Below are 56,345 nucleotides of genomic sequence, written 5' to 3'. Positions count from 1 at the left end.
GGCGAGGTAGCGCTGGGAGGCGGGGTCCACGTGGCTTCCCTCGCAGCCGAGGACCAGGGTCGGTACGTCGATGCGGTCGAGGGTGTCGCGCCAGTCCTGGGCGCAGTGGTCGAAGAGCAGCGGGACGCCCGCGTACGCCGGGGTGGAGCGGATCTCCTCGGTCACGAAGGCGAGCAGCTCGGGGTCGGTGTCGCCGCTGAACATCGAGCGGACGAAGTCCTCGCGGACCTTCGCACCGTCGGGCCCGGCGAGGGCGGCGCCCAGCTCCAGGAGCCCGGCCATGTCGAAGATGGCGCCGGATTCGCGCTGTTCGGCCGCCGCCATCCAGGGCACGGCCGCCACGGCGGCCGGCTGGTCGACCACGACGAACCGGCGGATGCGGCCGGTGCCGTGCTGGTCGATGAAGCTCCACCACACCGAGGCGCCCATCGACCAGCCCAGCGCGTCGAAGGTGTCCAGGCCCAGGTGGTCGACCAGGTCGAGGACGTCGCGGGCCAGACGGGCGATGCGGTAGCCGTGGCGCGGCTTGCCGGAGCGGCCGTGGCCCCGGAAGTCCACCGTCACGAGGCGTCGGCCCGGTGCCGGCGCCTCGAACTGGTGGCGGAACATCTCCTGCGTCTGTCCCCAGCCGTGGAGCATGACCAGCGGGACCCCGTCGCCGCCGCTGTCGCGGTAGGCCAGGCGCACACCGTCGTTCGTGATCAGTTCATGCATGGTGCTCGTTCATGTCCGTTCGGGAAGTCCGGAACCCGCAGGTCTCCGGGGATGAGCGGCAGCTCGTAGGGAGGATTCTCGCGGCGCGTCCCGCTCGTTGACCACCGACCGACGTAGGGATTGCCTGACGGAGCTTCATCGCTCTGTAGCAACGAGGCGCTTCGACACAGCCAACGGCGCGCTCCGACGATGCCGCAGGTCAGGCCGACCTCTGCGGGGGCACCTGCAGCAGGTCCCACACCCGCAGCCCCAGGTGCAGGACGAGGCGGTGCGCGCCGTTGTCCAGGTCCAGGCCCGTGATCTCCTGGATCTGCCGCAGGCGGTAGTACAGCGAGGTGCGGTGGACTTCCAGGGCCTCCGCCGTCTTGGGCACCGAGCCCGCGTTCTCCAGGAAGCAGCGCAGGGTCTCCTCCAGGCGGGAGCTGCCACCGCCGTCCAGCAGCCGCCGCAGCGGCTTCGGCACGAGGGTGCCGTCGAGCGCGCCGGCGGGCAGTTGGAGGAGGACGGCGTACTCCCCGAGCCGCTCCCAGTCGCCGACGCCCCGCAGCCGCGGCAGCCGATGGGCCGCGCGGGCGGCCACCCGGGCCTGGTCGTGGGAGATCCACGCGCCGGCCAGCTCGGTCTGGCGGCCGCCCACGCCCACCACCGTGACCGAGCCCGGGTCCAGGAAGGTCTCCAGGGAGCGGACGACGCCGCGGCACTGCACCTCCAGGTCGTCCTCCGCCGGTTCCCGTTCGAAGACCTGCACCAGGACCGCCCGGTCCTGCTCCACCGCCCACAGGCCACGGGCCGTACGGGTCCGCCGGAACGGCTCCAGCGCGGCGCGCAGTGCCACCGAGACCTGACCGGAAGGCCCCCGCTGCCCGGAGACGGCCACGCTGGTCACCACGACGTGGGGGCCCGCCGGGAGGAGGCCGTCGTCGACCAGGCGCTGGTGCGCGGCGCAGCGCAGCGCCGAGTCCGGGCCGACCAGCTGGTTGACCAGCCGGCGGGTCTGCTCCTCGTCGACGTCCGAGGCCAGGCGCTCGGCGTACATCTCGGTTGCCACGGCGCGGGCGGCCCGGTCGATGGCCGCGGTGTCGGCCGCCGTGAGCGGTTCCCCCGTCGCCACGACCATGAGGATGCCCAGCAGGTGGCCCCGCTCGCGGATCGGGACGCAGTAGCGCGGCCGCAGCCCCAGGTCGTCGCGGCCCGGCAGGACTCCCGGGACCCTCCACTCGGCGACCCCCTGCGACAGCACGTAGCGGATGGCCTCGTCGTCCGCGATGCCCTGCAGCAGCGTCCGTACCCGCACCCGGTCCTCGTCACCGAAGTGCCGGCTGGTGCAGATCATCCGCACCAGCGGGTCGTCGAGGACGACCGAACGCCCCAGCTCCTCGGCCAGAGCGTCCACCAGCGCCTGGAGCGCCTCGCCTCCCGAACGCGCGCGCTGAATCAACCTCGTCATGATCAAAAACCTCCCGGCGCCCTTCATACAAGGAGCGAAACGAGAGGGACAAACCTTCGACAGACCGAGGACTCCCCGACCCCGCCCGGCCCGGACACCACTGCGCCCGGGCGGCACCCCCTCCCGGCAGAGCCCGGTACGCGACGCCCCAGGAACCCCGGTGCCACGCGAACAGTCCTTCACTCCAGCGGAGTTGGGCCATCGGTCAGCACGCTCACCCCGGCCGGGGCAGACCCCTGAACACGCCGGCCCCCGACCACCGGGCAGCACGGACCCGGCAGGAGGAAGCCCCCGCCCCCGCCCGCACGTCGACCGAACGGTGCACGGACCGTCACGTCGCGGTACACCGCCGGAACATCTCCGCCGACACCGCCTTCCTAGCCTGGAGAGCGACCCGCCTCCCCCTGTTCCCGGCAGCTCCCAGGGCCCGAGGCTCGAGCATCACGCCGCCGTCGGCACCGACCCAGGAGAATCCATGCCCGCGCCCCACCCGCTGCCCAGTCCCCAGCCCCGGCCGGAGGCCACCAGCACCGACATCGTCCTCGACGCCCGACTCGTCCTCGGCGAACACGAGTCCGTCGGCATCCCGGTGCGCTTCGGCTACCGCGGCGACGACCCGTTCGCCGTCGCCCTCGAATTCCTCGGCCCCGCGGCCGAGGCGGGCACCTGGCAGTTCTCCCGCGACCTCCTGTGGGAAGGCCTGCAGAAGCCCTCCGGCCTCGGCGACGTCCGCATCTGGCCGCCCTGCCCCTGTCACGGCCGCACCGCCCTGCGCATCATGCTCCAGGGCTCCGACGGAACCGTCCTCATCGACCTGCCGGCCCGCCAACTACGGCGCTGGCTCCGCCGGGAGAGCTTCCCCCTGGTCCCGCCGGGCACGGAAGGAACCCTGATCGACTGGGCCACCGAACTGCCCGGCCTGGCCGGCTGAGCGCCTCTGCCGCCATCAGCTCCTCGGTCCGTCACGCGGCGGCAGGACCACCGTGGCGATCGTCTGCGGGGGGATGTGCAGAGCGGGGACGCCGGGTAGCAGCGCCACCGCGACGCCCGCCAGGACGAGCAGTGAGGGCGCCGGCACGCGCAGCCGCCGGGTGAAGGTGGCCACGGTCGTGGCGAGAACCACCAGGACGAGAACGATCCCCACAACGTGCATCGGCGGAAGGACCCCGTCGCGACAGTCGGGGTCACCGCCGCCGATCGCCGCAGTCGTCCCCCGCGCCGACCAGGCTTCCCGACACACCTACGGCCACCTTGTCGGAGCATCAGCGGGGGATGGCCGGCCAGTGCGCCGCCGCATCGCGAACGCGGCCGCACACGTCAGGGCGCCGTCAAACAGGGTGCTTCCGGACCCCCGTCCGGCGAGTCGGGCGCCTCGTTCGGCTAGCGTGGACACCTTCCCGCCGCGTTCCCTCCCCCGCCGCGCCCGACCCCGTCCGATCTCGCCCCGACGCAAGGAGCCTGCCCACCGTGTCCGACAGCTTCGCCCACCTGCACGTCCACACCGAGTACTCGATGCTCGACGGGGCCGCGAAGAACGGGAAGCTGTTCGCCGAGGCGGAGAGACAGGGCATGCCCGCCATCGCGATGAGCGACCACGGCAACATGTTCGGCGCGTACGAGTTCTTCCACGCCGCCGCGAAGACCGGCGTGAAGCCGATCATCGGCATCGAGGCGTACGTCGCGCCCGGCTCGCGCTTCCTGAAGAAGCAGGTGTTCTGGTCCCCCGGCGGCCAGCGGCCGAGCGGCGCCGACGGCGAGGGCGGCAAGGACGTCTCCGGCGGCGGCCGGTACACCCACATGACGATGTGGGCGCAGAACGCCACCGGCCTGCGGAACCTCTTCAAGCTCTCCTCGCTCGCGTCGATGGAGGGCTACTACATGAAGCCCCGGATGGACCGCGAGCTGATCGCCGCGAACGCGCAAGGCATCATCGCGACCACCGGCTGCCCCTCGGGCGAGGTGCAGACCCGGCTGCGGCTCGGCCAGTACGAGGAGGCGGTCAAGGCCGCCGGCGCGTACCAGGACATCTTCGGGAAGGAGAACTACTTCCTGGAGCTGATGGACCACGGCCTGGACATCGAACGGCAGGTCCGCGACGACCTGCTGCGGCTCGCCAAGCAGCTGGACATCCCCCTGCTGGCCACCAACGACTCGCACTACGTGACCGCCGACCAGGCGGACGCCCACGACAGCCTGCTGTGCGTCGGCGTGGGCAAGAACAAGGACGATCCGAACCGCTTCAAGTTCCAGGGCACCGGCTACTACGTCAAGACCGCCGAGGAGATGCGGGAGCTGTTCCGCGAGCTGCCCGAGGCCTGTGACAACACCCTGGCGATCGCCGAGCGGATCGAGTCGTACGAGGAGGTGTTCACCTACGTCGACCGGATGCCGCAGTTCGACGTCCCCGAGGGCGAGACCCAGGCGTCGTTCCTGCGGCAGAAGATCGCCGCCGGCCTGCAGCACCGCTACGGCGACAGCCCGAGCCAGGAGGTGCTGGACCGGATCGAGCTGGAGATGGGCGTGATCACCCCGATGGGGTTCGACGCCTACTTCCTCGTGGTCGCCGACATCTGCCAGTACGGGCGGGACAACGGCATCCCGGTCGGCCCGGGCCGCGGTTCGGCGGCCGGCTCGATGGTCGCCTACCTGACCGGCATCACCCAGCTGGATCCGCTGGAGCACGACCTGCTGTTCGAGCGCTTCCTCAACCCCGAGCGCATCAACCCCCCGGACGTCGACATCGACTTCGACGACCGCCAGCGCGACCAGATGGTGCGCTACGTCACCGAGAAGTACGGCGCCGCCTACACGGCCCAGGTGAACACCTTCGGCACGATCAAGGCCAAGGCCGCCGTCAAGGACGCCAACCGCATCCTCGGCTACCCGTTCTCCATGGGCGACCGGATCACCAAGGCGATGCCGCCGGACGTGATGGGCAAGGGCGTCCCGCTGGCCGACCTGTTCGACGCGAACCACTCCCGCTACAACGAGGGCGCCGAGATCCGGGGGCTCTACGAGAACGAGCCGGACGTCCGCAAGATCATCGACACCGGGCGGGGCATCGAGGGCCTGATCCGCGGCACCGGCGTGCACGCCGCAGCCGTCATCCTCTCCTCCACCCCGCTGCTCGACCTGATCCCGCTGCACATGCGGGACAAGGACGGCGTGATCATCACCGGCTTCGACTACCCGTCGTGCGAAGCCATGGGCCTGATCAAGATGGACTTCCTGGGCCTGCGGAACCTGGGGATCATCGACCACTGCATCAAGATCGTCAAAGCCAACCGGGGCATCGACGTCGACATCGAGAACATCCCGCTCGACGACCCCACCACCTACCAACTCCTCGCCCGCGGCGACACCCTGGGCGTCTTCCAGCTCGACGGCGGGCCCATGCGCGCCCTGCTGCGGCTGATGAAGCCCACCGAGTTCGCCGACATCTCCGCCGTCTCCGCGCTCTACCGGCCCGGCCCGATGGGCATGAACTCCCACACCAACTACGCCCTGCGCAAGAACGGCCAGCAGGAGATCATCCCGATCCACCCCGAGCTGGAAGCCCCGCTCGCCGACGTCCTCGGCCCGACCTACGGCCTGATCGTCTACCAGGAGCAGGTCCAGCGAGCCGCGCAGGTGCTCGCCGGCTACTCGCTCGGCCAGGCCGACCTGCTCCGCAGGGCCATGGGCAAGAAGAAGAAGGAGGTCCTGGAGAAGGAGTTCATCCCCTTCCAGGCCGGCTGCCACGAACGCGGCTACTCCGACGAGGCCATCAAGGCCGTCTGGGACGTCCTGGTCCCGTTCGCCGGCTACGCGTTCAACAAGTCGCACTCCGCCGCCTACGGCCTGGTCTCCTACCAGACCGCCTACCTCAAGGCGAACTACCCGGCCGAGTACATGGCCGCACTGCTCACCTCGGTGGCCGACGACAAGGACAAGATGGCGGTCTACCTGGCCGAGTGCCGGCAGATGGGCATCCGCATCCTCTCCCCCGACGTCAACGAGTCCGTCGTCGACTTCACCGCCGTCGGCAGCGACGTCCGCTTCGGCCTCAAGGCCGTGCGCAACGTCGGCGTGCCCGTCATCGAATCCCTGGTGCGCACCCGCGAGGAGCAGGGCAAGTACACCTCGTTCGCCGACTTCCTCGACAAGGTCGAGCTGGTGGTGTGCAACAAGCGCACCGTCGACTCGCTCGTCAAGGCGGGCGCCTTCGACTCCCTCGGCCACACCCGCCTCTCCCTCAGCACCGTGCACGAGAGCGCGATCGACGCCGTGACGGGCGTCAAGAAGCAACAGGCGATCGGCCAGGACGACCTCTTCGGCTCCCTCGAGACCGGGTCCGACACCCCCGCGATCGGTCTCGACTTCCAGCTCACCGACCGCGAATGGCCGCGCCGCCAACTCCTCTCCCTGGAACGGGAGATGCTCGGCCTCTACGTCTCCAGCCACCCGCTGGACGGCGCCGAGCACATCCTCTCGCGCAACCGCGACACCTCGATCGCCGAACTCCTCGGCTCCGGCCGCTCCGAGGGAGAGATCCGACTGGCCGGCCTGATCACCGCCGTCGACCGACGGATCAACAAGGCCGGCAACGCCTGGGCGATCATCACCCTCGCCGACCGCGACGGCTCGGTCGAGGTGCTGTTCTTCCCCGCCACCTACAACCTCATGTCCGCCCAGATGATCGAGGACAACGTCATCTCCGTCCGCGGGCGGCTCAACGAACGCGACGGCTCACTGAGCATCTTCGGCCAGGAGATCACCACCCTGGACATGTCCTCCGCCGAACTCGGCACCAAGCCGCCCGTCCAGATCAGCATCCCCGCCGCCCGGATCACCCCGGAGAAGGTGGCCGAACTCAAGCTCGCCCTCCAGGCGCACCCCGGAGACGTGCCGGTCCGCCTACTGACCACCAACTGGGACAAGGACACCCTCTACGAGCTGGGCTTCCTGGTGAACCCCGACAACGGCCTCGCCTCCGACGTGAAGACCCTGCTCGGCACCAACGCCTGGTCCGGAACGGCATAGCGGCAGCCCGCCCACCCCAGCACGTTTCCCCAGGTCAGCGCTGCCGCCCCCGGGCCGTGGGGCTGATCATCTCCCGAACCGCGAGGCAGGGCACCCGCTGAGCAGGCCGATGGCGTGACCGTCGTGGTCCACCACCGGCCAGGTGTCCAGGCCGCGGGAGCGCATAGCGGCGGCCGCGGTGGCGGCGGGCATGCCGATGGTGGCGAACGGGGCTCGGTCGAGGGCCACGTCGCGTACCGGGGTGCGCTCGGTGTACCAGGATCGGGCCTGGAACGGCGCCAGGTGCAGGCGGGTCAGCAGCCCGGCGCAGCGGCCGTCCTCGTCGCGGACCAGGAGGTGGTCCGCGCCGGAGCTCTGCAGGATGTCCATCGCGGCGTCGACCATGACATCGTCGCTGATCTGCAGCTCGGGGTGTTGCATGAGATCGCCGACCGTCGCGGTGGTCGGCGGGCTTTGGATCGTGGTGGTCAAGGGCTGACTCCTTCGTGTTTCTCCCGCCGAGTCCGGCGGTGATGATCAGGACACTGGTGGCGGACGGGCCGACAGGCTCCGCGGAGCGGGCCGTGGCGCTGCTGAAGGATTCCGCGTGCGGTCGTCGTGGGAATCCGGTGTCGCCGGCCCGGCGATCTGTGCGGGCCAGGTCCGTGTCGGGAGCCGGGTCCGGCGGTGCTACGCGGCGAGGGAGCGACTGGAGCGGTTCATCTGAGAACCGTGCGGCATGTCATCTACGGTCGGCGCCCACCGCGGAGGGCGGGAGCGGAGAACCTCGAACCGTGAGCTGTCACGGCAGGGCGCCGATCCGGACGCGGCGCTGTGCGTCTCGCGTGGGGATGGTCGCCGGTGGCGGAGCCAGGAGCCTGAACGGCCGGGGATGCGTGTGGCGCAATGCCGAGGGGCCCGCACCGGGCATGTGTGCGCGGTGCGGGCCCCTCGCTGCTTGGCGGGTGCCGTGGCAGAAATTACAGCGGACGAATGTTCTCCGCCTGCGGGCCCTTCTGGCCCTGCGTGACGTCGAACTCGACCTTCTGGCCCTCGAGCAGCTCACGGAAGCCGTTGGCGTTGATGTTCGAGTAGTGGGCGAAGACGTCGGGGCCGCCACCCTCCTGCTCGATGAAGCCGAAGCCCTTTTCCGCGTTGAACCACTTCACGGTGCCATTAGCCATTAAAAATTCTCCTTCAGAGGCTGTCCGAAGCACGCACAGTGCGGACTTCGAGTCGCCGCGATGAGCACCCACCCGGGGAAGAGCCGGGAAACAAAAATGCGCCTGCAAAACATCAGCAGGCGCACACAAAGTTCATGGGAACCACTACTGCAACTAAGACGACAGTAGCAGGCCGCGGCCCGCCGCGGTGGGATATTTCCGCCCCCAGTTCCGCGGCAGCGCACCCCAGAGCTGCCGTCCCAGAGCCGACGGGTCCGCCAAGTCGCTTGGACAGCAGGCTGGTTGGCCGAGTGGATCACTCCGCCCGGGCGGCCGCCCCGCGGCGCGATGACCGCAGGTGCGCAGTGTCCGTCGTCACGGTGCAGCCGCCAGGGGGACGGATCGCGCCTACCGGCGCCACCGAGGTGCCGGCTCGGACGAGCGCACGCGTCATTCCGGGTCCCCCGGGAATCGACGGCGCGAGAAGGTCCGACCTTGCGCTTTCCGGCGCATACTGGAGCTGATGACCAAATTCGCAGCAGTCCCCCGCCACCTGCCCACCAGCCCCTTCAAGGCCCGGGTGGAGGCCCCGCGCAAGCACTTCGCCGTCGGCGACCGGGTCACTCATGACCAGTACGGCCTCGGCCGGGCCATCGGCGTCGAAGGCGACAGCGACATCGCGGTACTCGTCGACTTCGGGACACGGCAGGAACGCATCACCCAGCCGTACACCGCGATGCACAAACTCTGACCCCGGGCGCCGCCGGTCCCGGCCGGCCGATCGTCCCGCGCAGCTCACCGACAGAGCGCGTCGGGCTCCCACCTCATCGCGCCCTGCGTGGCGGCCCCGCCCGGAGGGAAGGACCGCGGCACGCGGCGTGGAGGTCGCGGGCCGGCAGTCCGGTTCTCCTCAGGTGCGGTCGCGTTCTCCTCAGGTGCGGTCGCGCCGGAGTTCGGCGTTGATGCGCAGGGCCTCTTCGAGTTGGTCCTCGAGGATGATGATGCGGCAGGCGGCGTCGAGTGGGGTGCCCTGGTCGACGATTTCGCGGGCGCGGGCGGCGATACGCAGTTGGTAGCGGGAGTAGCGGCGGTGACCGCCGGCTGATCGCTGGGGGGTGATGAGTTTGGCCTCGTCGAGGCTGCGCAGGAAGCCCGGCGTGGTGCCCAGGATCTCTGCGGCCCGGCCCATGGTGTAGGCGGGGTAGTCGTCGTCGTCGAACTTGGTCTCTGCGCTCATGTGGTCCGCCGGGTCGTGGTCGGTGGCGAGGGTGGTCTGTTCCACCGGCACCTTCTTTCTCGGGAAACGGGTCGAGGGCCCCGGCGCTGTTGTGCGCCGGGGCCCAGGGATATGTGGATTCACTGCACCATCTACTGCACTACTGCTGCCGGCTGATTCGCCGGCCTGCGGTGTCCGCACTGCCCCGGGGAGGGACAGGATGCGGGGATCGCGTATGCGTGACCGAGGACCACCTCTTCCATGACGTTCCATGACGATGGCTGCTGCGGTGACCGCCCGGCTGGTACTGCGTGCCGTGGCGGGCGATCCGACGGGGTGAACCCTTCCCTTCTCCTCTGGTGTGCATCGTGCGTACTGCGGTAATGCGGTATTGCGAACTGCTGGCAACACCCGTCCTGCTGGTACTGCGTGGTGCGGACTTCAGATACTGCGGTTACTGCGAACTGCCGGGTGCTGCCGGTACTGCGTCCTGCGCGTGCGCGACCGCCACCGCCTGGGGCCCCGTGCACAACCGGGCCCGAGACGCCTGACAGGTCACCCGTCTTCCGTCGGGAAACCCTTCTGCCATGACCGGGCCCCGCGTACCGACGACCTGCACGCCTCCTGCATCTCTGCTGTTACCGCCAACTGCGGTACTGCCCAGGCAGTTCGTGTCTGCCTGCCCTGCGGTCCTGCTCTTCCAACACCAGGAACACTACACAGACCGTGGGGCAATGTCTACTCTCGCCACCGGAGGTTTCCATGGTTGGACGCCGGACCTTATCGGCGTGACCTCTCCGGCCCGGCGCATGTGCCGGGATGCGGGGCCAGGGCGTCGCGCAGGGCGTAGAGGTCGGCGACGGTGGCCTGTTCGGCCAGGCGCGCCAGCAGCCGGCGCAGGACCCTCTCGTCGCCGTCGCGGACCGCCTCCACGATTCCGCTGAGCACGGAGCGGTCGGTGATCGGGGCGGGCTGCTGCATCTCCACTCTCCTTCGCGCCCCGGCGGGGGGCGGTGCGTATGCCGTGTCTGCGCCCTGGGGCGCCCTGGTCGGGGCGGGAGAATATCTGCTGGGCAGCGGCCAGGGCCTGCGGGGGCCTGCGCGGCGGTGTCGTTCAGCGGGGGGCGAGTGCGGTGAGCGCGGTGGCCAGGACGTCGTGGACGGCGGGCGCGGCCGAGCTGGAGGCGAGCAGGAAGCCGAAGACGACGGCGACGCAGGCCGTGAACCCGGTCGCCTCGCGCCGACGCACCAGCACGAGAAGGACCGCGCCGAAGAACACCACGGCCGACACGTTGAGGACCACGGCCACCCCTTCCCGATCGGGCGGGTCGCGCCCGAACCGCGCCCGATACCTTTTCCGGCCATCCCATATTTTTCCATGCAGCGATCACAGATAGTGGAATTTTCGTGATCCGTCGTGCCCGGCGGCGTCATGGGCCGGCGGCGGGTCGGGGGTGTCCGTGCGAGCAGCTTCCGGCGGGCACTATCCTCTGGTTCATGTCGAACCCTGATGGGCTGCTCGTCGACATCGCCACGATGGTGGAGTCCGAGCGCAGTAACCAGATGCCTTTGACCGTGGTCGTCCCGGGGGCGGTCATCACCGGCCGGCTGGCGCCGGAGAGCCTGTGGAACGAGCGGGTGGCCGAAGTCCTCGCCGCCTCCGACCACCTGAAGCCCTTCGCCGCGCTGTTCACGGCGCGCGTCACCGGCGACGGCGGAGCGGGCGGCGACGACGCGGCGGCGGCGCCCGTCGTGAGGCCGACGCATCTGCATCTGCATGTCGCCCGCATCCTGCAGGGCAGCTACGGTCTGCCCCACACCGGAGGCATGTACCGGATCGCCATCGCCGAGATCAGCAGCTGGACGGTGGGAGACCTCAGCTACTCCGACCAGTGAGGCCCGTCCGGGGCGGGTTCGCCGGTGCCGCGGCCCGGCGGCCATGAGGGCCGGCACCCCCACCTGGTCGCTGCCGTCCAGCAGAGGCAGGCACACCCGTACGCCGTCGGTCCGGGCGACCCCGACCGCACTGGCGCGCAGGAAGGGCGTGCCGGCGGGGGAGCCGTCGATCGGCTCGGGCTCGCCGGCGGTCAGCCGCCCGCCGGGCAGCAGCAATGGCGGGCGGCCTCGGGCGCGAAGCGCCGCCGACGGGCTCAGCCGCAGGAACGGCCCGGCCGCTGCCGGCGGCCGACGGGGCGGCCTCGCCGGTCTGGGCGGTGATCCCGCGGGGGCGGGAGGCCGAGGCGATGGGGACGGCGAGGGTCAGGACACCGCCCTGAAGGTGAGCTGCGGCGCGACCCGGCTCGGGGGGTGTCAGCCAGCCGGATCCGGCGCTCGAACACCCCGTGGACCCGCTCGGCGAGCCGGGTGCCCACTCCCCCGCCAGCGGGGCGAAACGGCGTTCGGCCTTCACGGTGACGATCCGGTCCAGCGCTTCGACCTCGCTCGCCTCCGGCGCGATTCCGGGCAGGTCGAGCGCGATCACGAAACCCTCGTCCGCGCGCCCGGCATCCGTCGGGATCGCCGTCGGCCTCGACCGGAGCCCGGGGGGCACCTGGCAGGTCACCGCAGTGCGCACGGACATCGCCTGACACCTCCGGTCCGGAAGGTCTTCGGGTGGTTCGCACCGGTGCGGCGCGACACCAGCCGTTGTAATATGTCATCCATCCGATGACAACGGCATGGTCAGCGAAAGAATGACGACATGGATGTGCAGGACACCGGCGCGGCCGGGGTGGGGCCGGCCTCGTTCCTGGCCGCCGCCGCCGCGCTGGGCATGATGGACGCCGCCGCCCGCACCGCCCGCCACGCCCCTCCGGACCACGCAGGCCAGAACGACCCGGGCCAGGCCCTGGCCGCGCTCTTGATGCTGCGCCACCTTCGTGAGGAACTCGTCGGCTGGGAAAGCGGCCTGATCGAGACCGCCCGCGATGCGGGAGCCACCTGGGCCGATCTCGCCGAACCACTGGGCGTCCAGAGCCGCCAGGCGGCCGAGCGCCGCTACCTGCGCCTGCGTCCCAACGCTGAGGCCGGCACCGGGGCGGGCAGCACCGGCGAGCAGCGCGTCCAGGCCACGCGGGCTCAGCGCGCCGCCGACCGCGCGGTGACCACCTGGGCCCGTGACAACGCCGCCGACCTGCGCCGCCTCGCCGGTCAGATCGGTGCCCTGGACGACCTGAGCACCCAAGCGGCCCCCGCCATGGAACGCCTCCTCGACGCGCTCGGCCACCACGACCCCGCCCGCCTGCTCGCTCCGCTCGCCGAAACCCGGCCCCTCCTGGAGGCGGGCCATCCGAAGCTCGCCGACCGCCTCGATCAGGTCACCGCCCGGACCGACCAGCTGCGCGCCGACAGTGACCGGCACCGCCGCACGCCCCCAGCCGGACCGTGACCACCCCGGCGACGATCGCATGCCAGGCGACCCGACCGAACCCTTTCCACCGCTCGAAGGAGACACCTCTCGTGGCCAGCCCGACCCAGACGCTGGAGTTCCAGGCCGAGACCCGCCAGCTGCTGCAGCTGGTGATCCACTCGATCTACTCGAACAAGGACATCTTCTTGCGCGAGCTGATCTCCAACGCCTCCGACGCCCTCGACAAGCTCCGCCTGGAGTCCCTCACCGACACCGACCTCGACGTCGACACCTCCGACCCGCACATCACGCTGGACGTCGACAAGCAGGCCCGCACCCTGACGGTGCGGGACAACGGCATCGGCATGACCCGCGAGGACGTCGTCGACCTGATCGGCACCATCGCCAAGTCCGGCACCGCCGGCCTGCTGGCCAAGATCAAGGAAGCCAAGGACGCGGAGGCGGCGCAGAGCCTGATCGGGCAGTTCGGCGTCGGCTTCTACTCGGCGTTCATGGTCGCCGACAAGGTCACCCTCCACACGCGCCGGGCCGGCACCGAGCAGGGCACCGTGTGGGAGTCCGACGGTGAGGGCACGTACACGATCGCGGAGGCCGAGGGTCTGCCGGTGGGTACGTCGGTCACGCTGCACCTCAAGCCGGAGGACGGTGAGGACGGGCTCGGCGACTACCTGGCCGCGTGGAAGATCCGGCAGATCGTCAAGCAGTACTCGGACTTCATCCGCTGGCCCATTCGCATGGCCACCGAACCCGCCGACACCAAGTCCGCCACCCAGTCCGCCACCGAGGACGGCATCGAGTCCGCCGCCGGGGACGGGGCCGCGCGCGAGTCGGAGACGCTGAACTCGATGAAGGCGCTGTGGGCCCGCCCGCGAAGCGAGGTGAGCGAGGCCGAGTACAACGAGTTCTACCAGCAGATCAGCCACGACTGGCAGGCCCCGGCCGAGACCATCCACATGCGCGCGGAGGGCACCTTCGAGTACGAGGCGCTGCTGTTCATCCCCACCCACGCCCCGTTCGACCTGTTCTCCCGCGACACCAGGCGGGGCGTGCAGCTGTACGTCAAGCGCGTCTTCATCATGGACGACTGCGACGCGCTGATGCCGAACTACCTGCGGTTCGTCAAGGGCGTCGTCGACGCCCACGACCTGTCGCTGAACGTCTCCCGGGAGATCCTGCAGCACGACCGCCAGATCACCGCCGTGCGTCGGCGCCTCGTCAAGAAGGTCCTCGCCGCCCTCAAGAACATGCAGGCCACGAACACCGAGGCCTACCTCAAGCTGTGGGAGCAGTTCGGCCGTGTCCTCAAGGAAGGCCTGGTCGAGGACCGCGACAACACCGACGCACTGCTCGAGCTGGTCAGCGCCGCCTCCACCCACGATGCGGAGAAGCAGACCACGCTGCGTGAGTACATCGCGCGGATGAAGGACGGCCAGGACACCATCTACTACCTGACCGGCGAGAACCGCGCGACGGTGGAGAACTCCCCGCACATGGAGGCCTTCACCGCCAAGGGCTACGAGGTCCTGATCCTCACCGACCCCGTCGACGAGGTCTGGATCGACCAGATCCCCGCCTTCGACGGCCACCGCTTCCAGTCCATCGCCAAGGGCCAGGTCGACCTCGACGACGACGGTGACGGTGACGGTGACGGCAGTGACGAGGCGAAGGCCGAGAAGGCCCAGCGCGAACAGGACTTCGCCGCCCTGATCTCCTGGCTCCAGACCGTCCTGGCCGAGCACGTCAAGCAGGTCCGCCTCTCCACCCGGCTCACCACCTCCGCGGCGTGCCTGGTCGGCGATGCCCACGACCTGACTCCCACCCTGGAGAAGATGTACCGGGCGATGGGCCAGGAACTCCCGCAGGTCAAGCGCATCCTCGAACTCAACCCCGCTCACCCCCTCATCACCGCCCTGCGTCAGGCGCACGAGAGGGACGCCACGGGCCCGGTACTCGCGGACACCGCCGAACTCGTCTACGGCAGTGCCCTGCTCGCCGAGGGCGGCGACCTGCCCGACCCGGCCCGCTTCACCCGCCTCCTGACCGACCGCCTCGCCAACACCCTGTAGCCCGCGCCGGGGTGCGGCCCGCCCGGCGTCCCAGCCGGCCCGGCCGCACCCCGCACCGCTCGGCGCCACCTCCGCCCAGCCAACACGCACCGCCGGGGCCAGGTCCACGAGCCGTACCCGGCCCCGGCGGAACGCCTGGGCCGCGCCGGGCCCGGCATCCACCCCCCTCCGGTACCGCCGCGGTCACCCACTCCGGCAGTCGGAAACGGAAGCCGGCCCCGGTCGACGCCTCTCCGACCGATCAAGGAAACCGAAGCGTGTACGAGTACACCGACCGCAGGAACCGCACCCTGTCCGAGCGCGTCAACGCCGTCGCCGAGCGCCGCCCGGAGCAGGGCACCGAGCAGGACAGGGCCGCCGCGACCGCCCTGCTCGCCGACATGCTCCGCGCCGCCGCCCAGCACGGCGTCACCCTCGACACCTTCGACTGGGTGGCCGACCTGCCCGGCAACTGCTACGCCGCCGTCGTCTCTCCTCTGCACACACGCACCGCCCGGTGGGTCACCGCCAGCTGAAGCTCGAGACCGTCGGGGCGGTGCGCGCCGCCGGTGACAGCCGTGTCAGGCGCTTGATCGGCCTGTTCACGCACGTCACCGATCCGGACGGGGCCGCCGGCGCTGCGCACGGCGCTCGCCGCGGACGTGGTCGTCAGCGCCGCGAATCCATCAGTCACCTTCCCGACGACCTGCCGCTTGTCGTCGTTACGACGACCTGCTACAACGGTGAAGAGGTCAGGCGCACTGGCAGCACGTGTCTGGAGCGACCGGAGGTGTTCCGTGATGGTGATGCGCACCGATCCCTTCCCTGAACCGGACCGCCTCGCCCAGCAGTTTCTCGGGACTGCCGGAATGTCGACATCGCCACCGGTCCGACGCTGCGCGAGCGCATCGACGCAGCCCTCGAGCGGGCCCCACGGGCGGTGGTCGACGTGTCACGTGTCGATTTCATGGACCGCGCCGGCCTCGGCGCCCTGGTCGCCGCCGCCAACCGGGCGGAGCGGGCAGGCCGCATCCTCCCACTGCACGTCTCCGGTGGGCGGGTGAAGCGGCTGCTGCGCCTGACCGGCCCGCACCGGCGCCTGCCCGTCGAACCCTGACCTGGCGAATCCCGGCCCGGCGAACCCGGGCGGAGCGAAGGGACGAAAAAGCGATGACTCTGCGCTGGGAAGCATTCCTCGAGACCGTCCAGGACCGCGGGGAGTACGGCACCCCGCAGGAGGCCGAACGGGCGGCCCGCGTCGTGCTGGCCCTGCTCGGCGCCCACCTGCTCGGCGATGTGCGGGCCCATCTCGCGGCCCGGCTGCCCGAGACTCTCGCCCTGGTCCTGCTCAACCCGCTGCAAGCCGCCGAGCCGCTCACTCCCGAGCGGTTCGTACGCGCCACCGCCGCGTGGATCGAGGGCGCCACCGAGACCACCGCCCTGTGGGACGTCGGCGCGGTCCTGTCCACCGCCGCCGACGCGGTCGGCGAGGACCTCATGGGCCGCGTCCTGCTCCAACTGCCGCCCGGCTACGACCTCCTGTTCGGCCGCCCGCAGCCCGGCCGACGCCCGTGAACCACCCGGCCACCCTGCGAGGTCACGCCCGCAGACGCCTGGGGAGGACGGCCGTAGGGCGGACGCTCGGGGGTACGGGGGGGTACGTCCGTGCACCGGCCTTCTGGCTGCGGCCGAGCACGTCCACGGTCCAACGAGCCTGGCCCCTCATCGGTCACCGCCGGCTTCCCCTACGGCCGGCCAGGCACAGGATGACGCGCGACTCGGGGGCGTGGGCCGGGCGGCAGATCCATCAGGCGGCGGCGAGGACGGCGCGCGCACGGTCGGGGAGGGCGGCGGCGAGGTCGCAGCGTTCGTCGCCGGTGAGCTGGGAGCCGAGGACGGTGAGGACCGCGTCCAGGACGCGCTCCGCCTTCTGGTCGGTGTCGTAGCGGCCGAGGTCGCGGACCTGCTGCACGAGGTGGTGCCACGTCATGACGGATCAGGGCCTTTCCGGGTCACGGGGCCGGCTGGTGCGGCGTACGGGGTGTCCGGCGGGCAGCCGCTGGCCCGTCGCGGCGGTCTCGACCTGGGCGGGCGCGTGCTGCGGGGCTCGGCGCGGAACGGGGTGGGCTGTCCCGCGCGGCCGGGGGGAAGCCGCGCGGGACAGCCCCGCTTCCGGGGAGGGGTGAGGGGGTCAGGCCTGGATCTGCTTGCGGTCGCCGCCGTGGCTGATCGCGATCTTGCGGGGCTTGGCCTTCTCCGCGACCGGGATCTTCAGGGTCAGCACGCCGGAATCGTAGTCGGCGCTGATCCCCTCGGGATCCAGGGTGTCGGACAGCATGACCTGGCGGGAGAACACGCCGAGCGGGCGCTCGGACAGCTCCCACTTGACGTCCTCGCCCTCGCGGCGAGGACGTCGTTCGGCCTTGACGGTCAGCATGTTCCGCTCGACGTCGATGTCGATCGCCTGCGGGTCCACCCCGGGCAGATCGAAGCAGATGACGTACTCGTCGCCGGTGCGGTACGCGTCCAGCGGCATCGGGGTGGGGCGGGACCACGTACCGGTCGTGCTGAGGAATTGCTGGGCCAGGCGGTCCAGCTCGCGGAACGGGTCGGTGCGCATCAGCATCGCGAAACACCTCCAGTAGGGATCAAAGGGGGCCAGTGCGCTTCACCTGATTCCGTTCTAGCATGTCATCCATCCGATGACAAATACGCGAGTCACCAAAGGAGTGACGCCATGCGCGAGAGCCCCGCCCCACCCGCCGCAGCAGGCCCTGACGGCGGTTGTCGCGAACCACTGCGGCGAGGTATACGGACTACTGGGGGCCGCAGCGCTTTCCCAGGGAGCCCGGCGGCACCGCCCCCGACCGAGCCCGCCGATGAGGTGATGGCAGATGATCACGGAACTGGCCCTGGAACGCGTGGAATTCACCCGCAGGCACTGCCGGCACCTGTGGAGCGTCGACTACGACGTCCGGCAGTACCGCGACGACGACGGGACGACGAGGGAGTACTTCTCCCGGGACGACACCGCCCCCGCCTCCCCCTGCGCCCCGTCCGCCGCCACGGCCCGCCCCGGGCGCGGGCGCTGCCGGGCGGGCCGCATCGCCGCCCGCCGCCCCACCGCGATCTCGCCCGGCACCCCGGCAACGCCGCGCCGGCACGTCACCGACAGCGTGGGCCACCGGCCCGGACGCCACGGCGCCCCCCGGCTCGGCGCTTGCGCCCACCCCCAGCCGCCGCGAACCGGCGGGCCCGACCGCTCACCTGCCGAGGAGGTGTGAGGCGATGGCCGTACTGACCGTCGACGGCCAGGACCTGATCGTCGACCTCGCATGGTGGGAGCGCCTCGCCGCCGGCACCGGCCGGATACGCATCCCGCTGGCGGCGGTGGAGAGCGTGACGGCGACCCGGCAGCCGTGGCGGCTTCTGCGCGGCACCCGGGAGCGGGGCCTGCTCATCCCCGGCCGACTGTGCGCCGGCATCTGGCGCCACTCCCGCGGACGCGACCTCGTCGCCCTTCGCCCGTTCGGCGCGAGCGCGGTCGGCATCGACCTGCGCCCTCCCGCGCCCTACGCCCGCATCGCCGCCCACGCCACCCGGGCCCCGCAGACCGCGGCCGACCTGCGGACCGCGATTCGCCGCGCCACCGCCACCGCCACCCACCAGGCGCCCGCGCCCGAGGCCCCCGCCGCTCCACCGGCCCCACCCGGCAGGGCCGGTCGCCGACGCCGGCGCCGGCCGGGCCCGGTCGCGGCACACGCCTGACCTCGAACCCCGCGCACATCCGCCGAAGGAAGGCCGGCGATGACAACCGATCGCACCCCGCAGCAGATCGCGGTGGCCGCCGCCGACGAGATCCGCCGGCTCAACGCACGCACCACCCGCACCGACGCGTACCCGTATCCCACCGACGTCCACCACACCGCCGGCGCCCTGGCAGGCCTGCTCGAACAGCTGCCCCGTACCCTGCACCAGCTCGCCGCCGGGCTGAACGCCATACCCACCGAGAACCTCGCGATCTACGACGATCCGCCCACCCCCGCCCGACGACGAGACGACGTCACCCACGAACTCGGCGCCACCATCGCCGCACTCCAGAACGCCGCCACCCACCTGCGCCGCGCCCAGCACGCCGCCGCCGACCTCGTCTACACCGGCCCCGTCGGGACCGGCCAGGCCTGAAGGTGCCCGACCCTGAACGAGCCCACGCGCGGTTCGCGCCTGCACGATCTCGTCACCGGATCGCCCGATGAAGTTCCACCACATACCACCGCTCTGCCGTTTCTTCCCAGCTCAGGGGCTTGATCGACCATCCGGGGTCAGCAAAAGGTCAGCAAGACGCCCGGGAGTCGACAACCATGGCCACCATCAACCTCGTCCGCGGCATGGGCAGCTTCTTCAAGGAGTGCGAGCACCCCGAGAGCCGGTGGTCGAGGTGCCCGCACGAGTACAAGATCCGGTACCGCAACGCGGCCGGGCGGCAGACCGAGGAGTCGGGCTTCGCCACGCAGGACAAGGCGAAGGCCCGGCTCATCGAGGTGTACCAGGCCCGCAAGAGCGCCCCGCAGAGCCAGCGCAAGGCGGAACGGATCCAGAAGTACGGCCCGATGCAGTTCGAGCCGTACGTCGAGGAGTGGAAGGCCGGCCAGCGCCACCTCGGCGCCGCCTCCCTCCGCCACCTCGACTCGCTGCTGGAACACCACCTGTACCCCGCCTTCCGCAGCCGCCGGATGGGCACCTTCGACCACAAGGTCGTCGAGACCTCATCCAGACCATGGAGCGCAGCGGTGTCGGCCTCGCCACTCAGTCCAACGCCTTCGACAAGCTGAAGTCGGTCCTCCTCGACGCCCACCGCCTCGGCCTCTACGACGAGAACCCGTTCGACGGCGTCAAGCCGCCCCAGTACGACCCGAAGCGCGCCGTCATCCCCTCCCTCTCCCAACTCCAGGGGATACGCACCGCCGGCGACGATGCCTTCCGCGTCATTGCCGACCTGATGAGCGGCTGCGGTCTGCGCAACGGCGAGGCCACCGCGGTCAACATCAACAACATCGTCGCCGACGACGTCTACCGCGTCACCGAGCAGGTCAACCAGACCACCAAGGACTACGCCCCGCTCAAGCACCGCAAGGCGGGCGACTACCGCGACGTCCCGCTGCCGGCCCGGGTCAAGCTGACCGTCGAGTGGTACGCCGACAAGTACGGCACGGTCGACGGCTACCTCCTCCGCCACCCCCGGGACCTCAGCAAGCCCTTCCCGTACCACATCCTGAACAACCGCTGGCAGCGCCTCGTCAAGCAGGCCGACGACATCGACATCCCCGAGGGCATGACCCTCTACGGCCTCCGCCACTTCTTCGCCTCGAACTGCCTCACCCACAACATCCCGATCACCGACGTCGCCGAGTGGATGGGTCACAAGAGCATCGACGTCACCTTCAAGGTCTACCGCCACCTGATGCCCGGCTCGATCAGCCGTGCTGCCCAGCTCCTCGACCTCGGCCTCGCCGCCTGAACGAATGAGGAGGGCCTGCCCCCGGTTGGGGCGGGCCCTCCTCGTCTTCTGGTCGACGTCACACCGCTGACAGGCGCTGTTGCTTCACCCACGCCTGCACCTCGGACACCTTGAACTGCAGCTTCGCGTTGCGTCCCCGCCCGAACCTGTAGGGGACGAGGCCAACTTGAGGAGCTTCGCGGTACACCCACGGTACGGACATGTTCAGGTACTCCGCGGCCTCTTTGACGCTCATGAACTGCTCGGCCACGACTCTCCTCTGCGACGGCCGATGGCTACTGTTGCCGCGGGCAGTCCGGAGCGTCGCACGGAACAACGGCTCGGCCGCGCCGGGTTGTTGTGGTAACTCGTATCGCAGGCTTCCAGCGCCGGATTCGTTCCGCTTCGCTCCCGTGACAAGGGCCCGGCCGGGAGGCCGGTGATCCTCGCGGTGGACGACGACCCCCAGGTGCTCCGCGCCGTCCGCCGCGCTCCGCGTACGCCGACCGCTACCGTGTGCTGAGCGCCGCTTCCGCCGCCGATGCGCTCAGCATCCTGGACGCCCTCGACGAGCGTGCCCAGGACCCGGCGCTCTTCCTGGTCGACCATCGGATGCCGGACATGACCGGCATCGACTTCCTCCTGGAGGCCGTGAGCCGATTCCCGGACGCCAAACGGGTACTGCTCACCGCGTTCGCCGAGACCGACACCACGATCACCGCCATCAACAAGGTGCGGCTCGACGACTACCTGATGAAGCCCTGGGACCCACCCACCGAGCGGCTCTTCCCCGTGCTGGACGACCTGCTCTCCGACTGGACCGCCTCGTACCGCCCCGCCTACCAGGGCATCCGCGTCGTCGGGCACCTTGTCTCCGCCGGAACGCTCTCCGCCCCGGGCACCGCCGAGCTCGTCGGCCGCCTCGGCCTGGTCACCACCGCCTCCCGGCCGCACTACGACACGGTCATCGTCGGCGCCGGCCCGGCCGGGCTCGCCGCCGGCGTGTACGCGGCCTCGGAGGGCCTGTCCACCCTGCTGCTGGACGCCGACTCGCCCGGCGGACAGGCCGGTACGTCGAGCCTGATCGAGAACTACCTGGGCTTCCCCGCCGGCCTGTCGGGCGCCGACCTCGCCCGGCGCGCGGTCAGCCAGGCCACCCGCTTCGGCGCGGAACTGCTCCATCCGGTGGATGTCGTCGGGCTACGACGGGCCGACCCCGCCCGGATCCTGACGCTCGCCGACGGCTCCGAGGTCAGTGCCGGGACCGTGCTGGTGGCCACAGGGGTCTCGTACAACCGCCTGGAGGTATCGGGCGCGGAGCGGTTCGAGGACGCAGGCCTGTACTACAGGGCCGCGACCACCGAGAGCAGTTCCTGCCTCTCGCACCACGTCCACATCATCGGCGGCGCCAACTCGGCCGGACAGGCCGCGATCCACTTCGCCCGGTACGCGGCGAGGGTCACCGTGCTGGTGCGGGGCGACTCGCTGGAGGCCGGGATGTCGAGGTACCTCGTCGAGGAGATCCACCGGACCCCGAACATCGAGGTGCGCCTCGGCACCCGGGTCCTCGCCCTGGACGGATCGGAACGGCTGGAGCACATCACGCTCCAGGACGACGCCACCGGTCGACGGACCGAGGAGACGGCCGGGTTCGTCTTCACCTTCATCGGCGGGCGGCCCCGCACCGGCTGGCTGGACGGCGTCGTGGACCGCGACGACCACGGGTTCGTCCTGACCGGGTCCGACCTGAGAGGCACCGGCGAACGGCCGGCTTCCTGGCCACTGGCACGCGACCCCTACCCGCCGGAGACCAGCGTCCCAGGCGTGTTCGCGGCCGGAGACGTGCGCGCCGGCTCGATCAAGCGCGTCGCGTCGGGCGTCGGCGAAGGCGCCATGGCCGTAGCCCTCATCCACCGCTACCGAGCGGGCGGTTGACCCCCGGCCCGCGGCGGGGCCGGAAGTCCGGCACGGCCCGTCGATGCCCGACGGCTCGGGTGGATAATCCCTACCGTGACTTCAGGAACAGACCGCCGAAGGTGGCAGCGCGCGCTTCGCGCCTTCGCATTCCTCTTCGTCGGCGGCGGGATCGGCTTCCTCGTCTGCGCGCTGGTGACGCATCGCCCCGGCGGCGAAGTGCCGTGGGTCGGCATGCTGTTCGGCTCGACCGTGTGTGCGGTGCTCACCGCGTTCGTCCCGGCGCGACGCCGGCGCTGAACCTCCTCCGCGGAACGCGAGCTGGTGAATGCCCTCCTCGCTGGATCACGGTTCGGCCTTCCCCCGGCGAGGCCGACTCCCCCGCAGCGCTGCTGACCTTTGCCGACTGCAACGCCCTGATCGCCCGCCTCGTACTCCGGTCCGCTGGCGCACCTCGTCCTCGCGCCCGCCCCAACCGCTGAGCCTGCCGCTCAGCGCGAGATGACTGCGCGACCTCACCCGGGCCTCTGCTCGCTCTCGACTCCCCGTGCGGACCACCCGGCACCACCCGTCCGCCCGGCCCGCCGCCCGAAGGCCGCGGGCCGGGGGCCGGGGGCCGGGGGCCGGGGGCCGGGCCGGTCTTCAGGGTGTGCCGAGGGCGGCTTCCTCCCGGTCGAGGTCGTGCTGGAGGCTGCGGCGGGTGGTGTCACTGATGCGGTGTTCGTCGTAGAGACGGCGCAGTTCGGTGCTCTGGACGGCGATGACCTCGCGGCGCAGCTGGCGGTAGGCGGTGTCGGCGGTGGTGCCGTCGGGGGTTTCGGGGGTGTGGTCGAGGCGGGCGGTGAGGGCGCGGCGGACCCGGTCGAGGGCGGTGTCGGGGAGGGCTTCCAGTTCGGTGAGGTGGTCGATGTGGTCGAGGGCGGCGCGGTTGAGGGTGTCGCGGGCGTCGTCTTCTTCGCGGGTGGTGTGTTCGGGTTCGAGGGCGAGGCCGGAGCGGTTGACGACGGCGGCGAGGGTGAGGCCCTGGACGACGAGGGTGAAGACGACGACGGCGGTGGTGAGTACCAGGACCAGGGGGCGTCCGGTGAGTTTGGTGCCGTCGTCGGCGAGCAGGGGGATGGAGAGGGAGGCGGCGAGTGGCATGACGCCGCGGGTGCCGGCCCAGGTGACGACCCCGGCGACGCGCCAGGAGAGCCGGCCGCGGTTGGGTTTGACGGCGCGGGTCAGCGGCAGGGTGGAGAGCACGCGCACGGCGATCAGGACGGCCGCGAGCGCGAGTGCCTGCAGGGGCCACCAGCCGGTGCCGGCGGGCAGGTCCCGTACGAGGGTGGGCAGTTCCAGGCCGACGATGGAGAAGACGACGCTCTCCAGCAGGAACACCACGACCGCGTACACGGCGTTGAGCTGCAGCCGGATGTGGGCGTCGGTGAGCCGGTGGCCGGAGCGGCCGAGGAGCACGCCGGCGACCACCACGGAGGTGACGCCCGAGGTGTGCGCGGACTCGGCCAGTACGTAGGCCGCGTACGGGGTGACCAGGGCGATCACCGTCTCCAGCACCGGGTCGGTGGTGCGGCGGCGCACCAGCCACACCAAGCCGGCGACGGCGGCACCGACCAGGCTTCCGCCCCCGCCGAGCAGCAGGAACTCCCCGCCCGCCGCCGGCAGGCTCACCGAGGCGCCGACGGCCACCGCGATGCCGGCGGCGACCTTGAACAGGACGAGCGAGGTGGCGTCGTTGAACAGGCTCTCGGCCTGCACCAGCACCTGGAGCCGCCCCGGGAGGGCCAGGCGGCGGCCGAGCGCGGTGACGGCCACCGGGTCTGTACTGGAGAGGACGGCGCCGAGTACGAAGGCCATCGCGGGCGGCAGCCCGGCGACGGCGACGGCGGTGAAGCCGACGGCGGCGGCGGAGGCGAAGACGAGGCCGAAGGAGAGGATGGTCACCGGGCGCCAGACCGTGTGGAGGTCGCGCAGCGACAGTTCCTCGGCGGAGGCGTACAGCAGCGGGGGCAGGACCACCATGCCGATCACCTGCGGCGGTACGTGCAGGGCGGGGACGCCGGGTATCAGTGCTACCCCGATGCCCGCCAGGACCAGCAGCGACGGCGCGGGAACGCGCAGCCGCCCGGCGAAGGTGGCCACGGCCGTGGCCAGGACCACCAGGACGAGAACGATCGCCACGACGTGCATCGGTGGAAAGGACCCCATCGCAAGAATCGGGGTCACCGTGGCCGATGCCGCAGTCGTCCCCCGCGCCGACCAGGCTTCCCGGCACACCTGTCGTCATCTTATCGGAGCATTAGCGGGGGCAGGCAGGCTCGGGATCACGGACATCGGAGCGCGAGCGGTGCGAACAGGGCGTGGCCGTCTCCGCCCGCGCCTGGCGGTCACTGGCCGTACTCCTCCGGCTGCGGGTAGCGGACGGAGGCGAGCCGGTTGCCGTCGGCCTCTCCCGGTCAGGCGAACTCGCGCAGGCGCGGCCGCACTCCCAGCGCGGTCAGGGCGAGTGCCGCCGCCAGGGCCGCCGCGCCGAGGCCGGCGGTGGTGGCGTCGAGGTCGTCGTCGGTGGTGGCGACCGCGGCCTCGAAGGCGCGCTGGTTGATCGCCTGGTTGTCGTCGAGGGCGGCGCTGAGCACGCCGAAGTCGGCGTTGGACTGGCCCGGAGTGAGGCCGGTGTTGTAGGTGACGGCCTCCTTGAGCTTTCCCTGGGCGTTCAGCTCGCGGATCTTCCGGTCGTCGCGCTGGTACTGCTGGAAGGCCGCCAGCACCCGCTCCGCCGCGTCCTGCTCCCCCGCGAAGGTGATGTTGCGCAGTTCGTCGCCGAGGTACCCGCCGAACCCGACCTGGCCGTGGTCGGCCCGGTGCCGGTCGGCCAGTGCGGCGAGCCGGTCGTTGTACGTGGTGAGGGTGGCGCCGTCGACCCGGGCGAAGGCCTGGGTCTTGTCGAGGAAGCTCTGCTCGTAGGCCGCCGCCCGGGCGGGGTCGGTCAGGTACCGGCTCTCGTCGGCGTTGAGGTCGTACGCGACCGCGCGCGCCCTGCTGAGGGCGATCACCGAGTCGAAGGAGTTGCTCTTCGCGACCACCAGCTGGTCGTCCGAGCGGGACGCCAGCGCCAGCGCGGTGACCAGGCCGACGACGGTGAGGAGGGTGGCGACGGCCAGTGGCACGTTCACCAGCCGCCGGAAGCGCACCGCCAGCAGCCGCTGCAGCAGCCCGAGCGCGACCAGGGCGGTCAGGCCGGTGAGCAGGATCTCCCACCAGCCGCCGGCCAGGGCGTCGCGCTGGTCCGCGTAGTTGCGCTCCACGACGGCCGCGTTGGCCTTGGTCACCTCGTCGACGGCCGGCAGCAGTTGCTGGCGCAGCAGGTCGGTGGCCTGCCGGTAGGCCACGAGGGCGTCCGTTGAGGGGCGGCCGGCCGGGGCGTGGGCCTGCTCTTCCAGCAGCTGGGCGCGGGCCACCAGGGCTTCGTGGCGGCCGAGTTCACCGATGACGGTCTGCACCGCCCGCTGCCCGGCCGGATCACCGGTCACTGCCTCGGCGACGCGCTGCAGGTCGGTGTCGGCCTGGGTGCGGCGCTGCTCGTAGGTGTCCAGGGTCTGCTTGCGCAGTGCCGTGTAGTCCGGGTCGGCGCCGAACAGCAACAGGTTGGCGGCCTGGGCGTCCATGTCGTTGAGCGCGAAGTACAGGTCCGCCGAGCGCACCACCTGCGGGGCGGCCCGGTGACCGATCACGTCCGCGCCGTCCCGGGCCCCGCCCAGGACGGTCGCCGCCGCCGTTCCGGCGACGAGCAGCGCGACGAGGCAGAGGCCGGTGAGCCCGCGCACCAGGCGCGGGGTGTTCCACCAGGCCCGGCTGCGCCAGGCGCGGCCGAGCCAGTGACCGGGAGCGCGCGACCCGGGAGGCGGTGCGGCTGTCTCCTGGCGCGCCGTCTCCGACGCGACCGTTTTCCCCATGACAGCCGTACCGCCCGACGTACCCGTTGGCATCGCCGCGCGCCCCCTCACCCTGTTTCTCACTGGCCGCCGAACTTCCCCGGAGGAATCTCCGGGGCGGTGTCGGCAAACGGTTCTCCGCCAGGCCCCACGCCCGGACGGAGAACCGTTTCCTCGCAGCTCACACTAGGTGCGGCCGAACAGCTGTCCGCCCGCCCTGATGCGTCCTTGACGCGGGCGACGGCCATCTTGACGAGGCGTTGGCGCAAGACCCGTCCGAGTGAGCGGCCGGGGTGCATCCCGGGCGGGGCTCCCCCTCAGCGGGTGATCGTCCACTGCTGCTCGGCGGACCCGTCGCAGGTCCACACGCCGAGCGTCTTCCGGTCCTCGTGATAGGTCAGGCAGTCCTGGTCGCTGATCCTGATCTGGAAGCGGTCACCCGTGACGTTGAGGACCTCCCACCTCTGCTCCGCGCCACCCTTCCAGCCGTTGACATCGGCGAAGTAGGTGCCGGTGTTCTCGGTGAGTTCCGGGCCGAGGCCGTTGGTGATCCGGTAGCGGCCGTCACCGGCGTCCTTGAAGGTCCAGCGGGAGTCGGCGCCGCCGAGCTTGCCGGCGATCACCGCCGAGCCCGCGGCGTCGCCGGTGGCGACGGCGCCCAGACCGTTGACCGTCCGCACGTACACCGGGGTGTCCAGCGGCGGGCGGCCCGAGCCGGACGGCTTGCCGGGCTGGGCGGGCGTTCCCGGCTTGCCGGGCTTGGCGGGCACGCCCGGGGTCGCGGGCACGCCCGGGGTCGCGGGCTCGCCGACGGACACTCCGGGCACCACCACGGGCACGGCCGGCACCGCCGGAGAGGCGATCTGCCCCGGATTGGCCGGGGAGCCGGACGGGATGGCGCTGGTCAGCGTCCGCCGGAAGTTCACCACCGCGTCGGTGTGGTTGTACCGCTGGCCCGGTCGGCTGGTACCCGGCGGGTAGGCCCAGTTGTGCTCACGGCTGGTCCGGTCGAACAGGCCGTAGAACGCCCAGTTCCCCCAGCCGCCGTCGAAGCCGTTGGCGAACATGCCGCCGCCGTGGAAGATCCAGATCCGGTAGGTCTGATCCTCGCGCGAGGTCTGGTCGTGGTACGTGACGTCGTAGGTGAAGTCGACGTCCTCCAAGTGCTCCTCGTAGTTGTGGACGTACCACGGATCCCCGAAGGCGTTGTTGCCCTTGATGTCGAAGATCATCACGTTGTAGTAGCCACCGGTCTTGTTCACCAGCATGTCGAGCAGCCCCTTGACGAAGTCCTCGCGGGCCCTCCGCTTGGCCTCACCGCTCTTCTGGGCCTGCTGGATGCACCACACGAAGGCGGTGGAGCCCGGCGTCACCACGTTCGCGGCGTTGCAGTTCTCCTTCGCGGGGTCGTAGCTCCCGTCGGCCGCCGCCGGCCCCGCCAGGCCCGCGACGGCCAGGGCGGCGATACCCACGGCTGCGGCCGCCGGCTTGATCCTCGACAACACGTACTCTCCTTCGAATTCGGACCCGAACGGATCCGGTCGGAAAGCACGATGGCAGGGGAGGACGTCGATTCCGCGATTCGGCCGGTGATCCTGACGGGATCCATGCGAGGCCGATCAAGAACCCGCGAATTCCGTTGAACTCCCCTTCCCGGATGAGCCGTTGACCAGTGCAGGAGCCATGGACCGAAAGGCTTGGGACATCGACCGGAACGCGAGTCCCGGCCGTCCCGGATACCTCCGGGTCAGGGCTGGAACCGGTAGCCGATCCCGGGTTCCGTGATCAGGTGGCGCGGACGGCCCGGCTCGGGTTCGAGCTTTCGCCGCATGCTGGAGAAGTAGACCCTCAGGTAATTGCCGTTGCCCTCCGCCTCCGGGCCCCACACCTCGGTCAGGATCTGCCGGCCGGGCACCAGCCGGCCGGGGTTGGCGAGCAGCAGGGCGAGGATCCGCCACTCGGTCGGGGTCAATCGGACCGGGCCGTCCGGACCGGTGACCGTGCCCGCACCGAGATCGATCTCGTGCGGCCCGATCCGTGCCGACGGCTCGGGCGCCGTCGGGGCTGCGCCCTGCGGACGGCGCAGAACGGCCCGTAGCCGGGCGAGGAGTTCGTCCACGTTGAAGGGCTTGGTCAGGTAGTCGTCCGCGCCCGCGTCGAACGCGCGGAGCTTGTCCTCGATGTCGGCCCGGCCGGTCAGTACGATGATCGGCACGGTCAGCGTGGAGCGGACGCCGTGGATCACGTCCACGCCGTCGAAGTCCGGCAGGCCGAGGTCCAGGACGATGGCGTCGGGTGGCGCTTGGCCCGCCGAGTCCAGGGCTTCCTGGCCGGTGGCCGCGGTGAGCACCGAGTAGTGCCGGGCCTGGAGGTTGATCCGCAGGGTGCGCAGCAGTGCCGGTTCGTCGTCGACGACGAGGATGTGGCTCACCGGTCCGCGCTCCTCTCCAGCAGGGCGATGCCGGGTTCCCCGGTCCGAGTCTCCGGTGCTGCCGGCAGGGTGAGGAGCATGGTGGTGCCGCCGCCGGGGGTGTCCTCGACCTCCAGGCTGCCGCCCATGGCCTCGGCGAGGCCGCGGGAGAGGGCGAGCCCGAGGCCGACGCCGGTGGTGTTGTCGGTGTCGCCGAGGCGCTGGAAGGGCAGGAAGACCCGGTCGCGGTCCTCGGGGTCGATGCCGGGGCCGCGGTCGATCACCCGGATCTCGACCTGGTCGGCGTGGTGGCTGGCGGTGACCAGGACGGGTGCGCCGGGGGCGTTGTACCGCAGCGCGTTGGTGATCACGTTGGCGAGCACGCGTTCCAGCAGCGGCGGGTCGGCGAGCACCGCCGGGGCGGTGTCCAGGTCCAGCGGCTGGACGGGCGCGTACGGGTCGGTCAGCGAGTCCACGGCACGCATCAGGACGTCTTCCAGCAGGGTGGGCGCCATGTGGAGGGTGAGCGCGCCGGCCTGGAGGCGGCTCATGTCGAGCAGGTTGTCGACCAGGCGGGTGAGTTTGACGAGTGATTCGTCGGCGGTGGCGAGGAGTTCGTCCTGGTCCTCGGGCGAGAACTCGACGTCGGGGCTGCGCAGCGAGCCGACCGAGGCGAGGGCGGCGGCGAGCGGGGTGCGCAGGTCGTGGCTGACGGCGGCGAGCAGGGCGGTACGCATCCGGTCGGCGGCCTTGATCGGCTCGACCTCGGCGGCGACCACGGCCAGCCGGTCGCGTTCCAGGGCGGCGGCGACGTGGGCGGCGAAGGCGGTGAGGACGCGCTGGTCGGCGGCGGGCAGCCGGCGGCCGGTGAGCACCAGGACGGCCCGCTCTCCGACGGCCACCTCGGTGGCCTCCTCCGGGCTTCCGGTCTCGACGTCTCCGTCCGTCTCGGCATCACTGCGCGCGATGGTCTCTCCCGTGAGGCTGTCGAGCAGGGCGACGGAGTCCATCCCGAAGGCCGTCCGGGACTTCTCCAGCAGGGCGGGCACCGCGTCGGCGCCCCGCAGCACGCTGCCGGCCAGGGTGGAGAGGGTCTCGGCCTCGGCGGTGGCCCGGGCGGCCCGGCTGGTGAGCCGGCCGGCGTGGTCGACCACGGTGGAAACGGTCAGCGCGACGGTGGCGAAGACCACCAGGGCGACGATGTTGTTGGCCTCGTCGATGGTCAGGGTGTGGAGGGGCGGGATGAAGAAGTAGTTCAGCAGCACCGAGGCGATGACCGAGGCCAGCAAGGCGGACAGCGCACCCCCCAGCAACGCCACGGCTACGACACCGAGTTGGAAGATCAGCGCGTCCGTGGTCAGGTTGAGTGTGCTACGGAACGGCGACAGCGCGACGGTGAGCAGCAGGGGAACGATCAGGCCCGCCGTGTAGCCGGCGATGGTGCGGCGGCGGGAGTGGCGGCGGCCGAGCGCGGGCAGCCGGCCGCGGCCGGTGAACTCGTGGGTGACCATGTGGACGTCGATGTCCTCGGAGGCGTCCACGGTGGTCTGCCCGGTGCCGGGGCCGGTCAGGAAGCGGTTGATCCGGCCGCGGCGGCTGGTGCCGAGCACCAGCTGGGTGGCGTCGTGGGCGCGGGCGAAGGCGAGCAGGGCGGTGGGGATGTCGTCGCCGACGACCACGTGGTAGCTGCCGCCGAGGGTCTCGACCAGTTGCCGTTGCTGGGCGAGCGCGCCGGAGGAGGCGCCGGCCAGGCCGTCGCTGCGGGTGACGTGGACGGCCAGCAGGTCACCGCCGGCGGTGCGGTCGGCGATGCGGGCGGCGCGGCGGATCAGGGTCTCGCCCTCGGGGCCGCCGGTGAGGGCGACCACGACGCGTTCGCGGGTCTCCCAGACCCGGTCGATCCTGTGGCTGGCGCGGTAGTCGCGCAGGCCCTCGTCGACGCGTCCGGCGACCCAGAGCAGGGCGAGTTCGCGCAGGGCGGTGAGGTTGCCGACCCGGAAGTAGTTGGAGAGCGCGGCGTCCACCTTCTCCGCCTTGTAGACGTTGCCGTGGGCCATCCGGCGGCGCAGTGCCTGCGGGGCCATGTCGACGAGTTCGATCTGGTCGGCCCGGCGGACCACCTCGTCGGGGACGGTCTCGCGCTGCGGGATGCCGGTGATCTTCTGGACGACGTCGTTCAGCGATTCCAGGTGCTGGATGTTGACGGTGGTGATGACGTCGATCCCGGCGGCGAGCAGTTCCTCGACGTCCTGCCAGCGCTTGGCGTGCCGGCCGCCGGGGATGTTGGTGTGCGCCAGCTCGTCGACCAGGACGACGGACGGGCGGCGGGCGAGCACCGCGTCGAGGTCCATCTCCTCGAACTCGGCGTCCCGGTAGGTCCGTCTGGTGCGCGGCATCACCTCAAGCCCGTCCACCAGCCCTTCGGTGAACCTCCGCCCGTGACACTCGATGAACCCGACCACCACCTCCGCGCCACGGTCCTGTCGGCGGTGGGCCTCGTCCAGCATCCGGTAGGTCTTGCCGACCCCGGGGGCCGAGCCGAGATAGACCCTCAGCCGGCCGCGGCGGTGCATGGTGCCGGGGGCGAGGTCGCGAGCCATGGGCGCTGCTCTTTCCTTGTGTGGCTGGCAGGTTGGTGGTGCGCAGACATGGGCGACCGACCCGGGCGCGGGGGCGTGCCCCCCGTACCCGGGTCGGTCTGGTCACTCGGCAGATCGATGGAGTGTCATCACTTCTGCTCGCTGAGCGCCTTGTTGAGCAGCACGACGTTCACGCCGTCCTGTCCGAGGAAGCCGGCCGAGCGGCCCTCGGTGTACTTCTCGACCAGCTGGTTCAGCTTGTCGGCCGGGAGGTTGCGCTCCTTGGCGACCCGGTTGACCTGCTCCTTGGCGTAGGCCACCGAGATGTGCGGGTCGAGGCCGGAGCCGGAGGCGGTCAGCGCGTCGGCCGGCACGCTCGCCGGGTCGACGCCGTCGAACGCGGCGACGGCGGCACGGCGGTCGTTGACGGCCTTCAGCAGGTCCTCGCTGTTCGGCCCCTGGTTGGAGGCGGCGGACGAGGAGGCGTCGTAGCCGGTCCCGGCCGCGGAGGGGCGGGGCTGGAACCACTTCGGGTCCGGCTGGGCCTCCTCCTTCGGGTCGTCCGGATTGGCCTTGGGCAGGTTGAAGTTCTGGCCGATCAGGCTGGAGCCGACCTCCTTGCCGTCGGACGTCACGATCGAGCCGTTGGCCTTGTCGCTGAACGCGACCTGGGAGATCCCGGTGACGAGCAGCGGGTAGACGACTCCGAGGATCACGGTCAGCACGAGGAGTACTCGCAGGGCCGTGAAGTGTGTCCGCACGGCGGCGGGCAGGGGCTTGGACATGGCGGGTGGACTCCTTTCTCAGCTGAGGCCGGGGATGAACTGGACGATCAGGTCGATCAGCTTGATGCCGACGAACGGCACCACCAGACCGCCGAAGCCGTAGATCCCGATGTTGCGGCGCAGCAGGGAGCTGGCGTCGGAGGGCCGGTACTTGACGCCGCGCAGGGCGAGCGGGATGAGGCCGATGATGACCAGGGCGTTGAAGATGATCGCCGAGGTGATCGCGGACTGCGGGCTGTGCAGGCCCATGATGTTGAGGTGGCTCAGGCCCGGGTAGACCCCGGCGAACATCGCGGGGATGATCGCGAAGTACTTGGCCACGTCGTTGGCGATGGAGAAGGTGGTCAGCGCGCCGCGGGTGATGAGCAGCTGCTTGCCGATCTCCACGATCTCGATCAGCTTGGTGGGGTTGGAGTCCAGGTCGACCATGTTGCCGGCCTCCTTGGCCGCCATGGTCCCGGTGTTCATCGCGACGCCGACGTCGGCCTGGGCGAGGGCGGGGGCGTCGTTGGTGCCGTCGCCGGTCATCGCGACCAGCTTGCCGCCCTCCTGCTCCTTCTTGATCAGGGCCATCTTGTCCTCGGGCGTGGCCTCGGCGAGGAAGTCGTCGACGCCGGCCTCCTCCGCGATCGCCTTGGCGGTCAGCGGGTTGTCGCCCGTGATCATGATGGTCTTGATGCCCATCCGGCGCAGCTCGTCGAACCGCTCCCGCATGCCCTCCTTGACCACGTCCTTGAGGTAGATCACTCCGAGGGCCTTCGGGGCCGCACTGCCGATCCGGGACGCGACGAGCAGCGGGGTACCACCCGCGGCGGAGATGCCGTCGACGAGCTCGGCAACGTCCTTGCCGACTGTGCCACCGTTCTCGGTCACCCAGTTGGTGACCGAACCCGCCGCACCCTTGCGCACCGAGTGGACGCCGTCCGCCTCGTCGAGATCGACGCCCGACATGCGGGTCTGGGCGGTGAACGGCACCCAGGTGGCGTGGGTCAGCTCGCCCTGGGCGCGGGCCCGCAGACCGTACTCGGTCTTGGCGAGGACCACGATCGAGCGGCCCTCCGGCGTCTCGTCCGCGAGGGAGGAGAGCTGCGCGGCACTCGCGAGCTCCTCGACGGTCACGCCCTCGGCCGGCTGGAACTCGGCGGCCTGGCGGTTGCCGAGGGTGATGGTGCCGGTCTTGTCGAGCAGCAGGGTGTTGACGTCGCCGGCGGCCTCGACGGCCCGGCCGGACATCGCCAGCACGTTGCGCTGCACCAGCCGGTCCATGCCCGCGATGCCGATCGCGGAGAGCAGCGCGCCGATCGTGGTCGGGATGAGCGCCACGATCAGGGCGACCAGCACGATCATCGACTGCGGGGCGCCCGCGTAGGTGGCCATCGGCTGGAGCGTGACGACCGCGACCAGGAAGACGATGGTCAGCGAGGCCAGCAGGATGTTGAGCGCGATCTCGTTCGGCGTCTTCTGCCGGGCGGCGCCCTCGACCAGGGCGATCATCCGGTCGATGAAGGACTTGCCGGGCTCCGAGGCGATCTTCACCACGATCCGGTCGGACAGCACCTTGGTACCGCCGGTGACGGCGGACCGGTCGCCGCCGGACTCGCGGATCACCGGCGCGGACTCACCGGTGATCGCCGACTCGTCCACCGAGGCGACACCCTCGACGACGTCACCGTCGCCCGGGATGACCTGCCCCGCCTCGACCACCACGTGGTCGCCGAGTTGGAGGGCCGTGCCGGGCACCTCCTCCTCGTCCTGCGTGGCGGGCCAGTTGGTGAGCCGGCGGGCGACGCTCTCGGTCTTGGTCTTGCGCAGGGTGTCGGCCTGGGCTTTCCCGCGCCCCTCGGCGACGGCCTCGGCCAGGTTGGCGAAGATCGTGGTCAGCCAGAGCCACACCGTGATGGACCAGGCGAACACGGACGGGCTGGCGATCGCGGAGACCGTGGTGACCACCGAGCCGACCTCGACCACGAACATCACCGGGTTCTTGACCATCACCCGGGGATCGAGCTTCTTCACCGCGTCCGGCAGCGAGGAGAGGAGGAGTTTCGGGTCCAGCAATCCGCTGGAGACTCTGTGCGGTGCCGCGTTCTCGGTCTTGTCGACCGGTGCAGGACTAAGGGTGGGGGTGGACATCAGGAGGTGAGACCTTCCGCGATCGGCCCGAGAGCCAGGGCCGGGAAGTAGGTGAGGCCGACGACGATCAGGACGACGCCCGACAGCAGGCCCACGAACAGCGGCTTGTGGGTGGGCAGGGTGCCCGGGGTGGCCGGGACCGGCTGCTGCTGGGCGAGCGAGCCGGCCAGCGCCAGGGCGAAGACGATCGGCAGGAAGCGGCCGAAGACCATCGCCAGTCCGAGCGCGGTGTCGTACCAGTCGGTGTTGACGGTGATCCCGCCGAAGGCCGAGCCGTTGTTGTTGGCGGCGGAGGTGAAGGCGTACAGCACCTCGGAGAAGCCGTGGGCGCCCGAGTTGAGCATCCCGGCTCGCTCGCCCGGCAGGGCCATCGCCACACCCGTGCCGACCAGGACGATCGTCGGGGTGGTGAGGATGTACAGCGAGGCGAACTTCATCTCCCGGCCGCCGAGCTTCTTGCCCAGGTACTCGGGGGTGCGCCCGACCATCAGACCGGCCACGAACACCGCCACGATGGCGAGGACCAGCATCCCGTACAGGCCGGAGCCCACACCGCCCGGCGCGATCTCGCCCAGCATCATGTTGAAGATCGTGATGCCGCCGCCGAACGGCGTGAACGAGTCGTGGAAAGCATCCACCGCACCCGTCGACGTCAGCGTCGTCGACGCGGCGAACAGCGAGCTGGCGGCGATACCGAACCGCTGCTCCTTGCCCTCCATCGCACCGCCCGCGGCCTGCAGGGCGGAGCCCGAGTGCTGCGACTCGGCGAGGGTGATCAGCGCCACCGAGGCGACCCAGAAGATCGCCATCACGGCCGCGATCGCGTAGCCCTGGCGGTTGTCCCCGACCATGCGGCCGAAGGCCCGGGGCAGCGCGAACGGGATGAGCAGGATCAGGAAGATCTCCAGCCAGTTCGTGAACCCGGTCGGGTTCTCGAACGGGTGGGCGGAGTTGGCGTTGAAGAAGCCGCCGCCGTTGGTGCCCAGCTCCTTGATGACCTCCTGGGAGGCCACCGGGCCGCCCGGGATCTTCTGCACGTCACCCGCGAGGTTGGTCATCTCGTGGAAGCCGTGGAAGTTCTGGATCACGCCGTTGGCCACCAGGACGAGGGCGAAGACGATCGAGATCGGCAGCAGCAGTCGCAGGTTGATCCGGACCAGGTCGACCCAGAAGTTGCCCAGCCGGTCCGTCTTGTTGCGGGTGAAGCCCCGGATCAGCGCCGCCACGATGGCGATGCCGACGGCCGCGGAGACGAAGTTCTGCACCGCCAGGCCGGCCATCTGCACCAGGTGGCCCATCGCGGACTCACCGCCGTAGGACTGCCAGTTGGTGTTGGTGACGAACGAGATCGCGGTGTTCCAGGCCTGGTGGCCCTCCATCTGCTGGACGCCCAGGTTCAGCAGCAGGTAGCCCTGGAGCCGGATCAGGCCGTACAGGAAGAGGACGGAGACGGCCGAGAAGGCCAGCACCGAGCGCAGGTACACCGGCCAGCGCTGGTCGGCGTCACCGTCGACGCCGATCACCTTGTAGATGCCGCGCTCGGCTCTGAGGTGCTTCGAGGTGGTCAGGATGCGGGCGATGTAGTCGCCCAGGGGGCGGTAGCACAGGACCAACGCGGCCACCAGGGCCAGGGCCTGCAGCCAGCCCGCGAGAGTGGAGCTCATGTCAGAACTTCTCCGGGTAGATCAGCGCGAGGATGAGGTAGCCGACGAGCGCGACGGCCACGATGAGACCTGTGATGTTCTCGGCACTCACAGCTTCTCCACCCCCCGCGCGATCAGGGCGATGACGGCGAACACGGCGACCGTGACACCGACGTAGATGAGATCCGACATGGGCTCCACCAGCGTGGTTCGGGAGATGCCGCGACCTGGCCGAGGGCCGCTCACGGCACCGGCGGAAGACCGGCGGGAGCAGCCAACCAGCCGTCAGGGGCGCGCAGCGCGTCCCTGATGCCGTCCATACGGGTGATCCGGAAACATTGACGCGGCCCTTATATCGGCGTCATTCACTCGAGACCGCGGATTGTCCTGAACGTTTCGATGAGCCTGTCAGCGCGGCCTCGCCGGCGGTGACCGAGACCGCGGCATTCAGGACATAGTCGATCACAAGCAAGGCGGCCGCCGTCAGCGCCGTCCGGCGGCCCAGGTGCGCCTTGGCGACCGCGTACGCGCCGCCAGTCCGCCGAGCGCGCTGAGCAGGTGCCGCTCGTCGCCCGCGCCGGTATCCGGCGGCTCGGGATCGGCCGCGACAGTCGGAATCGTGCTTTCTGGCATTCGTGGCTCCTCGATCGTGATGCTGATCGATCGTGAAGCCGCCCGGGGCACCTCCCTCCGCTTCCTACGCACTCTTGATGCCGGCGGCACCGCCCTTGACGCGTTCTTGATGACCCGTACAGCGGTTCGGCCCCTGAGGCACCGCCCGTCCGCACAGCCGGACGGCGGGCCTCAGGGGCCGAAGGTGTGCACCCGGTGCCGGTGGCACGCGGCACCGGGTGGTCTGTCGGGCTACTGCCCGGGCTTGCGGCCGTGGTTCGACTTCTTCTTCCGCCGGGCCTTCTTCTTACGGGCGCGCTTGGACATCGTGTTCTTTCTCGTGATCGTCGGGTTGCCGCATCGGGTGGTGCGGTTCAGACCGCCTGGCCGACCAGCTGGTCGGCGAGCTTGGCCAGCCGCTTCAGCGAGCGCTCCTCCTGGGCGGCCTGCGCGGTCGGCGCGATGACGCCACCGTCGAAGTAGGCGCCGTTGGCGACAACCGTCTCCGGCAGGCAGAGCCTGACCACGGCCGCCGCCCCCTCCGCCGCCGGTGCACCGGCTCGCCCGTACAGCGGCAGCAGCGCGGTGTCGCACAGGCCGGGGTTGACACTGACGGCGGTGATGCCGGAACCGGCCGGGGCCATGTCGGCGGTCGCCATGGTGAGCGCCAGCTGCGACTGCGCGTAGGCGGCGACCCGGGAGTACTTCTTCACCCGGTGCGGGTCCGACCAGTTCATCGAGGCGGTGCGGTGCAGGGACGACGACACGTTGACGATCCGGGCATCGCCGGCCGCCGACAGCGGGGCGCGCAACAGCTTGGAAAGCAGGTGCGCGGCCAGGAAGTTGACCTGAAGCGAGACCTCGTTGCCGTCGTCGGTCAGCGTGCAGCGTTCGGGCGCCACCGTGGCGGCGTTGTTGACCAGCAGGTCCAGCGCCGGGTAGTGCTTGACGACGGTGCCGGCCAGCACCGCGACCTCCGACAGGCGAGTGAAGTCGGCTGCCAGCTCGACGAGTTGGTCGCGCCGGACACCCGCGTCGACCAGCCGGGCGACAGCCGCCTCGGCCTCGCCGGTGGTGCGCGCGTGCACGAGCACGGTCGCGCCGTGCCCGGCGAGCAGCCGGGCGGTCTCCCAGCCGATCCCGGACGAGGCGCCGGTGACGAGGGCGGTGCGGGCGGACAGAACAGCGTCGGACATGACCCATCCAAGGGTGGAAAGGCACCGGCGGGGTGCGAAGGCACGGCGGCATGAAGCCGCGGCGCAGACGGGGCCACCGGTGCGAAAGGGTGTGATGCGATGAGAACGCTCGTCCGCCCCCTGCTCTCGGAGCCTGTCGGGCAGGGGACGGACGGCGGTGATCGGCACGGGCACGACGTAACGGCACCGGGCCCGTGCACGCCGCCGGTGACGAGCGGGAAGGAGCTCGGTCCTACCGGACGGCGATGGCGACCGCGACAGCGACGATCCGCGGCCGACTATGCGGCGGGCGGTCGTGGTGGCGTGTCGAGCGGTGCATGTCCCCCATCAAAGCCACCCCCGATGCCGGGGGCAAGCTCGTTCACCCTCCCTGACGAACCCCTGACGGGCTCTCGACGTCTTGTTGATGCGGTGCCCCTGGCACCGGGCCGGGCTTTCGGCACACGCCAAGGCTCCGTCAGCAAGAACCCCCGTCGCTGCCAGGCTTTCGTCAACGAGCCGACATCAACCCACCCCGGTCTGCCGTACTGGACGGATGTCCGTCACCGTTCTGCCCTCCCATGACTGGTTCACCCCCGAGCAGCCGGGCGCGAGCGTCCTGCCCGCCCACGTCGCGCGGAGTGCCCACGGCGGCTGGTAGGCGGACGACCCCGACACCGTCCGGGCACTACTGGTGCACTGCGGGCCGGAACGGCTGCTGATCGGAGATCCCGAACATCTGGACCCGGACGTCCTTGCCCGCTTCGGACGAGGGCAGTTCCACGCTCCGGACCGCTTCCTCCCCCTGTTGGGACGCACGTTCAGCCACATCACGCCGTGGATCCGCGTGCTGCACGTCCACTCGGAGCGGCCTCGGCCGGTCTCCCGCAACACCGCGGCCTGGGTACGCCCACTTCACGCCACCGATGAGGCGCACCTCGAACGGTTCGCCCGCCGTTCCTCCTCCGCGAACCGCCCTGGCCTCCCGCACTGGGCCGCCGAGACCTGGGGCGGTCATCACGCACTCGCGGCGAGCGGCTTCGCCTGGGGCGCGTTCCTCGGGCCGTACCTGGCCTCGGTCGCCTGTGGCTACCTCGCCGGACGGAACCACCTGGACATCGCAGTGGCGACGGACCCGGCGTTCCGGCGCCTCGACCTCGCACTCGCCTGCGTCCGTGCCGCCACGACCGCCGCCCACGCCCAAGGCCTCACCCCGACCTGGTCGGCGCCGCAGAGCAACCACGCCAGCCGGACCCTCGCCGAAGCCGCGGGCTTCCGACCCGTGCGACAGGAGGTGGTGTACTGGGCCGGCCCGGCACGCACTCTCTGACGAACAGGTGTCCGACAAGACGTCAGGGTGCCGTCAGGGAAACCGTCCTGGGCGCCAAGCCGTCATCAAGACCCGCATGGCGCGTGAAGATCCGGTGCTTCGCTCTCCGGCGTTACCGTCACTCCCCCGAACCGCCGCCCCACCCGACCGGGCGGCCCGGAAGGTCCCCGAGACGATGCGCCGTTCGGCTCTCACCACCCCGGACACCACCTCCGATCAGCAGAACTGGTTCCGCCGCCCGGAGCGGAGCCCGGCGCCGGCACCCGAGCCGCCGCCGAGCCACCGGCCCACGTCACCGGGAGGCCGACGCCGGCTCATCACCCGGCGGCAGCTGGCCGAGGCGCTGCCCGCCGCCGTCCGCAAGCTCCACCCGCGCGTCATGATGCGCAACCCGGTGATGCTGGTGGTCGAGACCGGCTCCGCGCTCACCACCATCAGCGCGGTGCTCCACCCCGGCGTCTTCGCCTGGGTCATCTCCTTCTGGCTCTGGCTGACCGTGCTCTTCGCCAACCTCGCCGAGGCCGTCGCCGAGAGCCGCGGCAAGGCGCAGGCCGACTCGCTGCGCCGCGCCCAGGCGGGCACCACCGCGCGGCGGCTGCTGCACTGGCGGGTCGGCACCCGCGACCACCGCCACGAGGTCATCCCCGCCGAGCAGTTACTGCTGCACGACATCGTGCTGGTGGCGGCCGGCGAGGTGATCCCGCAGGACGGCGAGGTGGTCGAGGGGGTCGCCACCGTCGACGAATCGGCGATCACCGGGGAGTCCGCACCCGTCATCCGGGAGTCCGGCGGCGACCGCACCGGCGTCACCGGCGGCACCAAGGTGCTCTCGGACCACCTCGTCGTCCGGGTCACCTCCCGGCCCGGGCAGAGCTTCGTCGACCGGATGATCTCCCTGGTCGAGGGCGCGAACCGGCAGAAGACCCCGAACGAGATCGCGCTCAACATCCTGCTCGCCTCGCTCACCATCGTCTTCCTGCTCTCGGTGGTCTCGCTCCAGCCGATGGCCCTCTACGCGAACGCGCCCCAGACCACCATCGTGCTGGTCGCGCTGATGGTCGCGCTGATCCCGACCACGATCGGCGCTCTGCTCTCGGCGATCGGCATCGCCGGGATGGACCGCCTGGTGCAGCGCAACGTGGTCGCCCTCTCCGGCCGCGCGGTGGAGGCCGCCGGGGACGTCGACGTGCTGCTGCTCGACAAGACCGGCACCATCACCCACGGCAACCGCCGGGCCGTCGCCCTGCACCCGCTGCCCGGCGCGACCACCGAACAGCTCGCCGAAGCGGCCCAGTTGGCCTCCGTCGCGGACGAGACCCCGGAGGGCCGGTCGCTCGTCGAGCTGACGAACCGCCAGTACTGGGTGCCGCCCCGCTCCCCCGGTGAACTCGGCGAGCAGCAGCCCGTCCCGTTCACCGCACACAGCCGGATGAGCGGCGTCGACCTCACCTGGCCCGACGGCACCGTCTGCCTGATCCGCAAGGGCGCCGCGAGCGCCGTCGCCCGCTGGGTCGTCGACTCCGGCGGACGGCTCCCGATCGAGGCCAAGCCGCTCGTCGACCGCATCGCCGAGGCCGGCGGCACCCCGCTGCTGGTCGCCGTCCACGACCGGCACGGCGCCCGCGCGCTCGGCGTCGTCGAACTCAAGGACGTGGTGAAGGAGGGCATCGCCGAACGCTTCGCCGAACTGCGCCGGATGGGCATCCGCACGGTCATGGTCACCGGCGACAACCCGCTCACCGCCAAGGCCATCGCCGCGGAGGCCGGGGTGGACGACTTCCTCGCCGAGGCCACCCCCGAGGACAAGCTCGCCCACCTGCGGCGCGAACAGGCCGCCGGGAACATGGTCGCCATGACCGGCGACGGCACCAACGACGCCCCCGCCCTCGCCCAGGCCGACGTCGGCGTCGCGATGAACTCCGGCACCCCGGCCGCCAAGGAGGCCGGCAACATGGTCGACCTCGACTCCAACCCGGCCAAACTGATCGACATCATCCGGGTCGGCAAGCAACTCCTCATCACCCGCGGAGCGTTGACCACCTTCTCGATCACCAACGACGTCGCCAAGTTCTTCGCGATCATCCCCGCGATGTTCGCGAACGCCTACCCCGGACTGCACCACCTCAACATCATGGAACTGCACAGCCCCACCTCGGCCATCGCCTCCGCGATCATCTTCAACGCGCTGATCATCGTCGCCCTGATCCCCCTCGCCCTGCGCGGCGTCCGCTACCAGCCCGCCTCCGCCACCGACCTGCTCCGCCGCAACCTGCGCGTCTACGGGCTCGGCGGGCTGGTGCTGCCCTTCCTCGGCATCAAGGCGATCGACCTGCTGATCCAGTTCGTGCCCGGGCTCGGATAGCAGACCGGCCCGCCGCCTCCGGAACGACGCCGAGGCGGCGGGCATCAACCGATGTGACGCTCGGCCCCTTCGCCGACCGGAAGGCGCTCGACGCGGATCGCCCGACGCGGAATCGCAGCAGGCAGGGAGAGCACCAGGGCAGCGGCAGTGAAGAGAACGAAGTGCTCGCTCTCGATCCCCACGCCGGACCAGCCGAGTTCGGCATGGTGGTGCTCGACGAAGGCGTTGCAACACAACCACGCCGCCAGGCCGACCAGTGGCGCGGCCAGGGGCCGGGAGAAGGCTCCTGCCAGCGCGGCCAGGCTGACGTACGCGATGTACGGCAACCAGCCGGCGTGGAGCTCGCCCAGCCAACCGAGGCCGAGTGCGAGCGCGCCCCCTGCGACCAGGGCCACGGTGCCCGACACCGGGACCGGCAGGCGGTCGAGGACGGGATGGTAGCGACGGCCACCGGGGCGGGCGGAGTACATGCGCATCGTCCTGTCCCAGCTTCGCCGCGAGTTCGTTCGAGGCCAGCAAACCCACGGGCCCACGGCCCCTCGCCCCGCGTTGACGAGATCCTTACGCCGACGCCCGGATTCACAACGCGATCTTGACGCCCCGCGTCGCCAACCGATCCGCGCCATGGGATCAGGCCACCGCACGGACCAGGCTGATCACGTACGCGGTGCCGCCGCCGGGTGCCTCCTCGACGGCCAGCTCGACGTTCATCGCCTCCACGAAGCCCCGCACCACCGCCGGCCCGGTCTCCTCCCGACCGACAGCCTCGCCTCCGTGCACGGTGACCCGGACGTCCACTCGCCCGGCCACCTGGCCGGCGTCGACCACCACCGGCCCTGCTCCCGCCGCCCCGAGTGCCAGGAGGTCCGCGAACGCCCGCTCCAGGAGCCCGGGATCGGCGAGCACCCGCGGCAGCTCCGACTCCAACTCGATGCGCACGCCGGTCAGTCCCTCGGCAGCGGCCCGCACCACCTCGGCCACCGCCGTCGGCCGCAGCACCACCGGCATCACCCCGGCCCGCAGCCGACTCAGATCCAGCAGGTTGGCGATCAGCCGCTCCATCCGTTCGACCTCGGCGCCGATCCGCCGCCCGTCCGGGTCCGGCATCCGTTCCGCTTCCCGGCGCACCGCTGCCAGCGGCGTGCGCAGGTCCTCTCCGACGGCTTCCAGCAACGCCGTGTGCAGCGCGTCGGCGTGCGCGAGGACCTCGGCCGCCGATGCTTGCGCGACCAGCCGCTCACGCTCCCGGGCCAGCTTCAACTGGGTGACGTACGGCCCGAGCAACCGGGTGTCCTCCTCGGTGAATGGCGTACCCCGCAGGACGAGGACCGCCTCGTCCCCCAGGTCGACGGAGAACGACGCCTCGTCGGGCAGCAGCGGCACCTCCGCCCCGGCCGAAGCCGCCGGTTGCCAGAGCGCGCCCGTACGAACGAGTACGGCGGCCGCGTCCAGCCCGAAGACCTGCCGAAGCTCGGCCACCAGATCGGACGACACCCGTGCCCCGGATTCCACCGTCTCCCCCGCCAGCCTGGTGAGGACGGCCGCCTCCGCGCGCGCCCGGTCCGCCTGCTGCGAGCGGCGCGTCAGGCCGTCGATCAGGTGGGAGATCACCCCGGCCACCGCGAGGAACACCAGCAGCGCCGCGACGTCAGCGCCCTGCTCCACCGTCAGGCTGTGCCAGGGCGTGGTGAAGAAGTAGTCCGCCGCGAGTGCGCCCGCTGCCGTGCTGCCCGCCGCGGGTAGCAGCCCACCCAGCCGAGCCGTCCCCGCCACCACCAGCAGCAGGCACAGCAGCACGCCGGGCAGGCCGAGCGAGTCGCGCAGCGGCGACAGCGCCCAGACCAGCGCGATCGCTCCGGCTGGTCCGAGCAGCCACGCCAGTCGGCGCCGCCGGACCGGCACGAGTGCCGGGCGGCGTCTGCGCGGCGCGGGCGGCACCGTCAGTAGTCCCGGCTCCGGCGGCGGCAGCACGCGCACATCGATCGGGCCGGCCAGCCGGATCACCCGGTTGATCACCGAGCCGGATACCAGCTCACGCAGCCTGCTGCGGCTGGTCGGCCCCAGCAGGAGTTGCGTGGCGCTCTCCGTCCGGGCGAAGTCCACCAGAGCCCGCGCGACGTCGCTGCCGCTCACCTCCACGTAGGTGCCGCGCAGCTCCCGGAGCAGTTCCCGTTGCGGCGCCAGGCCCGGCGGCTCGCGCTCGACCGTGCCGTCGTCCAGGCGGACGTGCACGCCGAGGAGGTCCCCGTGGACCCGGGCCGCGGTGCGGGCTCCCCGGCGGATCAGGTGCTCGCCCTGCGGTGCGCCGTTGAGGGCGACCATGATCCGTTCCTTGGTCTCCCAGGGCGCCCGGATGCCGTGCCGGGCCCGGTAGTCCGCCAGCTCCTCCTCCACCCGGTCCGCGAGCCACAGCAACGCCAGTTCCCGCAGGGCGCCCAGGTTGCCGGCCCGAAAGTAGTGGTCCAGCGCCACGTCGATCCGGTCCGGCGGGTAGACCTCCCCCTGCGCCATCCGGGTGCGCAGCGCCTGCGGGCTGAGGTCGACCAACTCGATCCGGTCGGCGGCCCGGACCACGTCGTCCGGGATCGTCTCGCGCTGGGCGACGCCGGTGATCTGCTCGACGACGTCGTTCAGGCTTTCCAGGTGCTGGATGTTGAGCGTCGTCGCCACGTCGATCCCGGCGTCCAGCAGCTCCCGCACGTCCTGCCAGCGCTTCTCGTTCCGCCCGCCGGGCACGTTGGTGTGGGCGAGCTCGTCCACCAGCGCGAGCGCCGGGCGGCGCGCCAGCAGTGCGTCCAGATCGAGCTCCGTCAGCTCCACGCCCCGGTACGACACGGGCCGCCGGGGCAGCACGGGCAGGTCCCTCAGCTGGTTCTCCGTCCCGTGCCGGCCGTACGTCTCGACCAGGCCGACCACCACGTCCAGCCCCTCGCCGCGCAGCCGCCGCCCCTCCCGGAGCATGGCGTACGTCTTCCCCACCCCCGGCGCCGCTCCCAGGAACACCCGCAGCTTCCCGGCCACCGCCGTCCCGCCGTCTCTCTCCGTCTCCGGTTCCATGTTCCGCCCTAGCCGACGTGGACGCGCGGGCGCCGGGAACGGTCCGGCTCCGCCTCGCGCAGCACCTCGCGGGTGACCGGGGCCACCTCGCCCTGGCCGAACAGGAAGAAGCGCAGGAAGTGGCCGACCGGGCCGCCTTCGGTCCACTCGAAGTAGATGTGCGGGATCTGCCCCGTACGGTCCCGGATCGTCATCAACAGGGCCGCCAACGCGTTCGGGACGCTGGAGCTCTCCAGCGACAGCACCCGGTAGCGGTCGTGCAGGACCTCGCCGCGCACGTCCAGCACCGCCTCGAACTCGGACGGGTCCCGAACCGTCACCTCGACGAAGACCAGGTCGACGTCGGCCGGGATGTCGTGGTGCTCCCGGAGCTCCCGCTTCTTCTCCTGGTACTCCGCCAGGTCACGGCTGTTCGGCTCGTTGGCGATCAGCCGCATCGGCCGGTAGGTGTAGTCGCGAACGAACCGCTCGGCCGCCTCGTCCAGCACCACGTCGGTGACCCTCAACTCGAACGCCCGCCTGAGCCTGGAGAGGAAGGAGACCAGGATGATCCCGCCGATGAAGCAGGCGCCGATCTTCACCCCGTCCGGACGTTCGGCGATGTTCGTGCCCGTCGTGTACAGGAACACCGCCGCGATCACGGCGAAGCCGATGGTCCAGTTGCGCTGCCGAGCCTTGTGCGCGGCGATGGTGACGGCAATGGCGGCCGAGGAGATCAGCACCAGCACGCCGGTCGCGTACGCGCCGCTCTGGGCGTCCACGTTCGCGTCGAAGATCCAGGTGACCAGGAACCCGATCAGCGTCAGCACGATCACCATCGGCCGCACCGCCCGTGCCCAGTGGGGCGCCATGCCGTAGCGCGGCAGGTACCGGGGCAGCAGGTTGAGCATGCCGGCCATCGCGGAGGCGCCGGCGAACCAGAGGATCGCGATGGTCGACAGGTCGTAGACGCTGCCGAAGCCGCTGCCCAGGTTCTGGTGGGCCATGTAAGCCAAGGCGCGGCCGTTGGCCTGCCCGCCCGCCTCGAACGCGGCCTTGGGGATCAGGACCGTGGTGATGAAACTCGTCGTGATCAGGAACGCACTCATGATCAGCGCGGCGGTGGTGAGCAGCTTGCGCGCGCCGCGGATCCGACCGACGGGCTTCTCTTCGGTGTCCTCGGGATCGCCCTCGATGTGCGGCATCACCGCGACGCCGGTCTCGAAGCCGGACAGACCCAGCGCCAGCTTCGGGAAGACGATCAGCGCGACGCCGATCATCGCGATCACGTTGCCGTGCTCGGCGGTCAGCGCGTCCGCCCAGTCCGTGACCACGTCCGGGTTCTCCAGCACGTGCCAGAGCCCGTTCACCACGACGACGACGTTGAGCGCCAGGTAGACCACGACCAGGACGACCGCCAGGCCGATCGCCTCGCTGAACCCCTTGAGGAAGACCGCGCCAAGCAGGGCGACAAGGATCAGCGTGATCAACATCTGCTTGCCGGACAGCGCGCTGTGCAGACTCGGGTTCTCCACCAGGTGCGCGGTCGCGTCCGCCGCCGACAGGGTAATGGTGATCATGAAGTCCGTCGCCGCGAACCCCAGCAGCGCCAGCACGAACAGCTTCCCCTGCCAGAACGACAGCAGCCGCTCCAGCATCGCGATCGAGCCCTCACCGTGCGGGCTCTCCTTCGCGACCCGCCGGTAGACCGGCAGCGCGCCGAACAGCGTCACGATCACCAGCACGACCGTCGCCACCGGCGACAGCAGCCCGGCCGCGAGAGCCGCGATGCCGGGCTGATAACCGAGCGTCGAGAAGTAGTCCAGGCCGGTCAGGCACATCACCCGCCACCACCGCTGGCCCTTGTGCTCGACCGGCGCCTCCGCGTGCGGCCCCGGATACTGCTTGGCCATGTCGGCCAGGCCCTCCAGCAGCCACGCCCGGAACCTCGTCCGCCGCGTCGACGCAGCCGCACCCGACGAACTCACCCTGCGCCCCTGTCCACGTCCCCGAACCGGCGCCACCGAGGCGGCGGCAGGGCGCAAGGCTACGCGACAGCCGCTCCGCTTCCTGGAACCGTCCACGCGGGTTCGCCCCGTTGGCGCAGCGGCCGACAGACGCCCACTCAGCGCGTACCGTCTCCGGAATCAACACCTCGTCAAGATGCGGGGAGAGACGCATCAAGGTCGCGGCGTCAGGCCTTCGACGCGTCGCGTCCTCCGCACCGACCCGCTAGCGTGGGCCGCTTCCCGGCCGAGATCCGATCGAGGAGCACAGCGCCGTGTCCGACGACTTCGCTCACCGGCACGTTCCCACCGAGTACTCGGAGCAGGTCGCCGAGGCGGTCGCGCGGCAACGGTTGGGCGACCATCGGGCGACCTACCTTCCGACCCTGCCCTCGCCGACTGTTCAGCGGTCGGACCTCGTCACCGTGTCCGTGCTCCTCGCCCTGCTGGTGTCCGCCGGCATCGCCCTGGCTCGTACGTCTCCCGCCTTACTCCTCGTCTTCCTGCCGCCCGTCGCGGTCCTCCTGCTCTTCAGGGTCCTGCGCGAGAGGCACAACAGGAGTACCAGGAAGAACGCCGGCCTTCACCTCCACGAGCACGGCCTGGTCGTCGTCGTAGGGGGCAAGCTCAGGGCACTGCGGTGGGACACGATGACGGTGCACCAGAACATCGGCCGTTACCACACCTTCGGCCGGAGCAACCGCGTCAAACACGCCTACACGTTACGTGACGGCGAAGGCCAGGAAATCACCCTCCGCGAAGGGTTCCCGAACCCCGAAGACTGGGGTCCACGAATCCAGCAGGCCGTGACCGAGGCGCAGCTGGCGGACGCGCTCATCGCACTCCGGGCAGGCAAAACCATGCCGTTCGGCGGCTTCCTGGTGAGCCGGAGCGGCGTGGCGGCGGGGCGGAAACAGGTCTCCTGGTCGCAGGTGCAAGGCGTCCACACGAGGCGGGGACTCGTCCGCATCGAGGCCGCCGGGAAGCCGACCAACCTGACCGGCGACCCGGTATGGATGTTCCCGAACCTGCAGCTCTTCGCCGCACTGGTCGAGCAGCTACGCCGGTAGCCGGTTCCCGTCCGGTCCGACGGCAGGCCACCCTCGCCGCTCTCACCCCGCGCGGCAGGATGTCCGCCTTCGGCGCCGTCACCGGGGTCGGCGGGCTCGTGCCCATCACCAGCCTGCTCGCCGGGTCGAAGGCCGTCAGCGGCTTCTGGCTCCCGAACCTCTACCCCTCGCGCACGCACCTCAAGGACTCGATGTCCGCGCTGTTCGCGGCGGTCTCCGACGGCTGGCTCAAGCCGCTCAACGGCCCGGTCTACAAGCTCGGCCAGGCCCGCCAGGCCCACCACGACCTCACCGCCCGCCGCACCACCGGCAAGGTCGTCCTTGACGTCGATTGTTGACCGAGCGCCCACCCTCACTTCGCGCTTGCCCGCACCCGACGGGGTAATCGCAGGACGCCGCCCTCGCGCCGCCGAACGGCGCGATGAGGTGTGCGTTCAGGACCCGGACGGCAGCGTGCCGGTCCTGGCCCTCGATCACCGATCACCTCCCGATGCGGAGACCGCGGCTTGGCCGTCCCCGGTCTCCTGCTCCGCCCAGACCAGCGGGTGGGCGCCGGCGTGCCGGGCGAAGGCGTCCTTGCCCTGGTGCAGCACCAGGAGCAGGCGGCAGATCGGCGCCCATGTACTGGTGCCGAACGAGGGAGGCATGCGAAGGCTCCTGTCATGTCGGTGAATCCGTCATGAACAAGGTCGAGCCGTTGCAAGTCCAGAACTAACACAACTCTGTATCAGTCCGCCGTCACATCCCGATCCAGGAGGCGAAGTTCGACATTGGCTCCGGGAGTCGCCGCTGTGCTCGCAGCAGCCCGGCCATCGTCTCGCGCACGGTGGGGCTGTGCCGAGACAGCTGCGGAGCGAGGCGGCGCCCTCCACCACCGGCCTGAAGGTCACCTGCGGCCCGGTCGCCGAGCCCGCCACCGAAGAGGTCTGCGCCCACCTCGACGGCCGCCGCATCGCCACCGGCCAGACCAAGTTCGGCGCGGTGATCGGTGACGGCGTGATCGTCCCCGCCGGCACCGTGCTCCAGCCCGCCACCCTCATCGGCGCCCACACCACCCTCTACCCCCGAACCCAGATCGGCGGGTTCTTCCCCGCCGGAAGCCAGGGAAGGTGACCATGACCGCCACCACGACCACCGACCGGCTCACCCTGCGGATCACCGGCGGCCACCCGCTGCACGGAACCACGACGGTCCAGGGCAGCAAGAACATCGCCCTGCACCTGTACGCCGCCGCCATCCTCGCCGACCGGCCGCTCACCCTCGCCGGTGCCCCCGCGATCCTCGACACCGGCGTCTGCGCCGAGATCCTCCACCGCACCGGCACCCGAGCCACCATCAGCGACGGCGAGTTCGAGACCCGGCCCGCCGACTCCTACTTCCCGGTCATCCCGGACGACCTCGGGCGTCGCATCCGCACCACCGCGGTCATGGCAGCCGCCCTGCTGGCCCGCACCGGCAAGGTCACCTTCCCGCTGCCCGGAGGCGACGCCTTCTGCGCCCGCTACATCGACCTGCACCTGGCCGCCATGGAAGCCGCCGGCGCCGAGGTCGAGGTCAACCGGGGACGCGTTCGTGCCCGTTTCCTTGACTCGAAGCGCCTGCCGTTCATCACCACCGTCAGCACCAAGAAGTGGGGCCCGAGCCTGGGAGCAACGGTCACCGCGATGCTGCTGGCCGCCCGCACACCCGGCACCTCGTCGATCCTCGGACCGAGCATCGAACCCGAGGTCACGGTCACCGCCGAGTTGCTCGCCCGCTCCGGCGTCGGCATCACCTGGCAGGGCAACGAGGCCCTGCACGTCACCGGTACCGACCACATCGCCGGCGGCGTCTTCCGGGTGCCGCCCGACCGGCTGGAGGCCGCCACCCTGGCGCTCGCGGCTGCGATCACCGGAGGAAGCGTCCACCTCGACGCCTTCCCGCCCGACGGATTCCCGGCGGGCCTGGTGTCGGTCTTCGCCGACGCCGGGATCCTCCTCACCGCCGAGCATGGCGGAACGACGGTGACCGTGCCGGAAAGGCTGCGAGCGGTGGAGATGGCCACCGGCCCCACCCGGGTTACCCGACCGACGTCCAGCCCCAGCTGACCGCCGTCCTCACCCAGGCCGCCGGACCGTCGCGGATCGACGAGCGGATCTACAGCCGGCGCGACAGCCACCTCGCCGCGCTGCGGGCGTTCGGCGCGGCCGTCAACGCGGAGGGACCGGCGATCACCGTCGAGGGGCCGTCTCGCCTCCTTGCCGCTGACGTGGCGGGCGAGGACATCCGGGCCGTGACGGCTCTCATGCTCGCCGCCTTGGCCGCCGAGGGCACCTCTACGATCCGTGGCATGTACCACCTCCGGCGCGGCTACGGCGACCTGCCGCCCAAACTGGCCGCGCTCGGTTCCGACCTGACGATCAACCAGGAGCTTCCGTGACCACCACCCGACTGTGGAACCCGGACACCATCGCCGAACTGCGCCAGTGCCTCGACCTGTTGGTCGACGACGGCGCCCTGCCCGGCGGCGTCATCGCCCATGGCACCCGAAATGACCTGCCCGCCTTCACCGCCTCCGGCCTCGTCGCGCCCGAGTGCGGGGGCGCCCGCCCCGGCCCGGACACGCTCTACGACGCCGCGTCGCTCACCAAGGTGCTGTCCACCTGGCCGCTGATCGGCCTCGCCGACGGCATCTCCGTGGACACGCCGGTCCGAGACCTGCTGCCCGGCGTGCCGGAGCAGGCGCCCGGCGCGAACGTGACGGTCGGACAGATCCTCGCTCACACCTCCGGCCTGCGGGCCGAGACCCGCCTCGACCAGTACCGAGGCCGTACCGAACACCTGGCCGAGCTGATCTGCGACGAACCGCTGACCGCCGGACCCGGTGCCGGCCACCAGTACATCAACCGCGGGTTCATCCTCCTCGGCCTCGCGCTCGCCCACGTCCACGGCCGCCGCCTGGACGAGCTCGCCGCCGACCTCTGGCAGTCCCTCGGCATGACCCGCACCACCTACGGACCCGTCAGCCGGTCCGCCAACGTCGCCCCGACCGAGCAGCGCCTCCCCGGTGGCCCTCGCCTGTGGGGCATCCCGCACGACGACAACGCCACCCTGCTCGGCGGCGTCGCCGGCCACGCCGGGGTCTTCACCACCCCGGCCGACCTGGCGAAGTTCGCGGACCGCCTCCTCACCGCATATGACGACGGGCACGGCCTGGGGGCCTGGCTGCGCACCAGCATGGAGCCGAAGACCGAGATCGAGCCCGGCCTCCACCGGGGCCTGGCCTGGATCCTCGCCGACGACGGCCGGGTCGCCTACCACCACGGCTTCACCGGCACCAGCCTCTACCTCGCCCCGGCCACCGGCCGTTACCTGGCCATCTGCGCCAACGCCGTCTACCACCACCAGGACAACCGCACCCGCCTCGCCCCGCTCCGCAACCTCGCACTCAAGGCCGTCACCGCCGACTGAGAGGACCCCTGCCGTGCCCCAGGTCACGCTCGCATCGCTGACCACCCTCCGGCTCGGCGGGCCCGCCGGGACCGTCCTGAACCTCTCCGACCCCGCGGACTGGCCCGACACCGCCCGTGCGATCAGCGCCCAGGAGCGCATGGTCGTGGAGTCCACCGAGGCGGCCCGAGCAATCCATCAGCGCGGGCGGGGCTGGCGTGGCCGTCGCGGCAGCGGGACGGTGGAGGCGCGTGCGAGTCTGCGGAATGGGGCGTGCAGCCCGCGACCCGCCGGCCAGCCGCGCGCTCTTCGCCGACCACGACTACGAGTTCTACCGCTCCCTCGGCGCACTCGGCCTGGTCGACGCCTACCGCCGAACCCACGGAGGGCATCGACCTCACCTGGTACGGACCCCAGGGAGGCCAGCGCCTCGACCACGTCTGACCGGACCCGCCCGCGCCCGCTGAGCACTCGGCCTCGACCGACGAGCCGGCTGTCGTCAAGGAGTCGCCAAGACCCGATCCCCGGGCGTCATGGTTCTGTCAGCGGTTGTCCGCCCGCAGCGGCTGCGGACTTCACTGGACGTGCGGGCCGACAGCAGCCCGCACGATGAAGGAGTTGAACGGCCATGACCGGCGCCACGCGTGTGATCGTCGGACTCGACGGGTCCTTGGGCAGTCTCGCCGCCCTGCACCGCGCGGTGACGGAGGCGACCGCGCGCGGAGCGGTCCTCGTGCCGGTGACCGCCTGGCAGCCGTCCGACACGGACGGACTGCGCCCGCTCTCCGAGCTGGAACACGCCGCCCGCCGACGCCTCGACACCGCCTTCGAGCAGGCCTTCGGCGGCTACCCCGCCCACCTGGTCGTCCACCCCGTGGTGGTCCGCGGCGAGGCCGGCCCCGCCTTGGTCTCCGCCGTGACCTCCCCGAGTGACCTGGTCGTGGTCGGCGCCGCCGGCCAAGCACGGTTGCGGCACGCCCTGCACGGATCCGTCGCCCACTACTGCCGTACGCACGCCGGGTGCCCGGTGGTCACCGTCCGACCGTCGGACCTGCTGCGCAGCCTGGAGTCCGCTGCCCGAAGCGGCGCGCCGATCCCCCTCGCCACTGGGGTGCGGCGGGCCGCCTAACCGGGGCTTGCCGCCACGGCCCGGCGGAGGCCGAAGACGAAGGTCGTGCCGCCGCCGGGGGTGCTCTCGACGGTCAGCTCGCCGCCCATCGCCTCGGTGAAGCCCTTGGCGACGGTCAGGCCGAGCCCGACGCCCGCGACCCGGCCGCCGGGCCCGTAGCGGCTGCGGTGGAAGGGCTCGAAGAGGTGCTCGCGCTCTTGGTCGCCGATGCCGGGGCCGTGGTCGACGACCCGCACGTCCACCCGGTCCGCCACGGCGCCCGCGTCCACCCGGACCGGGGCGCCGGGCGGTGACCAGGTCAGCGCGTTGGCCAGGACGTTCGCCAGCGCCCGCTCCAGCAGCCCGGCGTCGGCCTCCACCCGCGGGAGCCCCTCGGGGAGGTCGAGGACCACGGGCGGGCCACCGGACGGGAGGCTGCCGACGGCCGCGACCAGGACGTCCGCCAGGTCGGTCGGCCAGAGGGTCGCCGGCACCCGCCCGGCCTGGAGGCGGCTCAGGTCGAGCAGGTTGGCGACCATGCGGTTCAGCCGGTCCGCCTCGGCGTCGATGATCACCGAGAGGTGGCGGACGTCCTCCGGCGGCCAGTCGACCTCCTCGGAACAGAGACTCGAAGCCGACGCCTTGATCCCTGCCAGCGGCTCGCGCAAGTCGTGGGCCACGGCCTCCAGCAGGGTGGCGTGCAGGACCAGCTCCATGATCCCCCGGTGCGGGGCGCAGAGCACGACCGCACCGGCAGACGGGCGAGCAGCAGGTCCGCCGCCGACCTGGCCGACACCATCCACCCGCCTTGCCTGACGCTACGTCAGAAGAGTCAGCAAGAGGTCAGCATCCATCCGAGCAGACCCTGTCAAACGCTCTCGGACATGAGAACCGAGAAGGCCTCACCTCAGCTGCTCGCGCACCACCGGCGACCCCCTGAACCACCCCTCGACCCGTCGGCCGGGCAACACCCCTACATGCCGGTCAGCAGAGACCGTACGCATGCCCGATGCCGACGTTCGCCCAGGTCAGCGGCTCCGCCCGCGCAGCTTGAGCGGGAGGTCGGGCAGCTCGGGCGCACGCAGTCGGCCGCCGTCGTAGCCCTGGACTTCGCCGAACCGGGAGCCCTTCTCCCAGTCGGTTCGTGCCTGTACGATCTCGTCACCGGATCGGCCGATGAAGTTCCACCACATGACGATCTTCTCGTCGAAGGGTTCCCCGCCGAGGAGGAGGACGGCGGCGTCGGTGTGGGCGTGGAGCGGGAGGTGGGGGCGGCCGCAGCCGAGGTAGAGCATGGAGCCGGGTTCGACGGGGACGCCGTCGACGTCGACGCGGCCGGACATGGCGAGGACGGCGTACTCGAAGTCGGGGACGAGGGGGAGCCGGAGGTCCGCGCCCTCGGCGAGGGCGAGGTCGGCGCCGACGAGGGGGGTGTGGGTGGTGCCGGGCGAGATGGCGGTGTCGAGGGTGCCGAGGATGACGGTGGCGCGCAGGCCCGGGGCGGTGACGACGGGCAGGTCGGGGTGGTGCTCGAAGGTGGGGGCGGTGTGCCGGTGGGCGTCCGGGAGGGCGACCCAGAGCTGGGCGCCGTGCAGGTGGCGGGCGTGCGGCCGCGGGGACTCCTCGGAGTGGGAGATCGCCCGGCCGGAGGTCATCAGGCCCAGTTCGTACGGCCGGACGGTCTGCAGGCTGCCGAGGCTGTCGCGGTGCAGCACCTCGCCCTCGTGGAGCCAGCTGACCGTCTGCAGGCCCATGTGCGGGTGCGGCGGGACCTGCATGCCGGGCTCGTCGGCGATGTCATCCGGGCCGTAGTGGTCGACGAAGCACCAGGCGCCGACCATCCGCCGGCCGAGGTTGGGGAGCAGGCGGCGGACCACCGTGCTTCCACCGAGCGGGAATTGACGTGGTGCCAACAGTTCCTTCACCGGGCCGCTGCTGGCCTCGCGGCCGCAGGCGGTCGGGGTGGGCTTGAGGTCGAGGTTGCTCATCGCGGTTTCCACCACCGTACGAGGAAGGCCGGGCGGAGAGGGGTTCGTCGTCACCGATCATCCGTCACGGTCCGACGTTCCTCCACCCGCGCCCGGCCATCCGGCGGTCGGCGACTCGGCGACTCGGCGACCGCCGTGAGCTGCGGCGGCTCAGTGCCGGCAGGCCCACCAGGCGTCCGCCGAGGCCTTGCCGGCGAGGTCCCGCAGGCCGCGGACCGCCTTAGCGGGGTCCTCCGCCCCGTACACCGCCGAGCCGGCCACGAACACGTCCGCGCCCGCCTCGGCGCAGCGCTCGATGGTGCCGGCGGCGACGCCGCCGTCCACCTGCAGCCACAGCTCCAGGTCGTGCTTGGCGATCAGCTCCCGGGTGCGGCGGATCTTCGGCAGCATGATGTCCAGGAACGCCTGGCCGCCGAAGCCGGGCTCGACGGTCATGATCAGCACCATGTCGAGCTCGGGGAGCAGGTCCTCGTACGGCTCGATCGGCGTGCCCGGCTTGAGCGCCATCGACGCCCGGGCGCCCTTGGCGCGGATCTCGCGGGCGAGCCGGACGGGCGCGGCGGCGGCCTCGACGTGGAAGGTGACGGAGCCGGCGCCCGCCTCGACGTACTGGGGGGCCCAGCGGTCCGGGTCCTCGATCATCAGGTGGCAGTCGAGCGGGATGTCGGTGGCGCGGGCGAGCGACTCGACGATCGGGACGCCCAGGGTCAGGTTGGGCACGAAGTGGTTGTCCATGACGTCCACGTGCAGCCAGTCGGAACCCCGGACGGCCTCGGCCTCGTCGGCGAGCCGGGCGAAGTCCGCGGACAGGATGCTGGGGTTGATCTGGGCCATGACCGACTACCTTCACATGAGGGCTGGGGCGCCCCGGCAGCGGGCGCCTTGGCTCATCATCTCGCGCCGCACGGCCGCCGACCGCCTACCGCCGCCTGCACGTGACCGTCATCACACCCCGCCGGGGATTACCGGGGGCGCCGCTGTGGTCATCAGCCATGGAAGCGGTCCACGCACCCGCCGCAGCGGTCCAGGCACGGGCCGCGGCGGCGTGCGCCGGGCCGTCCCGACCAGCCGAGCTCCCGCTTCCACCCGGAGCTCCGTCCGAGGAAGGTCTTCCGATGGCCGATCTCGTCCACCCCGCCCGCGCACTGTGGTGGCTCTTCGAGCCGGTGCACGCCGTCACCTACTTCCTGCCCGAGGGGCGCGCCGCCTTCGAGGAGGCCGGTCTGCACGGCCGCCTGCACAGCTACTTCGCGAGCCGCTCGGCCCCGCTCGGCGCGGTGGACGCGACGCCCGTGGTCGCCGCGTTCTTCAACTTCTCCCCGGCGATGGTCGGGCGCGCGCTGCCGGAGGTGTGGACGCACGCGAGCCCGGAGGAGGCGCTGGTCGCCCGACTGAAGGGCTCGGCGGCGACGCTGGCCCGGCTGCTGGAGCACGTGAACCCGGAGCAGGTCGAGCTGGTCGCGGAGACCCTGGAGCAGGTCGCGTCCCGGCTGGACTGCGCGGGCCGGGTACTGGCCGCCGCCAACACCGCGCTCCCCCGGCCGACCGGCCTGTACGAGCGGCTCTGGCAGGCCGCCACCGTGATGCGCGAGCACCGCGGGGACGGCCACGTGGCCGCGCTGGTGGCGGCCGGGCTGGACGGCTGCGAGGCGCTGGTGGTCCGCTGCGCGATGGACATGCGGCGCGAGATGATCCAGCCGCTGCGCGGATGGACGGACGCCGAGTGGGAGGCGGCCGCGGAGCGCCTGGTCGAGCGCGGCTGGCTGACCGCCGCGGGCACGGTCACCGAACTCGGTCGGATCCGCCACCAGGCCGTCGAGGCCGCCACCGACCTGGCCGCCACCCGGGTGTGGGAGGACTACCCGCGCGCCGAACTCGACCGACTGGCAGCGGCGTTGAAACCGATATCGGCACTGTGTCGCAGCGAACTTCCGGTCAACCCGGCGGGGCTGCCCGACAACCCGTAGGCCGCCCGCTACTCCGCTTGCTCCGCTACTCGCCTGCTCCCCTAGTCCCTGCTCTGCTGCTCCCCTGCTCCGCTATTCCCCCGGCGGGCCGAGCACGATCCCCCGCCCGGCGTAGAACGCCCCGAACGACCGCCACGGCACGCGCGCGAAGGCCTGCGACTCCCCCGGGAAACCGGACGGGTTGTGGATCAGCAGCGCCGTGTCCGTGGCGCCCACCGCCAGCACCAGGTGGCCGCCGCGCCGTACCGGCTCCGGACCGCCCGGCTCCCGGATCGACGGGTGCACCGACACCATCACCAGCCGTCCGCGGGCCACCTCGGCCGACACCTCCTCGGGCGTCAACTCCCGGGCGTGCGCCGCGAGTCCCCACCGCCGCCGGACGTAGTCGGCGAACGGCAGGTGGATCAGCCCGC

General features: G+C 71.2%; 56 protein-coding genes and 1 pseudogene (2 of these 57 running past the window's edge). 26 read left to right on the top strand and 31 right to left on the bottom strand.

From position 1 onward, the window contains the following. Both ACZ52J_RS09860 and ACZ52J_RS09855 read right to left on the bottom strand, forming a co-directional pair. Positions 1-714, bottom strand: the 5' portion of a protein-coding gene (locus ACZ52J_RS09860) for an alpha/beta fold hydrolase (RefSeq protein ID WP_465617252.1). Its footprint begins 117 nt before the window's first position; the window shows 714 of its 831 coding nt (coding positions 1-714); it begins with the start codon at positions 712-714; its stop codon lies off the left edge, out of view. A gap of 199 nt (positions 715-913) precedes the next feature. Further along, the gene (locus ACZ52J_RS09855; protein WP_465617250.1) at positions 914-2,161 is read right to left on the bottom strand and encodes a PucR family transcriptional regulator; all 1,248 of its coding nucleotides are present in this window, start codon (positions 2,159-2,161) and stop codon (positions 914-916) included. A gap of 475 nt (positions 2,162-2,636) precedes the next feature. Between ACZ52J_RS09855 and ACZ52J_RS09850 the strand changes: the two genes are divergently transcribed. Then, positions 2,637-3,092, top strand: a complete 456-nt coding sequence (locus tag ACZ52J_RS09850) for an SsgA family sporulation/cell division regulator (protein WP_465617248.1) — start codon at positions 2,637-2,639, stop codon at positions 3,090-3,092. A gap of 15 nt (positions 3,093-3,107) precedes the next feature. On the opposite strand, the gene ACZ52J_RS09845 is transcribed toward ACZ52J_RS09850, so the two are convergent. Then, entirely contained in the window at positions 3,108-3,314 is a 207-nt protein-coding gene (locus tag ACZ52J_RS09845) for a hypothetical protein (RefSeq protein WP_465617246.1), read from the bottom strand. 314 nt (positions 3,315-3,628) lie between these two features. On the opposite strand from ACZ52J_RS09845, the gene dnaE reads away from it, so the two are divergent. Further along, positions 3,629-7,183: a DNA polymerase III subunit alpha gene (gene dnaE / locus ACZ52J_RS09840; protein ID WP_465617244.1), complete on the top strand. Its 3,555-nt coding sequence runs from the start codon at positions 3,629-3,631 to the stop codon at positions 7,181-7,183. A gap of 66 nt (positions 7,184-7,249) precedes the next feature. Here the strand turns inward: dnaE and ACZ52J_RS09835 are convergent, their stop codons facing one another. Both ACZ52J_RS09835 and ACZ52J_RS09830 read right to left on the bottom strand, forming a co-directional pair. Next, positions 7,250-7,654, bottom strand: coding sequence for a CBS domain-containing protein (locus ACZ52J_RS09835; RefSeq protein ID WP_465617242.1), 405 nt, complete (start codon positions 7,652-7,654; stop codon positions 7,250-7,252). Positions 7,655-8,142: 488 nt separating this feature from the next. Then, positions 8,143-8,346, bottom strand: a complete 204-nt coding sequence (locus ACZ52J_RS09830) for a cold-shock protein (protein ID WP_030918248.1) — start codon at positions 8,344-8,346, stop codon at positions 8,143-8,145. A gap of 502 nt (positions 8,347-8,848) precedes the next feature. Here ACZ52J_RS09830 and ACZ52J_RS09825 point away from each other — a divergent pair. Beyond that, positions 8,849-9,076, top strand: coding sequence for a hypothetical protein (locus ACZ52J_RS09825; protein WP_360492186.1), 228 nt, complete (start codon positions 8,849-8,851; stop codon positions 9,074-9,076). A gap of 180 nt (positions 9,077-9,256) precedes the next feature. Here ACZ52J_RS09825 and ACZ52J_RS09820 read toward each other — a convergent pair whose 3' ends face one another. From ACZ52J_RS09820 to ACZ52J_RS09810, 3 genes are all read right to left on the bottom strand, one after another. Further along, the gene (locus ACZ52J_RS09820) at positions 9,257-9,562 is read right to left on the bottom strand and encodes a MerR family transcriptional regulator (protein WP_329924752.1); all 306 of its coding nucleotides are present in this window, start codon (positions 9,560-9,562) and stop codon (positions 9,257-9,259) included. A 759-nt stretch (positions 9,563-10,321) separates the two neighbouring features. Continuing rightward, a complete protein-coding gene (locus tag ACZ52J_RS09815; RefSeq protein ID WP_360492189.1) occupies positions 10,322-10,522 on the bottom strand; it encodes a hypothetical protein in 201 nt (66 codons plus the stop codon). 133 nt (positions 10,523-10,655) lie between these two features. Next, positions 10,656-10,844, bottom strand: a complete 189-nt coding sequence (locus tag ACZ52J_RS09810; protein WP_360492192.1) for a hypothetical protein — start codon at positions 10,842-10,844, stop codon at positions 10,656-10,658. A 194-nt stretch (positions 10,845-11,038) separates the two neighbouring features. Here ACZ52J_RS09810 and ACZ52J_RS09805 point away from each other — a divergent pair, with 194 nt between their 5' ends. The 7 genes from ACZ52J_RS09805 (at position 11,039) to ACZ52J_RS09775 (ending at position 16,531) form a co-directional block, all read left to right on the top strand. Further along, positions 11,039-11,437 (top strand): hypothetical protein, encoded by a 399-nt coding sequence (locus tag ACZ52J_RS09805; RefSeq protein WP_360492195.1) that lies wholly within the window; start codon positions 11,039-11,041, stop codon positions 11,435-11,437. A gap of 805 nt (positions 11,438-12,242) precedes the next feature. Then, entirely contained in the window at positions 12,243-12,929 is a 687-nt protein-coding gene (locus ACZ52J_RS09800; protein ID WP_465617239.1) for a type III effector protein, read from the top strand. Between the two features lie 71 nt (positions 12,930-13,000). Further along, positions 13,001-14,977, top strand: a complete 1,977-nt coding sequence (gene htpG / locus ACZ52J_RS09795) for a molecular chaperone HtpG (protein ID WP_465617237.1) — start codon at positions 13,001-13,003, stop codon at positions 14,975-14,977. A 257-nt stretch (positions 14,978-15,234) separates the two neighbouring features. Next, the gene (locus tag ACZ52J_RS09790; protein ID WP_465617235.1) at positions 15,235-15,492 is read left to right on the top strand and encodes a hypothetical protein; all 258 of its coding nucleotides are present in this window, start codon (positions 15,235-15,237) and stop codon (positions 15,490-15,492) included. Continuing rightward, a complete protein-coding gene (locus tag ACZ52J_RS09785) occupies positions 15,474-15,785 on the top strand; it encodes a hypothetical protein (RefSeq protein WP_465617233.1) in 312 nt (103 codons plus the stop codon). Before ACZ52J_RS09790 ends, ACZ52J_RS09785 begins: the two co-directional genes overlap by 19 nt. A 48-nt stretch (positions 15,786-15,833) precedes the next feature. Further along, the gene (locus ACZ52J_RS09780) at positions 15,834-16,073 is read left to right on the top strand and encodes an STAS domain-containing protein (RefSeq protein WP_465617427.1); all 240 of its coding nucleotides are present in this window, start codon (positions 15,834-15,836) and stop codon (positions 16,071-16,073) included. Positions 16,074-16,126: 53 nt separating this feature from the next. Beyond that, a complete protein-coding gene (locus ACZ52J_RS09775; protein WP_465617231.1) occupies positions 16,127-16,531 on the top strand; it encodes a DUF2267 domain-containing protein in 405 nt (134 codons plus the stop codon). Between the two features lie 232 nt (positions 16,532-16,763). Here the strand turns inward: ACZ52J_RS09775 and ACZ52J_RS09770 are convergent, their stop codons facing one another. Both ACZ52J_RS09770 and ACZ52J_RS09765 read right to left on the bottom strand, forming a co-directional pair. Next, a complete protein-coding gene (locus ACZ52J_RS09770) occupies positions 16,764-16,946 on the bottom strand; it encodes a DUF2267 domain-containing protein (protein ID WP_465617229.1) in 183 nt (60 codons plus the stop codon). Between the two features lie 201 nt (positions 16,947-17,147). After that, positions 17,148-17,582: an Hsp20/alpha crystallin family protein gene (locus ACZ52J_RS09765; RefSeq protein WP_465617227.1), complete on the bottom strand. Its 435-nt coding sequence runs from the start codon at positions 17,580-17,582 to the stop codon at positions 17,148-17,150. Between the two features lie 268 nt (positions 17,583-17,850). Between ACZ52J_RS09765 and ACZ52J_RS09760 the strand changes: the two genes are divergently transcribed. From ACZ52J_RS09760 to ACZ52J_RS09740, 5 genes are all read left to right on the top strand, one after another. Next, positions 17,851-18,240, top strand: coding sequence for a hypothetical protein (locus ACZ52J_RS09760; RefSeq protein ID WP_465617226.1), 390 nt, complete (start codon positions 17,851-17,853; stop codon positions 18,238-18,240). 4 nt (positions 18,241-18,244) lie between these two features. Then, a complete protein-coding gene (locus tag ACZ52J_RS09755; protein WP_465617224.1) occupies positions 18,245-18,724 on the top strand; it encodes a hypothetical protein in 480 nt (159 codons plus the stop codon). Positions 18,725-18,763: 39 nt separating this feature from the next. Further along, positions 18,764-19,141 (top strand): hypothetical protein, encoded by a 378-nt coding sequence (locus ACZ52J_RS09750; protein ID WP_465617222.1) that lies wholly within the window; start codon positions 18,764-18,766, stop codon positions 19,139-19,141. Between the two features lie 176 nt (positions 19,142-19,317). Beyond that, positions 19,318-19,788, top strand: a complete 471-nt coding sequence (locus ACZ52J_RS09745) for a hypothetical protein (protein WP_465617220.1) — start codon at positions 19,318-19,320, stop codon at positions 19,786-19,788. Next, positions 19,734-20,474 (top strand): tyrosine-type recombinase/integrase, encoded by a 741-nt coding sequence (locus ACZ52J_RS09740; RefSeq protein WP_465617218.1) that lies wholly within the window; start codon positions 19,734-19,736, stop codon positions 20,472-20,474. Before ACZ52J_RS09745 ends, ACZ52J_RS09740 begins: the two co-directional genes overlap by 55 nt. A 58-nt stretch (positions 20,475-20,532) precedes the next feature. Here the strand turns inward: ACZ52J_RS09740 and ACZ52J_RS09735 are convergent, their stop codons facing one another. Then, a complete protein-coding gene (locus ACZ52J_RS09735) occupies positions 20,533-20,724 on the bottom strand; it encodes a helix-turn-helix domain-containing protein (RefSeq protein ID WP_465617216.1) in 192 nt (63 codons plus the stop codon). Between the two features lie 245 nt (positions 20,725-20,969). Between ACZ52J_RS09735 and ACZ52J_RS09730 the strand changes: the two genes are divergently transcribed. Further along, positions 20,970-22,388, top strand: a complete 1,419-nt coding sequence (locus ACZ52J_RS09730) for an NAD(P)/FAD-dependent oxidoreductase (protein ID WP_465617214.1) — start codon at positions 20,970-20,972, stop codon at positions 22,386-22,388. 75 nt (positions 22,389-22,463) lie between these two features. Then, positions 22,464-22,667, top strand: a complete 204-nt coding sequence (locus ACZ52J_RS09725; protein ID WP_465617212.1) for a hypothetical protein — start codon at positions 22,464-22,466, stop codon at positions 22,665-22,667. A gap of 342 nt (positions 22,668-23,009) precedes the next feature. Here the strand turns inward: ACZ52J_RS09725 and ACZ52J_RS09720 are convergent, their stop codons facing one another. The 12 genes from ACZ52J_RS09720 to ACZ52J_RS09665 all read right to left on the bottom strand — a co-directional run bounded on the left by ACZ52J_RS09720 (position 23,010) and on the right by ACZ52J_RS09665 (position 37,657). Further along, positions 23,010-24,557: a Na+/H+ antiporter gene (locus ACZ52J_RS09720; RefSeq protein WP_465617210.1), complete on the bottom strand. Its 1,548-nt coding sequence runs from the start codon at positions 24,555-24,557 to the stop codon at positions 23,010-23,012. A 266-nt stretch (positions 24,558-24,823) separates the two neighbouring features. Beyond that, positions 24,824-26,320 (bottom strand): hypothetical protein, encoded by a 1,497-nt coding sequence (locus ACZ52J_RS09715; protein WP_465617208.1) that lies wholly within the window; start codon positions 26,318-26,320, stop codon positions 24,824-24,826. Between the two features lie 296 nt (positions 26,321-26,616). After that, positions 26,617-27,801, bottom strand: coding sequence for an RICIN domain-containing protein (locus ACZ52J_RS09710; protein ID WP_465617206.1), 1,185 nt, complete (start codon positions 27,799-27,801; stop codon positions 26,617-26,619). Positions 27,802-28,046: 245 nt separating this feature from the next. Further along, positions 28,047-28,730, bottom strand: a complete 684-nt coding sequence (locus tag ACZ52J_RS09705) for a response regulator (protein ID WP_465617204.1) — start codon at positions 28,728-28,730, stop codon at positions 28,047-28,049. Beyond that, positions 28,727-31,309 carry an ATP-binding protein gene (locus ACZ52J_RS09700; protein ID WP_465617202.1) on the bottom strand — a complete coding sequence of 861 codons (2,583 nt, stop codon included), beginning with the start codon at positions 31,307-31,309 and terminating at the stop codon, positions 28,727-28,729. The genes ACZ52J_RS09705 and ACZ52J_RS09700 overlap by 4 nt, the downstream gene beginning before the upstream one ends. Before the next feature lie 128 nt (positions 31,310-31,437). Next, on the bottom strand, positions 31,438-32,073 hold the full coding sequence (gene kdpC / locus ACZ52J_RS09695) for a potassium-transporting ATPase subunit KdpC (protein WP_465617200.1): 636 nt from the start codon (positions 32,071-32,073) through the stop codon (positions 31,438-31,440). Positions 32,074-32,091: 18 nt separating this feature from the next. Then, positions 32,092-34,206, bottom strand: coding sequence for a potassium-transporting ATPase subunit KdpB (kdpB, locus tag ACZ52J_RS09690; RefSeq protein WP_465617198.1), 2,115 nt, complete (start codon positions 34,204-34,206; stop codon positions 32,092-32,094). Further along, positions 34,206-35,870: a potassium-transporting ATPase subunit KdpA gene (kdpA, locus tag ACZ52J_RS09685; protein ID WP_465617196.1), complete on the bottom strand. Its 1,665-nt coding sequence runs from the start codon at positions 35,868-35,870 to the stop codon at positions 34,206-34,208. Before kdpA ends, kdpB (ACZ52J_RS09690) begins: the two co-directional genes overlap by 1 nt. A gap of 1 nt (position 35,871) precedes the next feature. Beyond that, positions 35,872-35,961: a K(+)-transporting ATPase subunit F gene (kdpF, locus tag ACZ52J_RS09680; protein WP_360508580.1), complete on the bottom strand. Its 90-nt coding sequence runs from the start codon at positions 35,959-35,961 to the stop codon at positions 35,872-35,874. Between the two features lie 371 nt (positions 35,962-36,332). Next, the gene (locus tag ACZ52J_RS09675) at positions 36,333-36,482 is read right to left on the bottom strand and encodes a hypothetical protein (protein ID WP_465617194.1); all 150 of its coding nucleotides are present in this window, start codon (positions 36,480-36,482) and stop codon (positions 36,333-36,335) included. A 231-nt stretch (positions 36,483-36,713) separates the two neighbouring features. Beyond that, entirely contained in the window at positions 36,714-36,788 is a 75-nt protein-coding gene (locus tag ACZ52J_RS09670; RefSeq protein ID WP_465617425.1) for a 50S ribosomal protein bL37, read from the bottom strand. 47 nt (positions 36,789-36,835) lie between these two features. Next, entirely contained in the window at positions 36,836-37,657 is an 822-nt protein-coding gene (locus tag ACZ52J_RS09665) for an SDR family NAD(P)-dependent oxidoreductase (protein WP_465617192.1), read from the bottom strand. 787 nt (positions 37,658-38,444) lie between these two features. Here ACZ52J_RS09665 and ACZ52J_RS09660 point away from each other — a divergent pair. Both ACZ52J_RS09660 and kdpB (ACZ52J_RS09655) read left to right on the top strand, forming a co-directional pair. Then, positions 38,445-38,966 (top strand): GNAT family N-acetyltransferase, encoded by a 522-nt coding sequence (locus tag ACZ52J_RS09660; protein ID WP_465617190.1) that lies wholly within the window; start codon positions 38,445-38,447, stop codon positions 38,964-38,966. A gap of 175 nt (positions 38,967-39,141) precedes the next feature. Continuing rightward, positions 39,142-41,328 (top strand): potassium-transporting ATPase subunit KdpB, encoded by a 2,187-nt coding sequence (kdpB, locus tag ACZ52J_RS09655; RefSeq protein ID WP_465617188.1) that lies wholly within the window; start codon positions 39,142-39,144, stop codon positions 41,326-41,328. A 44-nt stretch (positions 41,329-41,372) separates the two neighbouring features. Here the strand turns inward: kdpB (ACZ52J_RS09655) and ACZ52J_RS09650 are convergent, their stop codons facing one another. From ACZ52J_RS09650 to ACZ52J_RS09640, 3 genes are all read right to left on the bottom strand, one after another. Beyond that, positions 41,373-41,804 carry a hypothetical protein gene (locus ACZ52J_RS09650; RefSeq protein ID WP_465617186.1) on the bottom strand — a complete coding sequence of 144 codons (432 nt, stop codon included), beginning with the start codon at positions 41,802-41,804 and terminating at the stop codon, positions 41,373-41,375. 154 nt (positions 41,805-41,958) lie between these two features. Continuing rightward, the gene (locus ACZ52J_RS09645) at positions 41,959-44,385 is read right to left on the bottom strand and encodes a DUF4118 domain-containing protein (protein ID WP_465617184.1); all 2,427 of its coding nucleotides are present in this window, start codon (positions 44,383-44,385) and stop codon (positions 41,959-41,961) included. Between the two features lie 8 nt (positions 44,386-44,393). Continuing rightward, positions 44,394-46,277: an APC family permease gene (locus ACZ52J_RS09640; RefSeq protein ID WP_465617182.1), complete on the bottom strand. Its 1,884-nt coding sequence runs from the start codon at positions 46,275-46,277 to the stop codon at positions 44,394-44,396. A gap of 368 nt (positions 46,278-46,645) precedes the next feature. Here ACZ52J_RS09640 and ACZ52J_RS09635 point away from each other — a divergent pair, with 368 nt between their 5' ends. Both ACZ52J_RS09635 and ACZ52J_RS09630 read left to right on the top strand, forming a co-directional pair. Further along, entirely contained in the window at positions 46,646-47,440 is a 795-nt protein-coding gene (locus ACZ52J_RS09635) for a DUF6585 family protein (protein ID WP_465617180.1), read from the top strand. Next, entirely contained in the window at positions 47,383-47,778 is a 396-nt protein-coding gene (locus tag ACZ52J_RS09630) for a zinc-binding dehydrogenase (protein ID WP_465617178.1), read from the top strand. The genes ACZ52J_RS09635 and ACZ52J_RS09630 overlap by 58 nt, the downstream gene beginning before the upstream one ends. A 135-nt stretch (positions 47,779-47,913) precedes the next feature. Here ACZ52J_RS09630 and ACZ52J_RS09625 read toward each other — a convergent pair whose 3' ends face one another. Continuing rightward, complete coding sequence (locus tag ACZ52J_RS09625) at positions 47,914-48,087, bottom strand: hypothetical protein (RefSeq protein ID WP_465617176.1); 174 nt, start codon at positions 48,085-48,087, stop codon at positions 47,914-47,916. Between the two features lie 187 nt (positions 48,088-48,274). On the opposite strand from ACZ52J_RS09625, the gene ACZ52J_RS09620 reads away from it, so the two are divergent. The 4 genes and pseudogenes from ACZ52J_RS09620 to ACZ52J_RS09605 all read left to right on the top strand — a co-directional run bounded on the left by ACZ52J_RS09620 (position 48,275) and on the right by ACZ52J_RS09605 (position 51,998). Beyond that, positions 48,275-48,553 (top strand): hypothetical protein, encoded by a 279-nt coding sequence (locus ACZ52J_RS09620; RefSeq protein ID WP_465617174.1) that lies wholly within the window; start codon positions 48,275-48,277, stop codon positions 48,551-48,553. A 2-nt stretch (positions 48,554-48,555) separates the two neighbouring features. Beyond that, a pseudogene (locus tag ACZ52J_RS09615) lies at positions 48,556-49,859 on the top strand (UDP-N-acetylglucosamine 1-carboxyvinyltransferase). Continuing rightward, entirely contained in the window at positions 49,856-50,890 is a 1,035-nt protein-coding gene (locus tag ACZ52J_RS09610) for a serine hydrolase domain-containing protein (protein WP_465617172.1), read from the top strand. The pseudogene ACZ52J_RS09615 and the gene ACZ52J_RS09610 overlap by 4 nt, the downstream one beginning before the upstream one ends. Before the next feature lie 607 nt (positions 50,891-51,497). Beyond that, on the top strand, positions 51,498-51,998 hold the full coding sequence (locus ACZ52J_RS09605; protein ID WP_465617170.1) for a universal stress protein: 501 nt from the start codon (positions 51,498-51,500) through the stop codon (positions 51,996-51,998). On the opposite strand, the gene ACZ52J_RS09600 is transcribed toward ACZ52J_RS09605, so the two are convergent. The 3 genes from ACZ52J_RS09600 to rpe form a co-directional block, all read right to left on the bottom strand. Then, the gene (locus ACZ52J_RS09600; protein WP_465617168.1) at positions 51,995-52,693 is read right to left on the bottom strand and encodes a sensor histidine kinase; all 699 of its coding nucleotides are present in this window, start codon (positions 52,691-52,693) and stop codon (positions 51,995-51,997) included. The genes ACZ52J_RS09605 and ACZ52J_RS09600 overlap by 4 nt on opposite strands. 312 nt (positions 52,694-53,005) lie before the next feature. Next, complete coding sequence (locus tag ACZ52J_RS09595; RefSeq protein WP_465617166.1) at positions 53,006-53,965, bottom strand: pirin family protein; 960 nt, start codon at positions 53,963-53,965, stop codon at positions 53,006-53,008. A 150-nt stretch (positions 53,966-54,115) separates the two neighbouring features. Further along, positions 54,116-54,799 (bottom strand): ribulose-phosphate 3-epimerase, encoded by a 684-nt coding sequence (gene rpe, locus ACZ52J_RS09590; RefSeq protein ID WP_465617164.1) that lies wholly within the window; start codon positions 54,797-54,799, stop codon positions 54,116-54,118. Between the two features lie 281 nt (positions 54,800-55,080). Here rpe and ACZ52J_RS09585 point away from each other — a divergent pair, with 281 nt between their 5' ends. After that, entirely contained in the window at positions 55,081-55,932 is an 852-nt protein-coding gene (locus ACZ52J_RS09585; RefSeq protein WP_465617162.1) for an SCO6745 family protein, read from the top strand. A 72-nt stretch (positions 55,933-56,004) separates the two neighbouring features. Here ACZ52J_RS09585 and ACZ52J_RS09580 read toward each other — a convergent pair whose 3' ends face one another. Further along, positions 56,005-56,345 carry the 3' portion of a C39 family peptidase gene (locus ACZ52J_RS09580; protein ID WP_360492283.1) on the bottom strand. Its footprint extends 310 nt past the window's final position, so the window shows 341 of its 651 coding nt (coding positions 311-651); the start codon falls outside the window, past its right edge; it ends in the stop codon at positions 56,005-56,007.

This window comes from Kitasatospora sp. NPDC034035, from assembly GCF_055575755.1.
The sequence above is the reverse complement of the archived record's forward strand: the minus strand, read 5'-3'. Positions and strand labels throughout refer to the sequence as shown.

Coding starts and splice junctions, on each gene's coding strand:
- ACZ52J_RS09855 (WP_465617250.1), bottom strand. CDS start 2,161: ATGACGAGGTTGATTCAGCGCGCGCGTTCGGGAGGCGAGGCGCTCCAG.
- ACZ52J_RS09850 (WP_465617248.1), top strand. CDS start 2,637: ATGCCCGCGCCCCACCCGCTGCCCAGTCCCCAGCCCCGGCCGGAGGCC.
- ACZ52J_RS09845 (WP_465617246.1), bottom strand. CDS start 3,314: ATGCACGTTGTGGGGATCGTTCTCGTCCTGGTGGTTCTCGCCACGACC.
- ACZ52J_RS09830 (WP_030918248.1), bottom strand. CDS start 8,346: ATGGCTAATGGCACCGTGAAGTGGTTCAACGCGGAAAAGGGCTTCGGC.
- ACZ52J_RS09825 (WP_360492186.1), top strand. CDS start 8,849: ATGACCAAATTCGCAGCAGTCCCCCGCCACCTGCCCACCAGCCCCTTC.
- ACZ52J_RS09820 (WP_329924752.1), bottom strand. CDS start 9,562: ATGAGCGCAGAGACCAAGTTCGACGACGACGACTACCCCGCCTACACC.
- ACZ52J_RS09815 (WP_360492189.1), bottom strand. CDS start 10,522: ATGCAGCAGCCCGCCCCGATCACCGACCGCTCCGTGCTCAGCGGAATC.
- ACZ52J_RS09805 (WP_360492195.1), top strand. CDS start 11,039: ATGTCGAACCCTGATGGGCTGCTCGTCGACATCGCCACGATGGTGGAG.
- ACZ52J_RS09800 (WP_465617239.1), top strand. CDS start 12,243: ATGGATGTGCAGGACACCGGCGCGGCCGGGGTGGGGCCGGCCTCGTTC.
- ACZ52J_RS09775 (WP_465617231.1), top strand. CDS start 16,127: ATGACTCTGCGCTGGGAAGCATTCCTCGAGACCGTCCAGGACCGCGGG.
- ACZ52J_RS09770 (WP_465617229.1), bottom strand. CDS start 16,946: ATGACGTGGCACCACCTCGTGCAGCAGGTCCGCGACCTCGGCCGCTAC.
- ACZ52J_RS09765 (WP_465617227.1), bottom strand. CDS start 17,582: ATGCTGATGCGCACCGACCCGTTCCGCGAGCTGGACCGCCTGGCCCAG.
- ACZ52J_RS09760 (WP_465617226.1), top strand. CDS start 17,851: ATGATCACGGAACTGGCCCTGGAACGCGTGGAATTCACCCGCAGGCAC.
- ACZ52J_RS09755 (WP_465617224.1), top strand. CDS start 18,245: ATGGCCGTACTGACCGTCGACGGCCAGGACCTGATCGTCGACCTCGCA.
- ACZ52J_RS09750 (WP_465617222.1), top strand. CDS start 18,764: ATGACAACCGATCGCACCCCGCAGCAGATCGCGGTGGCCGCCGCCGAC.
- ACZ52J_RS09745 (WP_465617220.1), top strand. CDS start 19,318: ATGGCCACCATCAACCTCGTCCGCGGCATGGGCAGCTTCTTCAAGGAG.
- ACZ52J_RS09740 (WP_465617218.1), top strand. CDS start 19,734: ATGGAGCGCAGCGGTGTCGGCCTCGCCACTCAGTCCAACGCCTTCGAC.
- ACZ52J_RS09720 (WP_465617210.1), bottom strand. CDS start 24,557: ATGCACGTCGTGGCGATCGTTCTCGTCCTGGTGGTCCTGGCCACGGCC.
- ACZ52J_RS09715 (WP_465617208.1), bottom strand. CDS start 26,320: ATGGGGAAAACGGTCGCGTCGGAGACGGCGCGCCAGGAGACAGCCGCA.
- ACZ52J_RS09700 (WP_465617202.1), bottom strand. CDS start 31,309: ATGGCTCGCGACCTCGCCCCCGGCACCATGCACCGCCGCGGCCGGCTG.
- kdpC (WP_465617200.1), bottom strand. CDS start 32,073: ATGTCCAAGCCCCTGCCCGCCGCCGTGCGGACACACTTCACGGCCCTG.
- kdpB (WP_465617198.1), bottom strand. CDS start 34,206: ATGTCCACCCCCACCCTTAGTCCTGCACCGGTCGACAAGACCGAGAAC.
- kdpA (WP_465617196.1), bottom strand. CDS start 35,870: ATGAGCTCCACTCTCGCGGGCTGGCTGCAGGCCCTGGCCCTGGTGGCC.
- ACZ52J_RS09675 (WP_465617194.1), bottom strand. CDS start 36,482: ATGCCAGAAAGCACGATTCCGACTGTCGCGGCCGATCCCGAGCCGCCG.
- ACZ52J_RS09665 (WP_465617192.1), bottom strand. CDS start 37,657: ATGTCCGACGCTGTTCTGTCCGCCCGCACCGCCCTCGTCACCGGCGCC.
- kdpB (WP_465617188.1), top strand. CDS start 39,142: ATGCGCCGTTCGGCTCTCACCACCCCGGACACCACCTCCGATCAGCAG.
- ACZ52J_RS09650 (WP_465617186.1), bottom strand. CDS start 41,804: ATGCGCATGTACTCCGCCCGCCCCGGTGGCCGTCGCTACCATCCCGTC.
- ACZ52J_RS09645 (WP_465617184.1), bottom strand. CDS start 44,385: ATGGAACCGGAGACGGAGAGAGACGGCGGGACGGCGGTGGCCGGGAAG.
- ACZ52J_RS09640 (WP_465617182.1), bottom strand. CDS start 46,277: ATGGCCAAGCAGTATCCGGGGCCGCACGCGGAGGCGCCGGTCGAGCAC.
- ACZ52J_RS09630 (WP_465617178.1), top strand. CDS start 47,383: ATGGATGTTCCCGAACCTGCAGCTCTTCGCCGCACTGGTCGAGCAGCT.
- ACZ52J_RS09625 (WP_465617176.1), bottom strand. CDS start 48,087: ATGCCTCCCTCGTTCGGCACCAGTACATGGGCGCCGATCTGCCGCCTG.
- ACZ52J_RS09605 (WP_465617170.1), top strand. CDS start 51,498: ATGACCGGCGCCACGCGTGTGATCGTCGGACTCGACGGGTCCTTGGGC.
- ACZ52J_RS09600 (WP_465617168.1), bottom strand. CDS start 52,693: ATGGAGCTGGTCCTGCACGCCACCCTGCTGGAGGCCGTGGCCCACGAC.
- ACZ52J_RS09595 (WP_465617166.1), bottom strand. CDS start 53,965: ATGAGCAACCTCGACCTCAAGCCCACCCCGACCGCCTGCGGCCGCGAG.
- rpe (WP_465617164.1), bottom strand. CDS start 54,799: ATGGCCCAGATCAACCCCAGCATCCTGTCCGCGGACTTCGCCCGGCTC.
- ACZ52J_RS09585 (WP_465617162.1), top strand. CDS start 55,081: ATGGCCGATCTCGTCCACCCCGCCCGCGCACTGTGGTGGCTCTTCGAG.